We start from the raw sequence: 57,671 nt of genomic DNA on the forward strand, positions 1-57,671 counted from the left end.
TTTCTGCTTTCTTTGGACATGCTGAAGCGGTGCATGTTGAAACCCATCAGCCTGTTGTCATCGAAGATGCGATTAATCTACTTGAAAATACTGATGGTATTGAAGTCTTCCATGGTACTGATTACCCAACACAGGTAACAGACTCTGTGGGTAAAGATCACGTGATGGTGGGTCGTATCCGAGAAGATATTAGTCACCCATGTGGTCTGAATATGTGGGTTGTAGCTGATAACGTACGTAAAGGTGCGGCAACAAATAGTATTCAAATTGCTGAAAAGCTAATTGAAGAATATTTGTAAAAGAAATAAAACGAAGGGGCAAAAGATTGCTCCTTCATCATTTCCATGATCTTGCTGGTAAAACCCTAAGTAGTCACTTGACATACATCGCTAGCTAGCAAAAATTAGCCATAACAACCTTAAGATTTTCTTTATGTTGTCGTCATATGTGCATTTTGTGCAATATGCAAACAACTCGTATTATTTCGAAATGCGTTCATTGAATTAACGTTTTCGGCTTATTTATCTCTGCCAGAGAGGAACGCAGGCAGTGTCTGATATCCCTAAGATAGTAAAGCGCTTTATTGTACCGGTAGCTTTCGTTACTATTTCTTCTTATTTGCCTATGGTGAATGCGAGCACTGTTCGGATAATTGGCCCGTCGAGTGAGGATGGATCCTATTCGCAAGCGAGCCGAGGTATTGATATACCTGATCTGCGTTCAATTTCGCAGTCAAACACCACTCCGCTTTCTGCTCGTCGTTATGGTCCTACAGGTGAAAAAGAAACCTTGTGGTCAATCGCATCTCGAAATCGTCCTAATGCTTCAGTTTCTGTATACCAAGTTATCGGTGCTATTTATCACGTTAACCCACAAGCATTTGAAAACAGCAATATTCATGGTTTGATCCCGGGTAGTACCTTGGTTATGCCAACATTAAGCCAGATTAAAAACGAGAAAGTGAGCTTGATCCGTCGTCAATTAGAAGCGGATAAAAAGCGGGCGCCATATATTAAAGCAAAGCCTACTAGCCCCAAACGTGTTGTAAAATTAAAGCCTAAGCCTGAAGAACTACAAAAAATACAAACAGAACTGGTAGCGAAAAAAGACGTAAAAAAAACACAGCCCGCAGAGCCAGTAGTTAAGCCTATGGCGAAAGTTGCTGAAACGGCTAAGCCAACACCAACAACAGATGTCCCTGTAAAAACAATAGAAAAAGCGGTAGCTGTAGCAACAACCACTGATGTAAATAGTGCTGCGACACCAGCAGAATCAATAGCTAATACTTCTGAAGCACCTAAAACTGAAAAAGTTGAAGTTACAGATAATACAGAGAATAAGGTTATTCCAGCCAAGCCTGAATTATCAGAACAGCAAAAAGCGATGACTAATGAGCAAATGACAAAGCTGGTGGAAAGTAACCACATGCTTCGTTTACGCTTAGCGGAAATGCAGCAAGAAGTGTTAGCACTTAAAGATCAAGTGCAAGACAGTGATAAAGTTCGCCAAGAAATATTACTGTTTTTAGAACAACAAAAAGAAATTCAACAAAAACCACAAGTTGTGACACCACCAACGACAACATGGTTTGACTCTCTTGCCAATAATCCTTGGGCATTAGCTGCTGCAGGTATTATTCCTGGCGGTTTACTTGCTGCATTGCTGGCATTCTTCTTATTACGTCGTAAAGAAGAAGAGCAAGATGAGGTGAAATCATTAAGTGCTCCTGAGGCGTTAGCAGCTGAAACGTCACCTGTTGTGATCCCTCCTATTGATAGTAATGAGCAAGCTCTTGATACTTCAGATGACTTAGATGATCTGTTTGCGGATGATGACCTATTTAATGATCCTGACTTTACGTTAGATATTAATGATAAAGATGATCCGTCAACTAAAAATGAGAAAGAAGAGGTCAAAGAGTCTGTTATTGAGTTTAGCGATGACACTGATACAAAGACAGAGCCAGCGGTTGCTAATGATACAGAATTTGATGAAGTTTTTGAAAATAACTTAAGTAGTAGTATTTCAGTTAAAGGTGATGATGCTATTGGTTTAGAAGATATGGAGCGTGCTCTTGATGAAATGGATAATGAGAGCGAGCCAAGTTCAGATGAAGCCTTAGCATTAATGTGGGAGGAATCTCTCAATGAATCCGCGAAAGATAAAGATACCGAAAATAGTATCGATGACTTTGATTTATCTCATGATGACTTTGATCTTAGTGATAATAACGATGTTAAGCCATTGCCTGCAGGTAACGAAGGTGAAGTGTTAGATAACGGCTTGTTAGAGCAGTCGTTATTAGATGAAATTTTGCAACAAGCAGAAGAGCAGAGCCAAGATAGTGTTACGTCTGAAGTTAATGGTGAGTTAAATGATGTTGAAGTCAAAGCCTCTGAGAATATTGACCAAGATGAATTGGATGCATTATTTGGTAGTTTTGGTGCTGATTTACCTGAATTAGAGCAAACCGTTTCAGATGAACTGACGGATAAAGCGCAAGATAATGAACATGTTTTTGAAGAAGGTAGTACTGCATTACTGGATGAGTTAGTAGAAGATGATGAATTAAGTAGTGATATTGAACTTGAAGAAGACAGTACTGCATTACTTGATGAATTAATCCTAGATGAGGATGAACCGGAACAATCTAATTCAACGATAGAAGTGGCTGAAGACAGTACTGCATTGCTTGACGAGTTGATCCTAGATGAGGATGAGCCTCAACAATCTGATTTAACGATAGAAGTTGCTGAAGATAGTACTGAACTGCTTGATGAATTATTAAAAGACAATGATGCTGAAAGTGATACTTTATCATCACAAGATGACATTGTCATTGATGAATCCAGTACTGAATTATTAGATGAAATATTATCTGAGCAGTTAGCAGCAGTCGATGAACAAGCTGTTCCAAATAATGAGAATGAACATCTTGATGACATTATCGAGTCGCAGCCATTAACTTCTCATGAAGATCAGGAATTACAGGATGTTATTGATCCTGTAAATGAGGTTGAAAAAAATGCTCAATTGGAAAAAGAAATATCGCTGACTGATGAAAGCGATGTCGATACTGTAGAGCTTGATACATTAGGGCCTGAAATTGTAGCTGAATTGCCAAGTGAAGAAGTGCTTAATGATGTCTCCACTTCTGAATTTGTCAGTGACACTCGTGATACGACTTCTCAAGAAGTCCTTGAATCACAAAATACAGAAGAGCTGCAAACATTATCGCCAAGTAGTGAACAGAAATTCGATGAGATCTTAGATGATGTTTTAGATGAAGACTTTTATCGTCAATCGCTAGACAGTGATGTTAAACCATTAACCGTTTCAGATCTTGAACGTGAACTTGATGAGCAAGATGCATTAGCGAGTCATGTTACAGCAGAGCAGCATGAACCGTTGAATGTAGACGATCTTCCTTCATTTGATGAAGAGGATGCACTAAAAGCATTTGCTGATAATGAGTATGAATCACCACAAGAAGATGCTGTTCATCAAGATGTATTATCACTCGATGATTTACCTGAATTTGATGAACAAGCGGCATTTGATGATCCTGATGCTGAGTCTTTTAACGAAACAGAACTTAATAACGACATTGATGAGCAAATCGCCCTTGATAATGTTATTCGTCAATTGCAGCAAGCTGCGGAAGCTGCAGACAAGTATTCACCTAAATCTGAACTACCTGCTGAAAATACAGTAGATATTGTTGCTGAAACCACTCCTGAATTACCTGATGAGTCATCATTATCAGCATCATCGGTTGCTAGTGAAAATGAAGTTTCACCATTTGATACCGCTCAAAGGGATGTTTATCCTTTTGAAAAACTCGATCCAACGACCATTCCTGAGTTTGATGAAGGTGAAGCGCTACAAGCCTCATTGGATGAACAACATGAGCTTGAGCAATATGAAATTGAACAAGGTCTACGTTTACCCAATGAAGAGCCTATCGACGCAACAGAGAAGCCTGTTGTATTAGATAAGTTAGATCAAACCATGGTGGATTCTGCAGGTCTTGATATGGATGCATTACTGTTTGATGATTCATTAAATGATTATGCAGATAATGAAGGTCCGTCTCAGTCAATACAACCACAACATGTTAGCGACAGCACGAAGGATGTTGAGACTGATTCATCGTTAACTAATGAATTACCCAAACAGCAAGTGGAGCGCTCTGGGCTGGGTTTAGAAGACGATGAACGTGATGGATTATTAACACAAACTGAAGATGAGTTAGTTGCAGATCATACATTTGACGATGAGCTGTCTGATGATGATGCTAAAGTATGGCAAACCTCAGTCTCTGAGCCTGAATTAGCTCAAGAAGATTGGACTCAACAACCGCATTTGGTAAAAGACGACGTGAAGTCGGTTTCCTTAGAGTCTGACTTCTCATTACATACCAGTGATTTCGAAAGCGTAGCAACCAGTGAGTTACTGGCTGAAAAACCAATAGCTGAAAAACCATCTTATATTAGTATTGATGAATTAATGAAAGATGACCCATCACATCAACAAGTCGATCCCGATGCCAATCCTTTAAATTTAGAGGTAGGGCTTGATGAGTACCCTGATATGTTAGCCAGTGTTGGAGACTATGATGTTGATACAAATGGTGAATATGCAAGTAAACTTGATTTAGCCAAAGCTTATTTAGAAATGAATGATAGCGAAGGCGCTGTTGGTTTATTAGAAGATATTGCGAAAAATGCAGAACAAGAGCTTCAAGCTGAAGCTCAAAGACTGCTTTTGAAGCTGTAACATCACTCTTGTGTAAGATAGAAAAAGCACGATAGAGATAATTCTATCGTGCTTTTTTCCTTTTTACTTGCCGCATTATGTTATCCATATCGCGCTTTTCTTTCCCTTATCTTGTGAATTACTTATAATTCGGAACAGTTTCGTAAATTACGTGCTAGTGGTTTACATAGGTTTGATTAATCGAAGTTGAAAAATTATGCGAATAGCTTTAGGTGTTGAGTACGATGGTGCTAAGTATTATGGCTGGCAACGCCAACGTGATGTAGATAGCGTACAAGAGCGTTTGGAAAAAGCTCTCTCTAAAGTCGCCAATCAACCTGTAGAAGTCTTCTGTGCAGGGCGAACTGATGCTGGCGTTCATGGTACAGGGCAGGTTGTTCACTTCGAGATTAATATTGATCGCAAAATAGTGGCGTGGACGATGGGTGCTAATGCGCATCTTCCTAAAGATATTGCGGTACGTTGGGCAACAGAAGTGAGTGAGGATTTTCATGCTCGTTTTACCGCAACAGCGCGCCGTTACCGTTACATCATTTTTAATAATGCCTTACGTCCCGCTATCTTAGGTAATGGTGTTAGCCATTATCATGGGCACCTTGATGAGAAAAAAATGCATGAGGCTGGTCAGTATTTGTTGGGGGAAAATGACTTTACTTCGTTTCGTGCTATGCATTGTCAATCGCGCAGCCCATGGCGTAATTTAATACACCTAAATGTTACTCGCCAAGGTGACTTCGTCATTATTGATATCAAAGCCAATGCCTTTGTTCACCATATGGTACGTAATATTACCGGTAGCTTAATTAAAGTTGGTAAAGGCGAAGAAAAGCCAGAGTGGATTGAGTGGCTACTTGCACAAAAAAATCGCACATTAGCAGGGGCAACAGCCAAAGCTGAAGGCCTCTACTTAGTTGATGTTGACTACCCTAAAGAGCATAATTTACCACGTGTACCACTAGGTCCGTTATTCTTAGCTGATTGAGTTACAATGGTTAGCTTGATAAGGTAGTACCAGTTTTTTATCTACAGATTAGCAAGATTGTGTTTTAATCTCTGATCGTTATCCAATGAATTTGTATCTTCGGCCATTGACGGCGGAAGCATTAAGAATAAAGGTCATTCATGAGCTGGCTTGAAAAGATTCTAACTAAAAGCAACATTGTCTCTTCACGAAAAGTGTCGATTCCTGAGGGCGTTTGGACGAAATGTACCTCTTGTGATCAAGTACTGTACCATGCAGATCTTGAAAGCAATCTAGAGGTGTGCCCTAAGTGTGATCATCACATGCGTATGAAAGCACGTCGTCGTCTTGAAACTTTCTTAGATGCCGATACGCAAGTTGAGATTGCCGCAGAGCTAGAGCCGCAAGATAAGCTTAAATTCCGCGATTCTAAAAAGTATAAAGACCGTTTGTATAGCGCTCAAAAAGCTACGGGTGAAAAAGATGCATTAATTGCAATGAAAGGGGAAGTGTTAGGCCTACCTATTGTTGCATGTGCTTTCGAATTCTCTTTTATGGGGGGTTCTATGGGCTCTGTTGTTGGTGCTAAATTTGTACGAGCAGTAGATGCGGCAATTGAAAATAACTGCCCATTAATCTGTTTCTCCGCAAGTGGCGGTGCACGTATGCAAGAAGCATTGATGTCACTGATGCAAATGGCGAAAACCAGTGCGGCGTTAGAGCGTTTATCTGCGAAAGGCTTACCTTTCTTCTCTGTGTTAACCGATCCAACTATGGGTGGGGTATCAGCATCTCTTGCAATGCTTGGTGATATCAATATTGGTGAGCCAAAAGCACTGATCGGGTTTGCCGGTCAACGTGTTATTGAGCAAACCGTTCGTGAGAAGTTACCAGAAGGCTTCCAACGTAGCGAGTTCCTGCTCGAACATGGTGCGATTGATATGATTGTTGATCGCCGTGAAATGCGTCAGCGTGTCGCAGGTCTTGTTGCAAAAATGACCAACCAAGCGTCACCGTTAGTTGTTTCTGTTGATAGTAAGCCTGAGCTTGTTGAGGCTCCTGTCCAAGCTGAAGATTCAGAAAACGTCTAATTAATTATATTGATTGATGAATATAGAGACCGTTTAGCTAATCGCTAGGCGGTTTTTTTTTGAGTATGTCATAGTACTATTGCCATTAACGTAGCGTTTAATCGAATTTATATCGTCATAGGTTTAAGTTATTTTAGATTCGATGGTAAATTATGGCTCAAGTAATTTATAAACAAGTGAATGATTTCTCATGTCAGGATTGACTGCTCCACAAGCGACAGCCTCGCTTTCAACATGGCTGAAATATCTTGAACAATTACTTACCAGTGCAATCGATCTTGGGTTAGATCGCGTCAAAGCTGTGGGTGAAAAGGCCAATCTTATTAAACCAGCCCCCTGTGTTATTACTGTTGCAGGTACTAATGGTAAAGGCTCAACCTGTGCCATGCTAGAGGCTATCTTAATTGAAGCGGGTTATAAGGTTGGTGTTTATAGCTCTCCTCACCTTGTACGTTATAACGAGCGTGTTCGTATCAATAATAAAGAGCTTGATGACAGTGAACACAGCAAAGCATTTGCAAGCGTTGAAGCGGTGCGTGGTGATATAAGTTTAAGCTTATTTGAATTTGGTACGCTTGCTGCGTTAACACTGTTTAAAACACATAAAGTGGATGTGGTTGTATTGGAAGTTGGCCTCGGTGGACGATTAGATGCCACAAATATTGTTGATCATGATGTTAGCGTGATAACCAGTCTCGCAATCGATCATGTTGATTGGCTTGGTGATAATATTGATGTGATTGGTTATGAAAAAGCAGGTATTTTCCGCTCAGGTAAACCGGCTATTTGCGGGCAACCTCATCCGCCTGCAACGGTTCCTGCTCATGCGGATGATATTGGCGCAGAATTACATCAGGTTTGTTATCAATTTGATTATCAAGTAGCCGATGACCATTGGAACTGGCAATGTGGTGCATTTGATTTATCTCACTTGCCTCTCCCGAATTTACCTCTCCCTAATGCAGCCACAGCCTTAATGGCTTTAGGAACCGCAGAGCTTGATATCTCGGAAGAGAATATTATTCAAGGTTTAGGCAAAGCCCAATTACCGGGACGTATGCAGCGTGTAAGTGATTATCCATTGATCATTATGGATGTCGCGCATAATCCCCATTCTGCCGAGTATTTCGCTCAGCAATTAAATCGAATTAGGCAAAAAGAAAGTAAGAAGCATATTCATGCTGTCGTTGCGATGCTCCACGATAAAGATATCGCTTCGACTATCGCAATGATGAAAGATGTAGTGGATCATTGGTATCCCGCTTCTTTAACAGGTCCAAGAGCGGCGACTGCCGATGAGATATTGCAGTATTTACCAACAGATTGTATGGGTTTTGATAAGCCAGATGCCGCATTTGACCAAGCGCTAACACAAGCTAACTGCGATGATATGGTAATCGTCTTTGGCTCGTTTTACACTGTCGGGCAAATAACGAGTCATTTACGTTAATGAGTGAAAAAACACTTTATTATAAAGTGGTTAAATAGCATAGGAGTCCATGTGGCTAGCCAATTTCAAAATCGACTGATTGGTACCATTATTTTGGTAACTGTTGGCGTGATTTTTCTTCCCGATCTTTTTGATGGACAAAAGCAGCACTATAAAGAGCAGTTCGAAAGTATTCCGTTGCAGCCTAAAATGGGTGATCAAAAGGAGTTTACTCAAATACCTAACCCTGAAACGGTAAATTCGGAGTTACCTAAAGATCCTGTCACAGTAACAGTGGATAATGGTAAAGATACGGTTTCAACATCATCAAGTGATAATAATGAAACCTATACCGTTGAAGAAGACAAAACGCCTCAACCAGAACAGCCTGTTGTGCCCGTTGAGAAACCAAAACCTGTCGTAAAGCCAGAGCCTGCAGTTGTGTCTGATCAAGGGTTAAAAAATAGTGGCTGGATGATTCAATTAGGGACTTTTGGTAATTTTAAGAATGCGAGCGCACTGGTTGCGAAGTTGCGTTTAAATGGTTACCAAGCACATTTATTACCTAAAAATGCGCAACCAGGTCAGTATGTAAAAGTTGTTGTGGGACCAGATCTTTCAAAAGATAAGCTTCTGGCTAAGATTGATGACTTGAAAAAATTAACCGGGTTAAGTGGCAAATTGTATCAATTTAGCCCAATAAAACCTTAAGTAAACGTTTGCTTCTTCATTTTTTCTGTTAGAATACGCATCAACAAGACGAAATACACATGATGATCTGGATTGATTATGTAATTTTAGCCGTGATTGGCTTTTCCGCTTTGGTAAGTTTAATCCGTGGTTTTGTTAAAGAAGCACTTTCATTAGTTATCTGGTTTACTGCGTTTTTTGTGGCGAGCAATTTCTACCCACAGCTTGCAGTTTACTTTACAAACTTTCATGATGAAATGCTTCGCAACGGTAGCGCTATTGCCGTTTTATTTATCGCAACGCTGATTGTTGGCGCGGTAGTTAACTATGTTATTGGTCAGTTAGTACAGAAAACAGGGTTATCTGGTACTGATAGAGTTTTGGGCGTAGTTTTTGGTGGGGTTCGCGGCGTGTTAATTGTTGCGGCAGTATTGTTCTTTCTCGACGCCTTTACGGGGTTTGCAAGTGCTGATTGGTGGAAACAGTCAAAACTCATCCCACAGTTTGGCGTTGTCATTGAATGGTTTTTCTCCTATATCAAACACAGTTCAAGCTTCTTACCTAACATGAAATAGCGCCAAATTAATAGCAGTTACCAAGTTTATTTGATTTGGTAACTGTATTTTTATGCACGACGAGGATTTTGGAAATGTGTGGTATTGTTGGAATCGTGGGCTCAACCCCGGTAAACCAGTCTATCTATGATGCACTTACTGTGCTGCAACATCGCGGCCAAGATGCTGCGGGTATTTGTACCTTAGAAAGCAATCGTTTCCGTCTGCGTAAAGCGAATGGTTTAGTGCGTGATGTATTTGAAGCTAAACACATGCAACGCTTACAAGGTAATGTAGGTATCGGTCACGTGCGTTATCCAACTGCGGGTAGCTCAAGTGCATCAGAAGCCCAACCGTTTTATGTTAATTCTCCTTACGGTATTTCACTGGCTCATAATGGTAATTTAACCAACGCAGCAGATATCCGTGAAACTTTATTTGAGCAAGCTAAACGTCATGTCAATACAACCTCAGATTCTGAGATTTTACTGAATATTCTGGCAAATCAACTTGAGCATTGTCCAAGCTATCCTATTAGCCCTGATGAAATTTTTAAATCAGTCAGTGAAGTTCACCGAATTGTAAAAGGTGCGTATGCGGTTGTTGCTATGGTTATCGGTCATGGCTTAATTGCATTTCGTGATCAAAATGGTATTCGCCCTTTATGTATTGGTAAGCGTGAAGAACAGGGTAAAACAGAATACATGGTAGCTTCAGAGTCAGTGGCTCTTGATGCTGTTGGTTTTGATTTTGTCCGTGATATCGCGCCTGGTGAAGCCGTTTACATCACTTTTGATGGGCAATTATTTACTCAGCAATGTGCCGATAATCCACAGTTAAATCCATGTGTGTTTGAGTTTGTTTACTTTGCTCGTCCGGATTCATTTATTGATAAGGTTTCTGTTTATGGTGCTCGTTTAGCGATGGGCACTAAGCTTGGTGAAAAGATTAAACGAGAGTGGGGAGATATTGATATCGATGTTGTTATTCCTATTCCAGAAACTTCTTGTGATAGTGCGCTAGAAATTGCACGTACGTTAGATAAACCTTACCGCCAAGGTTTTGTTAAAAACCGTTATGTAGGCCGTACGTTTATCATGCCTGGACAGCAAATGCGTCGTAAGTCTGTGCGTCGTAAACTCAACGCTATTCGCTCTGAATTTAAAGATAAAAATGTATTGTTAGTTGATGACTCTATTGTTCGTGGTACCACATCAGAGCAGATCATCGAAATGGCAAGAGAAGCAGGCGCGAAGAAAGTTTACTTAGCATCCGCAGCGCCTGAAATTCGTTTCCCTAATGTCTATGGTATTGATATGCCAAGTGCTAATGAGTTAATTGCTCATGGTCGCGAAGTGGATGAAATTTCGAATATTATTGGTGCTGATGGCCTAATTTTCCAAGATTTACAAGATCTGGTTGATGCCGTTGCCGAAGGAAACCCTGAAATTAAATTGTTTGAAACATCAGTGTTTAATGGTAATTATGTTACAGGTGATGTGGATCAAGAGTACTTAGAGTATTTAGATTCACTACGTAGTGATGACTCCAAAAAGCAGCTTGAAATTCAGCAAGATTTAGCCAGTTTAGAGTTACATAATGAAGGCATTTAAGCCTATATGTAAATAAATATAGCCATAAGCCGGAGTGTAAAAACTCCGGCTTTTTTTTAATGGATAAACTCAGGCCCAAAACCATCGATTCATAAGATCACTGTAATTGAAACTAACAGTACCAGTCCTGCGGTAAAGATTGAGCTTGCATAAATAAATCCTCGCTCTTCAGGAATGCGCATCAAAATTGAGACGCCGGTATAGAGTAAATATACTGAGTAAATAAGTCCTATAAGACCTGTGAGCATGAGAAACCAGAGATGCAGAAAAAGTGCGCTATTCTTGTTTCGGGTGTGGATAAATATCTCATAGGTGTCCAAGAACTATAGTACGCCTATGCCATTATATTATGTTTGAGTTCGTTATATGTTGTGACTGATAAACTTTGAGCTGTCTTATAACATTTAGTCGGGATAGGTGGGGGAGCGCAGGGTTTCTAACTGTTTGTTTTTTAATCCTGATGACTATTTTAACGAGATAAAAAACAAAATGCCATATTAATGGATTAATATGGCATTTTTCTAAAAGATTACGCTATTGATAAACGTTTTTAGTGTTTTTCTAAGTCAAAGTAGTGACTTGCAAAATCAATAAATAGACGTAATTTTTCTGGTTGATAATCACGGTGATTATAAATCAAATATACATCACGTGGGTTTGCAGACCAGTTTTTAAGTACTTGTGTCACTTCACCGTCTGCAATGTATTTTTCTAGCATGACATCAGGCATAAGGGTAATACCTAAGCCAGCACAACATGCTTTACGAACAACGTTAAGTTCGCTTGCTTCAAAGCGACCTCGTTCATTAATCGTAACTGTTTCGCCGTTGTGGTTGTTTAGACGCCAGCGTAGTAAAGGATTACCCTTTAATAAAACATGGTCGTGAAGATCCTGAGCATGTTTAGGTTCTGGATTTTTCTTTAAATACTCAGGGCTAGCAACAAGAATATCTTTTACTTCATTGATACGGCGAGCGATTAGTGTTGAATCTCGTTGAGGACCAATACGGAACATGACATCCCAGTCCGTTGGATCAAGCTGATCTGGCTCATTGCTCATATAAAGCTGAATGCTAATTGCTGGATGTTCCAACATGAAGGCATTCAATAAAGGTTGAAGCATTACTTTGGTGATATTGGTTGGTGCGGCAATACGTAGCTTACCCGCAGCACCTTTACACTCTTCACTAATATGTTCAGTCGTATCAAGTAACTGTTGTAGTAAAGGCGCACAGTCATGATAGAACTTTTGACCGGCTTCAGTAAGTGACAGTTTACGGGCATGACGATTAAGCAGGCGAATATTAAGGCCTTCTTCAAGTGCTTGAATTCGACGTGTCAGTGTCGCAACTGGTACCTGGGTTTTTCTAGATGCAGCGGTATAACTGCCATTTTCCACAACCATGCGGAATAAATTTAGATCGTCAAGTTTCATAAAAAAGTCATTATTGAACGCTTATGATGGACAATTGTATAACAAAACGAGTCAAATGCATCTCTTTTTCTTTGTTTTGCCTACTAAAATAGTATTTCAATCATGTTTATTAAGATTAATTTACCAAAATAAAGGTTTACGATAATTTGAAGTGTATTACATAAATGAATTTATTTTTATTAAATGTTCATGAATACATATTTTTTGTGGTGTTTTTTCTATGCTTAATAGAGTCGCAAAAATTAGACAGTCTTTAAGGTTTTTAATTTCAGTTTGTTTGTGCCTTAAACTATGTAGGTATTTGTGGAGGTGGTTTTGCTAGAAGGGAAAGATGTTCTCGTTGTAGAAGACGACCCAGTATTTAGAAATATGATTGTTGGCTTTCTTGAGAGCCAAGGATGCTTGGTGCAAGAGGCTGATAATGGCTTAGAAGGACTGCGTGCATTAAAGGAGCATATTCCAGATCTGTTACTCTGCGATCTCGCGATGCCTGTTATGACAGGGATGGAGTTTGTTGAAGAAGTGTCTATTCAATATCCAATGATACCAATTATTGTGATTTCAGGAACAGGAGAAATGACAGATGTTGCTTTGGCATTGCGACTTGGCGTTAAGGATTTCTTAATAAAGCCATTGGAAAATATTTTAATGCTGAAGTCTTCTATAGTATCGGTATTGAAGGGGCAGGACAGTGCGACACATCATCGACAAGATTTTTCTAATCGATGGTTTGCTACCACAGAAGATACAGAGCCTGTTGAAGAAGAATTGGAATGGCATATTAAAGATTTGCAAAATAATCCGAAAGCGGCACGTGAGCTATTAGTGGGATTAATGCCAGAAACACAATCGATTTATGGGCGATGGCAATTAAATTATTGTGTTTTACAATCAATTGATTCTCTACCAGTTATTCTTGATTATACGTGGCTATTAGATGGTCAATTAGCCTTTTATCTTCTTGATACCAGTAGTGGCGATCATAATGCGACGGCAACAGCATTATTAATTCGTGCTTTTTTTAATGATTATTTACGTAATCAGGGTAATTGTTTAGAAAGCTTGAGCCACTTAGTCTCATTGATTGAAAAAGGGATGAAGCACTCAGGTTATGCGTCACCCATTAAGGCCTTGTTTGGAGTCTTTGATTTATCGGATAGATGTTTGCATATTCTTCCTGCGGGTATTGAAGCACAACTTCGAACAAGTGATGACTCTTTTGAAGTCGCATCAGGTGAGTGGCTTGGACGAGAAGCAAAGCACAATATGTTATCGAAGCTAGCATTGTCTCCATCAGGTGGGCGCTTATCACTAAGCCAATTGGGGCATGCGAGTTTTAGTGTGAACTTTAAAAATATCAAGATGTAAAAAGGGTAGTGTTAGCAACACTACCCTTAAACGATTTTTATCAGTATGGTATTAAGCTTCTGCTGTTTTAACTTCTACTGTTTCATCATTAGATGACGATTCTGCACCATGCATCCAATTAATTAATGTATTGGATAGTAACAGCAGTAATACACCAGCAATCACTGCAGTAATTGCAATACCTGAGAAGATTGCTAAAGGGCCTGCTTCACCAATGCGTGAACCAATCTCACCTGCAATGTAGTTAGCAATGGCGTTAGCACCAAACCATGCACCCATCATTAATGATGCTAAGCGAAGAGGGGCAAGTTTTGTTACCATTGATAGACCAATCGGTGATAAACATAACTCACCAATAGTATGGAAGAAATATGCGCCAATCAGCCATAGCATGGATGTTTTAACGGTCATATCACCACCTTGCTCAAGCGCAGCACCAATCATACAGCCAAAGCCAATTGCAAGAGAAAACATAGCTAGTGCAAATTTCACTGGTGAATTAGGTTCACTCTTGCCCATTTTTACCCAAAGCGCAGCAAGAATAGGGGCACAAATAATAATGAAAAATGGATTAAGTGATTGGAACCAAGCAGCAGGTACTTCGAAGCTACCGATCATACGGTTTGTGTATTCTTGAGAATAGATATTCATTAAGCCGCCAGCTTGTTCAAAGCCTGCCCAGAATACGATAACAAACGTACACATCACCATAATTACTTTCAGGCGATCGCGTTCAATTTTGGTTAGTGGCTCTTTTTTACCACTTGCATTGTTTGCAGCATCACGAACAGCAGCAGGAACGGTACCAATATCACCAAGGTAGCGTTGTGCGAAGAATAATTGGATCAATAAGCTAAATAGCATACCGATACCTGCACATAAGAAGCCTGCTTTCCAGCCATAAACGGCAGAAGCTGTACCTGCAATAACACCTGCAAGTAATGAACCTAGGTTGATACCCATATAGAAAATAGTAAACGCACCATCACGACGGTTATCGCCTTCCTTGTAGAGATCACCCACCATTGTTGAGATGTTTGGTTTAAATAAGCCATTACCAATTATCAGGAAAGTCAGGCCTAAATAGAAAGCTTTTACAGCATGAGGGTCAACGACACTGTGTGGAAGTGCAAGAGTAAATTGACCAATAGCCATTAATACGCCACCAATAATAATTGATCGACGTTGGCCTAAAAAGTTATCTGCAATCCATCCACCAATCAAGGGGGTAAAGTAGACAAGACCTGTGTAAATACCATATAGGCTTAATGCTTCCTGAGTACTCCAGCCTAAGCCGCCATCGATCGTTTTATCTGTTAAATACAAAACTAAAATAGCGCGCATGGCGTAGTAGGAGAAACGCTCCCATAGCTCAGTTCCAAATAACAGGAACAAGCCTTTTGGGTGGCCCAATAAGGTACCACTACTATTATGACTCATAGGATTCTCTATATTATTGTGATGGTGTGTTTGCTAATACCCGTAGTTTTATAAAGCACAATATATACGACTGCAAGTTTTTACATTTAAAGAACAAATAAAAAACATTTCAAGTTGTTGAAATATAATTAATTGTTCTTTTTTTATTCAAATTTGAAAAGTTAATTTTCAGTATAAAAGTAATTCTATTGTGTTGTTATTTTTTTGTTTTTTGGTTTTTTATAGTGTTTTTTGGGTTTTTATTGGTTTTTTTGTTTATTAATTTTGATTATTCATGAATGTTACAAGGATTGACTATGAAATTACTGTAAAAGTAGTTTCTGTCGTCGCCTCTATAAACGAGTTGAGTCATAATGAGTGCTAAATAAATACTTTATCCCTAATTACCCGCAATATAAAAAGTAGCTATTTATGTATATAATGGTGATGAAATTTAATGTTTAGGATTGATGATGAAAGATTGGTATTTGCTTTATTGTAAGCGCAGTGAACAAGAGCGTGCAGTGATCAATCTTGAGCGTCAAGGTGTGGGTTGCTACTACCCTCAGGTAACAGTAAAAAAAGTGAGTCGAGGCAAACGAATAGAATCAATTGAACCATTATTTCCAAGTTATGTTTTTGTTCAATTTGATCCTGAAACGGTAAGTTATACGTCGGTACGATCAACGCGTGGTGTGGCTGACTTTATTCGCTGTGGCGCAATGCCACAAAAAGTACGTGAAGAACTTATTTATAACTTAATGATGAATGAAGATAGTGAGAAGCATCAACGTTTGTTATCAATATTGCCTCAGCCCGGTGATACATTAAAATTAGAGCAAGGTAAATTTCAAGGCCTTGAAGCTATTTACCAAGAGCCTGATGGTGAGAAACGCTCATTTATGCTGATTAATTTGTTAGGTAAGCCTGTAAAAGTCAGTATTGAGAATACGGATTTACTTAAAAAATAATCATTATCCTCTATAAATTAGAACTCTATTTTGCATATTCGAAGGCCATCTAATACGATGTTTGCAAACATAATATATTGGAAAAATATTGAATACTTCATTAGTGCGTAAAGCTGTTATTCCTGTTGCTGGTCTGGGTACTCGAATGCTACCTGCAACAAAAGCTATTCCAAAAGAGATGCTTCCAATTGTCGATAAACCGCTTATTCAGCATGTAGTGAATGAGTGTGTTGCAGCAGGAATTAAAGAAATTATTTTAGTGACGCATTCTTCAAAAAATTCGATTGAGAACCACTTTGATACCTCATTTGAATTAGAAGCGACATTAGAAGTGCGCGTGAAACGTCAGTTACTTGAAGAAGTACAAGCGATTTGTCCACCAGACGTGACCATTATGCATGTACGTCAAGGACAAGCAAAAGGTTTAGGTCATGCTGTGCTATGTGCACATCCTCTTGTTGGTGATGCGCCTTTTGCTGTTGTTTTACCTGATGTGATTTTGGATGATGTTGCGAGCGATTTACGTTGCGATAATATGGCAGCCATGGTGAAAATGTTCAACGAGACTAAAGTTAGTCAGGTGATGGTTGAACCTGTTCCAATGTCTGAAGTGTCTAATTATGGTGTGGCGGATATTAATGGCGTGGAATTGCATGCTGGCGAATCTGCACCTATGACGAAAGTTGTGGAAAAGCCCTCAGTTGAAGAAGCGCCTTCTAACTTAGCCATCGTTGGTCGTTACATTCTTCCTGCGGAAATTTGGGCATTATTAGCCCGCACTCCTGTTGGCGCGGGTGATGAAATTCAATTAACTGATGCTATCGATATGCTGATGCAATCTCAGCAAGTGAATGCATTTCATATGTCAGGCGTAAGCCATGATTGCGGTAGTAAAATTGGTTACATGAAAGCGTTTGTTGAATACGGTATGCGCCATAATCAATTTGGTGAAGAATTTACAGCGTATTTAAAGCAACGTGCTAAAAGCTCATAGCCGACGTTATAAATTGTGCTATCAAAGAAAAAGCGATGGTATTCCATCGCTTTTTTGTCTATTCATGCCACCTGATAATAAAAGAAGAGGGCTGCTCATTAGAAATAGCATTGTTTTGAAAAATAAAAAAAGCCATAGGTGTCACTCTTTTTATTACAAATTATTCGCCGTGGTACTGCTCGCAAGCTAACATCGTATTTTCTATTAATGTTGCGACTGTCATTGGGCCGACACCACCAGGAACTGGGGTAATGTGTTTAGCTTTTTGGCTGGCAATATCAAATTCAACATCACCACATAATTTACCGTTATCTAAGCGGTTAATACCCACATCAATGACTGTTGCACCTTCTTTAATCCAAGCGCCAGGAATAAAGTTAGGTTTACCTACTGCAACCACAAGAATATCTGCACGACGAACATGACTTTCAAGATCTTTAGTAAAACGATGACAAGTTGTTGTTGTTGCACCAGCTAATAATAATTCGAGTGTCATCGGGCGACCGACAATATTAGAAGCGCCAACAATAATTGCTTCTTTACCTCTTACCGGAATATTGTAACGATCTAATAGGGTTATTATGCCTTTAGGGGTACAAGAGCGTAATTTGGGTATACGTTGACTTAAGCGTCCAACATTGTATGGATGGAAACCATCAACATCTTTTTCGGGATCAATACGCTCTAAAATTCGCGTGTTATCCATACCTGCAGGTAATGGAAGCTGGACTAAAATACCATCAATCGTCGGATCGAGATTTAATTCGTCAATAAGAAGTAATAGTTCATCTTCTGAAGCTGTTGGTGGCAGATCAAATGATTTAGAGACAAAGCCGACTTCTTCACAGGCTTTTCGCTTACTACCGACATAAATTTGAGAAGCAGGATCTTGACCTACGAGCACAACAGCTAAGCCGGGTGCACGAAGACCTGCATCTTTACGAGCTTTCACTCTAGCGGCAACTTCCTGTCGAACTGTTTGGGATATTAATTTCCCATCAATAATTTGGGCGGTCATGGTAATCCTTTCTATATAGGCTAAGCATGTGGACGCTATTATTGTGTCAGAAAATGATAACTTTAGCTATAGCGCAAACGTTTGCTTTTTTGTTTGTTCAATAATAGCGATGGTGGGCATACCAATCTTTAGTGTTTATCGTTGAAGGCAATACGTATGTAAAATTGCGATGAAAAAACTGAAATTAAAACAGATTGCTTTAACTTTAATCGGTTGGTTGTTTAAATCATGATATTTAAAGTAAACGTATTGACCTAAATGATTAGAAACGTATAATCCTGCCTCGTAACGTTATGTTACACAATGATGCGCCCTTAGCTCAGCTGGATAGAGCACGTCCCTTCTAAGGATGTGGTCGCAGGTTCGAATCCTGCAGGGCGTGCCATTTTCCTTTCCTCTTGGTAAATATCTAAAACTAGTCCATTACTATTCCCATCAATACAGAAATAACCCTTTTTGTTAGTCTTAAAACGCCTAAAAATTATTTCTATTTATCTCTTAATTTGTGTTAATTCGACTGTTTTTCCAACATTTGAACCTAAAAAACGCAGAGATCTATGATTATTTTCTCCTTACCCCTTGAAATGCTCGTTATAGACCCTATCTTGTGTTTCAGTTGTAGAGCTAGATAGCAGTTTAGTCTATCTCATCTCGACGTCACCTAAGTGTGCCGTTATAATAACGCGCTTTAATTTCTAAGTTGGATGAGCAGATCTGACAGTTTAGAAATAAAGTAAAAGAATTGAGGCGTTATGGTTTTCGAGCCGTAACACGAAAAGGATGCCACCGTCAGTAAATGGCTGTTCGGCAACATCACTCAGAAAGCTGAGTAAGTTTTGAGGTTAAATATAATGCAAGTTACCGTTGAAACCACTGAAGGCCTAGAACGCCAACTAACAATCACTGTTCCTGCTGCAAATATCGAAGATGCAGTTACAGCTGAATTAAAGAAAATTGCTAAAACTCGTCGTTTCGACGGTTTCCGCCCTGGTAAAGCACCAATGAAGATGGTTGCTAAAATGTTTGGCGCATCAGTACGTCAAGACATCCTTGGTGAAGTAATGCATCGTCACTTTATCGAAGCTATCGTTAAAGAGAAAATCAATCCAGCAGGCGCGCCAACATTTACTCCAGTAGACGTTGCTGAAGGTAACGACCTAGTATTCAAAGCGACTTTCGAAGTATTCCCAGAAATCGCACTTCAAGGTCTAGATAAAGTTGTTGTAGAGAAGCCACTTATAGAAGTAACTGAAGCTGACGTTGATACAATGCTTGATACTCTTCGTAAGCAACAAGCTACGTGGACTGAAGTAGATGCAGCAGCTGACGCAAACAGCCAAGTAACTATCGATTTCGTTGGTACTATCGACGGTGAAGAGTTCGAAGGCGGTAAAGCTGAAGGTTTCGCACTTGCTATGGGCCAAGGTCGTATGATCCCTGGTTTCGAAGAAGGTGTTGTTGGTAAAAAAGCGGGTGAAGAGTTTACGGTAGAAGTAACTTTCCCTGAAGAATACCATGCTGAAAACCTAAAAGGTAAAGCTGCAACATTCGCTATCAAACTTCACAAAGTTGAAGCACAAGAGCTTCCAGAACTAACTGAAGAGTTCGTTGCTAAGTTCGGCGTTGAAGACGGTTCTGTTGACGGTCTTAAAGCTGAAGTTCGTAAGAACATGGAGCGTGAGCTTAAGCAAGCTGTTAAAGGTCGTATTAAAGATCAAGTTCTTAACGGTCTTGTTGAGCAAAACGACATCACTGTTCCTGCTGCACTTATCGATCAAGAAATCGAGACACTTCGTCAGCAAGCTGCACAGCGTTTTGGCGGTGATACTAAGAACATGCCTGAGCTACCGCGTGAGTTGTTCGAAGAGCAAGCTAAGCGTCGTGTAGTTGTAGGTCTTCTAGTTGGTGAAGTGATCAAAGCTGAAGAGCTAAAAGCAGACGAAGAGCGCGTTAAAGCAATCATCGCTGAAATGGCTTCTGCATACGAAGATCCATCAGAAGTAGTTAAATACTACGAAACTAACGAACAGCTAATGAATAACATGCGTAATGTTGCTCTAGAAGAGCAAGCGATTGACGCACTTCTAGCTAAAGCACAGGTTTCTGATAAAGATGTTAGCTTCAATGAGCTAATGAATCCAGCTGCTTAATTTGCTGAAATTAATGTAGAGATTTGACATTATCTCAAGTCTTCTGCTAACAATGGTCCGTGTGAGTCATTTCATTCGGGCCATTTATTTTAGGGAAATAACGTTATGAGCTACCAAGAAAAAAACGCCATGTCACCAATTTTGGATGCGCTGGTACCTATGGTGGTCGAGCAGACTTCTCGTGGTGAGCGTTCTTATGATATCTATTCTCGTCTCTTAAAAGAGCGTGTGATTTTCTTAACTGGTCAGGTTGAAGATCACATGGCTAATTTAGTAGTGGCACAGCTACTATTTTTAGAGTCAGAAAACCCAGATAAAGACATCTTCCTTTACATCAACTCTCCAGGTGGTTCTGTTACTGCAGGTATGTCAATTTATGACACTATGCAGTTCATCAAGCCAAATGTGAGTACTGTATGTATGGGTCAAGCATGTTCTATGGGAGCATTCTTACTTGCTGGTGGTGCGAAAGGTAAGCGCTACTGTCTGCCGAACTCACGTGTAATGATTCACCAGCCATTAGGTGGCTTCCAAGGACAGGCATCGGATATTCAAATCCATGCACAAGAAATTCTAACAATCAAACAACGTCTAAACGGTTTATTGGCTGAACATACAGGCCAACCACTAGAAGTTGTTGAGCGTGATACTGACCGTGATAACTTTATGTCTGCAGAACAAGCTGTAGAATATGGTTTAGTGGATGCCGTGTTGAGTCAACGTGACTAAGTACTTATTTAGCTGATTAACTCTAGATAGTTAACGCAGCAAAATAAGCCGACTTGTTATACACTCAAGACAAGGCAATGATGGGAATACCCCAATAAGAGGTTAGCGAATGACAGATAAGCGAAAAGAGAGTGGTAGCAGTAAGCTATTGTATTGCTCTTTCTGCGGTAAAAGTCAGCATGAAGTTCGCAAGCTGATTGCAGGCCCTTCTGTTTATATTTGTGATGAATGCGTTGATTTATGCAACGATATTATTCGCGAAGAAATTAAAGAAGTGATGCCTAAACGCGATGGCGATGAACTGCCGACTCCGCAAGAAATTCGTAACAACCTAGATGATTACGTAATTGGGCAAGCACATGCGAAAAAAGTGCTAGCCGTTGCGGTATATAATCACTACAAACGTCTACGTAATGGTGATACAACAAGTGAAGGTGTTGAACTAGGTAAGAGTAACATCTTACTTATCGGCCCTACTGGTAGTGGTAAAACGCTATTAGCTGAAACACTAGCACGAATGTTAGATGTTCCATTTACGATGGCTGACGCAACCACGCTGACTGAAGCGGGTTATGTGGGTGAAGACGTAGAAAATATTATCCAGAAATTGCTACAGAAATGTGATTACGACGTGGCGAAAGCTGAACGTGGTATTGTTTACATTGATGAAATCGATAAGATTTCTCGCAAATCAGATAACCCATCGATTACTCGTGATGTATCTGGTGAAGGTGTACAGCAAGCATTATTGAAGTTGATTGAAGGTACTGTTGCATCTGTGCCACCACAAGGTGGTCGTAAGCATCCTCAACAAGAATTCTTACAAGTTGATACTTCTAAGATCCTATTTATCTGTGGTGGTGCATTTGCAGGCCTTGATAAAGTTGTCGAGCAACGTGTAGCAACGGGAACTGGTATTGGCTTTGGCGCAGAAGTGCGTTCAAAAGACCAAACAGATACGTTAAGTGATCTGTTTGAAAAAGTTGAGCCTGAAGATCTTGTAAAATACGGCTTAATTCCGGAGTTTATCGGTCGTCTACCAGTAACTGCAACATTAGGTGAGCTTGACGAAGAAGCACTGGTTCAGATCCTTCGTGAGCCTAAGAACGCACTAACTAAACAGTATGCAGCGTTATTAGAGCTAGAGAATGTTGAACTTGAGTTTCGTGATGATGCACTGGTTGCTATTGCACGTAAAGCAATGGATCGTAAAACAGGTGCTCGTGGCCTACGTTCTATTGTTGAAGCGGTACTGCTTGATACTATGTATGAGTTACCGTCTCAGCAAGGTGTAAGTAAAGTTGTTATTGATGAGTCAGTAATTAAAGGTGAATCTGAGCCTCTACTGATTTATGAAAACACGGAAACACCAGCAGCTGCAGCTGAGTAAGTGTCTAATAAGTGCACATAAAGGCTAAAAAAAGGAGGAATAAGCCTCCTTTTTTATTTTCTGTTACTTCTTTCGTTGAATAATCATGTTCTACCCCCATATACTCAATATAAGCTAACTTTCTAGTCGTATTAAGTAAGTGACTCAATCAGTTACTTAATACGATTAGTATTGACAGGAAGAGAGATGAATATGAACCTGGAGCGTTCTGAGCGCCTTGAGATCCCGGTTCTGCCACTACGTGACGTAGTGGTGTACCCTCATATGGTTATTCCATTGTTTGTGGGACGGGAAAAATCTATTCGTTGCCTAGAATCGGCAATGGAGAACAATAAGCAGATTCTGTTGGTTGCCCAAAAAGAAGCAGCGACAGATGAACCGTCAATCACTGATCTTTATGATGTCGGTACTGTTGCCACTATTTTACAGCTATTGAAGTTACCTGACGGTACAGTAAAAGTATTGGTTGAAGGCCAACAACGTGCCAAAGTTGAAGATTTAGCTGATGATGAGTTCTTTACTGCTCATGCTGAATATTTGGTTACACCTGAAATGGATGAGCGTGAACAGGAAGTACTTGTTCGCACCGCTATCAGTCAGTTTGAAGGCTTTATCAAGTTAAATAAAAAGATCCCGCCTGAAGTATTAACTTCACTTAACGGTATCGATGAAGCGGCTCGCCTAGCAGATACCATTGCTGCGCACATGCCGCTGAAACTGGCTGATAAGCAGAAAGTATTAGAAATCGTTGATATTACAGAACGTTTAGAGTTCTTAATGGCAATGATGGAATCAGAGATTGATTTACTTCAAGTTGAAAAACGTATCCGTGGACGCGTTAAGAAGCAAATGGAAAAATCTCAACGTGAGTATTACTTAAATGAGCAAATGAAAGCTATCCAAAAAGAATTGGGTGAGCTTGATGATGCGCCAGATGAGTTTGAAGCGTTAAAGAAAAAGATTGAAGAATCTAAAATGCCAGCCGAAGCTCGTGAAAAAACCGAGCAAGAACTGCAAAAGTTAAAAATGATGTCGCCAATGTCAGCGGAAGCAACTGTTGTTCGTGGCTACATTGATTGGATGCTAAGCGTGCCTTGGTATAAGCGCTCTAAAGTGAAGAAGAGCCTTGCAAAAGCCGAAGAAGTGCTTAATGCCGATCACTACGGTCTTGAGCGTGTGAAAGAACGCATTCTTGAGTATCTCGCAGTACAAAGCCGTGTAAACAAGCTAAAAGGTCCAATCCTGTGTTTAGTTGGTCCTCCTGGTGTTGGTAAAACTTCTCTAGGTCAATCAATTGCGGCAGCTACTGGTCGTAAATATGTACGTATGGCCCTTGGTGGGGTGCGTGATGAAGCAGAGATCCGTGGTCACCGCCGTACTTACATCGGCTCTATGCCTGGTAAATTGATCCAGAAAATGGCTAAAGTTGAGGTTAAAAATCCACTTTTCCTATTAGATGAAATTGATAAGATGTCATCTGATATGCGTGGTGATCCAGCGTCAGCATTGCTAGAAGTATTAGATCCTGAGCAAAATAGTGCGTTTAATGATCACTATCTAGAAGTTGATTATGATTTATCTGATGTGATGTTCGTCGCTACATCTAATTCGATGAACATTCCTGGTCCATTGCTTGATCGTATGGAAGTTATTCGTTTATCGGGCTATACCGAAGATGAAAAGCTAAACATTGCTAAGAACCACTTACTTGACAAGCAAGTTAAACGTAATGGTTTAAAAGTGGGTGAGTTGACTGTAGATGATTCTGCGATTATTGGCATTATTCGTTACTACACGCGTGAAGCGGGTGTTCGTAGCCTTGAGCGTGAAATATCTAAACTTTGCCGTAAAGCAGTGAAAGAAATTTTACTTAATAAAGACATTAAACACGTTGAAATCAGCCAAGATAATTTAAAAGATTACTTAGGTGTTCAGCGTTGCGACTACGGTAAAGCTGACGAAAGTAATCGTATTGGTCAAGTGACAGGACTTGCGTGGACAGAAGTTGGTGGTGATTTATTAACCATTGAAACAGAGTCTATGCCAGGTAAAGGTAAGTTAACTTACACAGGGTCACTGGGCGATGTCATGCAAGAGTCGATTCAAGCGGCAATGACAGTGGTACGTTCTCGTGCTGAGCGTTTAGGTATTGCAGCTGATTTCTACGAAAAACGTGATATTCATGTTCACGTACCTGAAGGTGCGACACCGAAGGATGGCCCAAGTGCGGGTATTGCAATGTGTACAGCACTTGTATCTAGCCTAACGGGTAATCCTGTTCGTGCCGATGTGGCTATGACAGGTGAAATTACACTTCGTGGTGAGGTTTTACCTATCGGTGGGTTGAAAGAAAAACTATTAGCAGCACACCGCGGTGGCATTAAAACAGTGCTTATTCCCAAAGAGAACGAGCGTGATCTGGAAGAGATCCCAGAGAACGTAATCGCCGATTTGGAAGTTCGTCCAGTGCGTTGGATTGATGAAGTGTTAACTGTTGCACTTCAGAATAATCCGACAGGTATTGAGCTGGTAAATGCTCAAAATAGTGACCTGTAGCAAAATTAACTAAATAAAAAACGCTTTCAAAGACAAAAGTCCTTGTCAGCGTTTTTTTGTCTGGCTATAAGTTAACTCTAATCCGCGCTAAGCGATGTATTATTAAGACCTGTTAAGTTTCTATCAATACAATCAGGTCTAGAAACAATTTATTGTCTACTATTTACAGCGTCTCAGTGACGAGTACGGGTAGGCAAGTTCATTAAGGGGATTTAATCGTGAACAAAACTCAACTAGTAGATAAAATCGCAGAAAGCGCTGACATTTCAAAAGCATCAGCGGGTCGTGCTTTAGACGCATTCATTGAAGCTGTGTCAGATACATTGAAAGACGGTGAGCAAGTTGCATTGGTTGGTTTTGGTACTTTCTCTGTACGTGAACGTGCAGCTCGTACTGGCCGTAACCCACAGACAGGTGCAGAAATTCAAATTGCAGCTGCGAAAGTACCTGGTTTTAAGCCGGGTAAAGCGCTAAAAGACTCTGTTAACTAAGAAATAGTCGGTTTTTTCTGACTGTTTTGTCATGTTATCATGGCTTAAATATTGCTACTGGAAAGGGTATACTGATCCAGTACAACAAAGGCGCATCGGTTGATGCGCTTTTTTTACTTTATAATGATGCCTATTTGACTAGGGATTTATTCTTTTTAACCAGAGCAAAGAACATTTCATTAGTCAAATCGGTATCAAGTTATTATGCTATGCGCTTTGTGGCTTATTGTGTTAGTGCTATCTTTAGTTTAAAAGCTAATACAACAGGTTATTTACGTTTTAGTCAGTAACGGCTTAATAATATTGAAGGTACAGCTATCACGTTGATACCGATATTTTTTGCACACATTTGTAGTTCGAAACCGTGCCAGATCGAACAAGTAGGAGAGACGGCAAATTATGATGGAGCGATTGCGCGAAGGCGCTAACAGCATCTGGGTTAAGATTATTCTTAGCTTAATTATTTTTTCTTTTGTATTTGCTGGTGTCGGCAGTTATCTGGCTGGCGGTAATGAGCAAGTTGCAGCAAAAGTTAATGATAAAGAAATTAGTCAGCGTGCATTCGAGCAGGCTTATCAAAATCAACGTAATCAAATGCAGCAACGTTTAGGTGATTACTTCTCAAAACTAATGGGTGATCCTGCTTACGTACAGCAATTCCGTAATAGCGTGCTTGAGCGTATGGTTAATGATGAGTTGATTGAGCAACGCGCGACAGAGCTTGGTCTTGGCGTGAGCGATGCTCAAGTTAAGCAAGCCATTGTTGCAATGCCAGCTTTCCAAGTTGATGGTGTGTTCAATAATGAACAATATAATTTAACGTTACGTCGTGCTGGATTTTCTCCTGAGCAATTTGCAGAGTCAATCCGTAAAGACATGCTACGTCAACAATTCTTAAGCGCATTAGAAGGCAGTGATTTCGCACTTAATAATGAATTAAATGAACTTCGTAAGCTTGAATCACAAGAGCGTGTTGTTCGTACTTTGAAGTTGAATCTTGCAGACTTTACCGACAAAGTAACGGTAACGGATAAAGAAGCTAAAGCTTATTATGATAAGAATAAAACGCAGTTTACGCGCCCAGCTCAAGTAAAAGTGTCTTACATTGAACTTTCAGATAAAAATCTAGTGAACAATATTAAGATCACTGATAAAGAAACTGAAGCGTATTACAACGAACATAAGAGCAAATACAGCACTGCTGAAAAGATTCAAGTTAGCCATATCTTAGTAAAAGGCGACAGCGATACTTCTAAAGCAAAAGCGGAAGCATTACTGGCTGAATTGAAAGGTGGGGCTAATTTTGCTGATGTTGCGAAGAAATCATCAGATGATACTTTCAGTGCCAAAGATGGCGGTAAGCTTGATTGGTTTGGTAAAGGCGTGATGGATCCTGCGTTTGAAGAAGCAGCTTTCTCATTAGCAAAACCAGGTGATATGTCTGGCCTTGTGAAGTCTTCTTTTGGTTACCACATTATTTTACTTGATGGTATTGAAGAGCCAAAGGTTAAACCTTTTGCTGATGTGAAAGCGAGCATTGTTGCTGAACTTCAAGAGCAGCAAGTAGCGGAGCAATTCTATAAGCTACAAAGCAAGCTAGCAGAAACGGCATTTGAATCACCTGATTCTCTAGATGATGCAGCAGAAGCTGTAAAGGCGAAGATTATCAAAACAGGCTTTATCTCATTACAAGATGAGAAAGGCGTGTTAAGTGATAAGAAAGTGCAAGAAGCATTACAAAGCCCAGAGGTTCATGATGACGGTATGAACTCTGATGTAATTGAGATTGCACCTGAGCATGTAGTAGTTGTTCGTGTTGATGATGCACGTTCTGAATCAGTGCTGCCATTTACTGATGTTGAAGCAAAAGTGAAAACACTGCTTGCTCAACAAAAAGGTGAGAAGCAAGCAACTGAGAAGGCTGATTCAATTATTGCGGCATTACGTGACGGTAAGTCAGATGTTATTGCAAAAGATGGTCTAAGCTTCTCTGGCGATCAAACCATAACACGTTCAGGTCCTGATGCTAATGTAGCACGTGTTGCGTTCACATTACCTAAACCAAAAGACGGTAAAGTGTCTTATGGTATGTCACGTGATAACAAGGGTAATGTTGAAATCATTGCTTTAGATAAAGTTGTGAATGTTACGACATCGAAAAGTGATGTTGATACTCAGTTTGCAACTCAAGTTGAGAATATGTTTGCTCAACAAGATCTATCAGCAACGCTTCAGACATTACGTGAGTCAGCGAAAGTGACTTACCCAATGTTGGACAAGCCAGCAAATTAATTGAAATTTACATTTCTATTAACGGGCCGCCATTGTGCGGCCCGTCGTTTTTTTATCTTTTATTTTTAAATAATATCCTCATAGTCCTTATTTTCTTTTTATCCTTTTCAAACATTCATATCAAGAAAGGATAAAAAGATGTACGCATATCGCTTGTTTAAAGCCATTACACTCGTTGGTGGATTAGCACTCGTCCCTTTAAGTCACGCTGCTGACAATATGCATGAAGGTATTGATATCAAAATTAATATTAATACAGCTAATGTTGAGCAATTGGATACATTACTAATCGGTATAGGTGCTGAGAAAGCACAAGCGATTATTAATTATCGAAAAGTGAATGGTAAATTTGCGAGCGTTGATGATTTAACTAAAGTTAAAGGGATCGGTGAGGCGACTGTTGATAAGAATAGAAAACGTATTGAACTGTAATTATTAACTTTAACGGGAGCGACCGTGCTCCCGTATTATGAGAGTCATTTAAATCGGTGATCTTCAACTTGAGAGTTGATTTTTTGCTTGATAAGTAAGGCATAAAGTATGCCTGTGATTGCGCCAATAAAATGGGCCTCAGTTGCTACACGTACTCCTATCAATTCTTCAGAACTTACAGAGCCACCAAAGTATTGTTCCCAACATATCTTAATGATAAGTGCTAGGAGTAAGAGCCATCCCCCCCGAGTTTTTGATTGTATATCACGAATACAACCCCAAGCAAAGATGCCATGTAATACACCTGAAAATCCAGCATACCAAGTAATATTCGTAGCAAATAGCCCAATACCTATAGTGAATGATAAAATTAAGATCAATAAGCTATAAGACTTAGCATGAAAATGGGCACGGAAAATATAGCTAATGATTGCAAAGGCACTAGCATTCATTGCAAGATGGACCCAATTGGTATGTGTAATATTTCCTGATAGGATCCGCCATAGTTCACCATTAATAATATCTTGGCGATCCCAAACTAATAATGGCTGACATTGTGGTAATTGAGCTATAACCATCATGATTATAGCAATAACAATATAATTTCGAATAGACAAGGCAACCTCAATGAGTCGGTACTGTGATAACTGTGGTAAAGCAAACAAAGCCTGCATCTGCCACTGGATAAAACCTATTGCAACTCAAACTGAGTTATGGATTTTGCAACATCCATCAGAAGTTAAACGAGCAATTGGCACTGCAAGAATACTATCACTTTCTTTACCCAATAGCCGACTTTGGGTAGGTGAAGATTTTTCGAAGCATGAGGAGTTAAATGCAGCTTTAGCTGACCCAGAAAGTGATATTTATGTGGTTTATCCAGGTGAGCGTGCGACAGCACTGTCTGATATTGTAGAACATGCTAAACCGTCTCGAAAAAACGTGATTATTTTACTTGATGGGACTTGGAAGAAAGCCTATAAAATGTGGCAACTATCGACCAATTTACATCACTTACCGTTAGTCCATTTAGACAATGTAGAGACCGGAAATTATCGTATTCGAAAATCGCCAAAAGATCAGGGGGTATCAACGGTTGAGGCGGGGTATTTAGCATTATCAGTGTTAGAGCCAACATCTATAAATCTTCAGCCATTACTTGATGCGTTTGAAAATATGATTAATTTTCAAATTCAACAAATGCCGCCTGGCGTATTTGATAAAAATTATAAAGGTTAGTTGGAACACCAAAGGGAGTATGTGAGCCCTTTGGTGTAAAATAAAGCTTATTGATTAAAAACCATAGCCATTATTACTTATACCTGTTTCAGAGGTAGGTAAGAATAATGTGCTATAGAGACGTTGAGAGAACCCATCCGTCATCCCTGAAATGTAATCGGCGATGATCCTAAGCTCGTTATCTCCTTGCTCTTTAGCTTCTAACCACCGTAAGCGAGTATTATCTGGTAACAATCTTTCTGGATCAGAAGCAAAAGCTTCAAAGAGTTCCATGATCAATTGTTGCCCTTTATATTCCGACAGTTGTATCTCAGGTTTTTTTACCACATAGATACTTACGAACTGTTTAAGCACTTCTAAAGCGCGCTCCATCGGCTCGGATAAAAATGCATTCCATTGTAATAATGGCTCATCAAAAAAATCAGTACCGTTTTGAATCGTAGGACTAATGGTTATAGAGGTGAGTAAACCATTGACCAGCGCTCCAATGGCATCTTTGCGCTGATGATGGCTAGCAAACATCAGCTCACTGATATCACTAATACGTTCTTCTAACCATGGATCACCACATTCTGCTATTTTTGAGGCAACAGCTTCTTGCCAATCATCGCGTGTCACAATTCCCATCACGATGGCATCTTCTAAGTCATGGACACCGTATGCAATGTCATCAGCTAATTCCATGATTGAACAATCTAATGATTTAAAACGTGTCTTACAGGGTTCTCGTGGCGATAAACGCTCACACCGCATTTGCGCAAAGAGAGCTTTATCTTTGTCTGATAACGGGCTTAACACCCAGTCAAAGACCTCTTTATCATCCACATATAAGCCTTTAGCTGGATACCAGTCTTTTGCTTTAAGGTGACGAAAGTTCACGACATCAGGTGCGCGCTCTGGAGCGGTAGTTTCACTGAGTAGAGCTGGATATTTTAGTAAACCAAGCAAGGTACGTCTGGCGAGGTTCATACCATACCCTTCGGTATAAGGTTCGAGTAAGGTTACGATTCGAAAAGTTTGTGCATTCCCTTCAAAGCCGCCATGATTTCGCATCATGTAATTTAAGGCGACTTCACCACCATGACCAAATGGTGGGTGACCGATATCATGCGCTAAACACAAACTTTCCATTAAACTTGTTGAAGGGAGTAATGATTTAAATTCTGGTTGCTTTAATTTGAGTTGCGCAACGATCCCTGTACCGATTTGTGATGCTTCTAGCGAGTGGGTGAGTCGAGTCCGATAGAAGTCGTGATTACCAGCGCCATGTACTTGAGTTTTTGCTTGTAAACGACGAAAGGCGGCAGAGTGAAGAATTCGGGCTCGATCGCGCTGAAAAGCAGAACGATGATCATCACGACGCATTTTTTGCTCGTTATAAAAGCGTTCTTCCCATGCTGGTGAGATAGTAAATTCTGTCATTAACTAATATCGTCCAAAGTAAGATTAAAGCTATCAGCAAATGTCTCAAGAAAATAGGTCATCTCAGGTGTTTTTCGCTGCTCAAGGGTTTCTTCCAATCTTTTCTTCGCACGAGTAAATTCATGATTCCCCGCACTGAGCTCTTCAAGGCATTTTATATAAGCGCATAATGTATCGGCTTGCTTAACAATAGCTGCATTCTCAGCATCAATTTTATGGCTATCAAGTAGAGAGGCATAATCATCCTGAAATTCTTCAGGAAGCATAGTAATAAGTCGTTTCTCTGCCGCTAATTCAATCTTCTTATATTCTTCAGCAATCGCAGGGTTGTAGTATTTTATAGGGGTTGGCATATCACCTGTGAGTACTTCACTGACATCGTGGAACATGCCTTGAAGCGCAATACGTTCAGGGTTTAGGTTCCCACCAAATTTACGATTTTTAATTAACGCAAGTGCGTGAGCGACAAAAGCAACTTGAAGGCTGTGCTCGGAGATATTTTCAGCTTCGACACTTCGCATTAATGGCCAGCGTTGAATTAAACGCATACGAGCAAGGTGGGCGAAGAAATGACTTTTTTCCATGATGTTCAATTCTCTTAAACTAAATGTGCTGATCAGCAGCATCTATAGACGTTATGAACTAAAGGTAACAGAAGTTAGGGAAATATTGACAGTTTTTACTTAATAAAAAGCCCCGGCTTACCGAGGCTTAAGAATTGTTTGCAAGGGCTATTGGCGATAGCTATGTAAGAAGCGCTCTAAGCGTCCCATTGCTAGTTCAAGATCATCGACATGGGGTAAGGTTACAATGCGGAAGTGATCTGGTTGTTTCCAGTTAAATCCGGTTCCATGTACAACAAGCACTTTCTCTTGTAGTAAAAAGTCCATTGCCATTTTTTGATCGTCTTGAATATTAAACTTCTTCTGATCTAATTTAGGGAATAGGTACAACGCGCCTTTTGGCTTAACACAAGAAACGCCAGGGATTTGGGTTAATAGATCATAAGCTTTATTGCGCTGTTCTAGCAGGCGTCCACCCGGCAAGATTAATTCATTAATACTTTGGTAACCACCTAATGCGGTTTGAATGGCATGCTGCATAGGTACGTTGGCACACAAACGCATTGATGACAGCATTTCTAACCCTTCGATGTAACCTTTAGCGCGGTGTCTTGGTCCTGAAATGATCATCCAGCCTGCACGGAAACCACATACTCGATATGATTTTGAAAGGCCATTGAATGTTACACAAACCACATCTTCTGCTAATGGGGCAATAGAGGTATGTTGTGCACCATCGTAAAGAATTTTATCGTAGATTTCATCGGCGAAAATAATCAAATCGTGCTGACGTGCAACTTCAACCACTTCGATCAGAAAATCTCGGCTATATACCGCACCCGTCGGGTTATTCGGATTGATTAATACAATACCGCGAGTGTTTGGCGTGATTTTTTTCTTTATATCATCAAGGTCTGGATACCAATCTGATTGCTCATCACACGTGTAGTGAACGGGGGTACCACCAGATAATGAGACCGCTGCAGTCCATAATGGGTAATCAGGTGATGGGACCAATATTTCATCTTTATGGTTTAGCAGTGCTTGCATTGCCATAACGATTAATTCAGAGACACCGTTACCGATATAAACGTCTTCGACATCAAGATCAAGTAAGCCGCGCTTTTGGTAGTGTTGAACAACGGCTTTACGCGCAGAATAAATACCTTTTGAATCACAGTAACCTTGGGATGTTGGTAGATTACGGATCACATCCACAAGAATTTCATCAGGGGCATCAAAACCAAACGGCGCTGGATTACCGATGTTTAGTTTGAGTATTTTTTGTCCTTCTTCTTCCATACGCTTAGCGTGTTTCAGAACGGGACCACGTATGTCATAGCAAACATTATTAAGCTTGGATGACATCCCGAATTTTTGCATATGAGGCTTTCCTGATGATTATTAGGTATAACCACAAATTACACTATAAAAGAGGGAGATAGGAACACCTTTTAGAAGATAATTATGTAAAAGAGTGTTTTATTTTATTTTGGCAGAATGAAAAAGGCGTGTTTAGCTAGAATAAGCAAAGTTGAATAGAGGTTTCTGCTAGTTAGGTAAGTAATACAATTGTGTTACTTCATTAGTCAGATGCTTCCTTGTGAGGTAGAATAATGCATCATTCTTCTTTATTAATAGAATTAGTAGTAATTCTCTCTCTTTTAGGGAATAAGTGTCTATTCTTAGTAAAGAAAATATGTCGAAGAGAGTGACATATGTATCTTTCAGCCAGGGATGAGCCGTATTGGTGTAATAGAGCTGAGCGAGGTTATCTTGACTGCGTTACAACAAGCCGTTAAACGATTAATTGCTAAATTAGAGCAAGCATCTGCAACAACCCAGCGTATATTGGTTAAATTAGATTTACCAAAACATATCGACCTCATTGATTGGATGGATACACAAACTTTGTATCCTAAACTCTATTGGCAATCACGTAATTGCCGAGAAGAGGTTGTCGCGCTAGGCCAAATAAAAACATTTACTGATCCTAAAGCTGCTGAAAAAGTGATTTCTAATGAGCAGCGAATTTGGGGCGGGCGATCTTTTGATGGAAGAACAGAGCGAAATAAACGTTGCCTATCTTCTTTTTTCTTTCTACCGCTGCTTGAATTGAGTCGTCTGGATAATGAATGGCACATTGCGGTTAATGTTGGTGAAGATCGTGCACGTATTGTGACTGCATTACAACAATTGATGTTTGATACATCGTTGATCAGTGGTATTCACAGTAAAATTTTAAATCGCAGTAATACGCCGGATTTTACTGGTTGGTCAAATATGCTGATACGAGCATTAGATGCGATTGAAAATAAAGAATTTGAAAAAGTAGTGCTTGCTCGACGAACAACGTTACAGCTAGATAAACCTGTATCACCCGCCCAATTACTGAAAGCTAGCTGTGCTAATAATAGTAATAGTTTTCACTTTTTAATGGCGCTTGATGAAAAGCATGGATTTATGGGTTCAACGCCTGAACGGTTATTTCAACGTCATGAACATGCCATTCAAACAGAAGCATTAGCGGGTACGATTGGCCGTGGTAAAGATGATGTTGAAGATCAGCAATTAGCACAATGGCTATTGTCTGATAATAAAAACCGCTATGAAAATCGTTTAGTGGTTGATGATATTGTTAATCGATTAGTGCCTTGTAGCCAATCGATGAATGTGTCTCAAACCCCAGAATTAGTTCAACTACGTAAAGTCCAACACTTAAAGCGAAGCATTGATGCTGAGTTAAATAGTGGCGTTTTTAGTGCGGATTTATTAGATAACTTACAACCAACGGCTGCGATTGCTGGATTACCTCGTGATCCTGCTCTTCATTTTATAGCTGAAAACGAACCTTTTGCTCGCGGTTGGTATAGTGGTGCGATGGGTTATATTAGCCAGCACCATAGTGAGTTTTGTGTGGCTATTCGTAGTGCATTAATCATTGAAGGTGAAGTCCATTTATTTGCAGGAGCAGGTATTGTACCGGGCTCAGTTGCAGAAAGTGAATGGAAAGAGCTTGATCGAAAGACATCAACACTCTGTAGTTTATTTGAGCAAGAGACAGATCGTTCGTTAGCTGCTGAAATGGGGTATAAAAGCGCATCATGCAATTAACCTTATCGAATAGTCTTGCTTATAGGGCTGCATTAAATAGCTGTTGGGCAGAGCTGATACTTGAAGAATTAGTTCGACAAGGTGTTCAGCATGTTTGTATTGCACCTGGTTCTCGTTCAACACCGTTGACGTTAGCGGCAGCAAAACAGTCAGAACTGACTATTCACACTCATTTTGATGAACGCGGTTTAGGCTTTCTCGCATTAGGTTTAGCCAAAGCATCGCAAACACCCGTCGCGGTGATTGTGACATCAGGTACAGCGGTCGCTAATTTATTACCTGCTGTTGCTGAATCTGGGTTAACAAAAGAAAAATTAGTGCTGTTAACCTCAGATCGCCCGGTTGAATTATTGCAATGTGGCGCGAATCAAGCCATACGTCAGCATGGTATTTTTTCACTGCATGTAACAGAGTTTGTTGATCTACCAGCCCCTACACTTGATATCTCCCCTAATTGGTTGTTAGGTGTGGTTGATGAGTTAATACATCAACAACAGTTACGCGGCGGTGCAATCCATTTTAATTGCCATTACCCTGAGCCGTTATATGGTGAGACGGTAGATTTTTCGACCTATCTAGCATCGGTTAAAAAGTGGCAGGCAACGGTATTACCGTATTGCCAACATCAACAAGCGACCAGCACTGATATCGTCATTGATTCAGTGCAATGGCAGCAGTTGTGCAACAAAAAAGGCTTAATCGTTGCGGGTAAGTTAGCGATTAATGAACTTGCTGATGTAAAAACGTTAGCAGCCCGATTAGGCTGGCCGTTATTGGTCGATCCCCAAGCTGGAGGCTCCAGCGAATATGCGGGGTTTGATGGTTGGTTACAAAATCCAGCCTGTGCTGACGTTTTGTCTCAAGCACAAGTGTTACTGCAATTTAGTGCACGGATTGTTTCTAAACGTTTATTACAGTTTATTGGCGATCAGCCGTGGGATGATTATTGGTTAATCGATCCACAACAAGGACGTCTAGACCCTCATCATCATTCTGGTTTTCGTATCCAAGCGAATGTGAGCGCGTGGACCTGTGCAGCGCTTCTTGATGAAAAAACATCATCACATAGTGGATGGGCATTACCTCTAGTGGGCGCGTCTAAGCGTTATCGTGAGATAGCGAATCGGCATTGTGACGATTTATCTGAAATCTCATTAGCAGCATTATTGAGAGATTGGCTAGTACCTGATTCTGAGTTGTTCCTCGGTAATAGTATGATTGTTCGACTGCTAGATATGTTTGGTGATTTACCAACAACGGCGACATTTACCAACCGTGGTGCATCAGGTATTGATGGATTAATAGCAACAGCTGCTGGTGTGCAACGCGCTAGAAAAGCACCATTAGTGATGCTATTGGGTGATACGTCATTTTTATACGATCTCAATTCTCTCGCATTATTAAAACAAACTGCATTACCTATGGTCATGGTTGTTACGAATAATGATGGTGGCGGTATTTTTGATATGTTACCAGTACCAGAGCAGCAAAAAGATGATTTTTATCGTATGCCTCATGGTTTTGAATTTAGCCATGCTGCAGCCATGTTTGAATTGAATTATCAAAGCCCAACAACAATAGCTGAAGCCCAAACTACAGTAGTGAATGCTCAACAAGTTAACCAGACAACGATCATCGAAATTAAAACGCCTACTGGAGAAGCTGGGCAGATGTTAAAAGAGATCTTTTCTGAGGTAAAACGTGCGTCTTTACTCTGAAGTATTTGGAAAACGCCCGCAAGCAAGCCAACCCGTGATTGTTTTTCTTCATGGGCTATTAGGCTCAGGGCGTGATTGGCGATTAATTACTTCAGCATTAATGCATAACTATTATTGTGTAACTATCGATCTGCCTGGGCACGGTTTTAGTGCGTCAGTATCTATTCCACTAGATGACTCTGATATTGGCTTTAAGCAGAGTTATCAGGCGATACTAAAAACGTTGGAACACCGTGGTATTCAGCGTTTCGTGCTAGTGGGGTATTCGTTAGGTGCGCGACTTGCTATGTATCTGGCTACGCAATTAGAAAATGGGGGTACCACTAAGCGCCAGCCAAGGTTGCAAGGTATCTTTTTAGAAGGTGGGCATTTTGGATTGTTGTTCTCAGACCGTGCGGCACGTCTTGATAATGATAAAGCATGGGCTGCACGTTTTTCTCAACAATCTCTTATATCAGTGCTGAATGATTGGTATCAACAATCTGTTTTTTCATCACTGAACCATGACCAAAGACAAAGCTTAGTCGCTAAACGTAGTGATAACCTTGGGCAAGGTGTCGCGAATATGTTGCTAGCAACGTCATTATCTAAACAACCATTATTACTCACACCGCTACAAAACTTAAAATTACCTGTTCGTTATGTTTGTGGTGAATATGATGCAAAATTTCGTCAGATCGCTATGCAATCAGAGCTAAGCGTAGAAGTGATCCCTGACGCTGGGCATAATATTCATGTTGAACAACCACATGCATTTACATCTGCCTTATCTGCTTTTATTCAAAAGTTGTAACGAGCCATTGTAATTAAAGTGATTTAATATGCCGTTAGACTAAGGTTTAACGTGTTTTATGCTCTGGTATTAATTAAAGGTTATCAAGAATGCGCAGTGTTAAGTTATATCGATATCAGTTACCTATGGATTCCGGTGTCATTTTACGTGATCAACGTTTAGTAACGCGTGAAGGTTTGGTTGTCGAACTTATTCAAGGTGACAAAGTTGGTCTAGGTGAAATAGCGCCACTGCCTGAGTTTAGCAATGAAACACTAGAGCAAGCGTTAGAGCAAACAAAAGAACTACTTGAACTTTGGCTTGACGGGCAAGACATACATATAAGCGATGCTTATCCTTCTGTTGCCTTTGGTTTTAGTTGTGCAATGGCAGAGTTAGCGGGAGAGTTGCCTCTTAGTGCTAACTATGCGGTAGCACCGTTATGCTCAGGTGATCCTGACGAGTTAATTGAACGTTTGAATACCGAAAATGGCGATAAAGTCGCTAAAATCAAAGTCGGTATGTATGAAGCGGTGCGTGATGGTATTGTTGCTAATATGTTTATTGAAGCGATACCAGAGATTCAGTTACGTTTAGATGCAAACCGTAAGTGGACACCGCTTAAAGCACAACAATTTGCTAAATATGTGAAGCCTGAAAATCGGCAAGGGATCGCGTTTTTAGAAGAGCCTTGTATTGATCCTCAAGATAGCCTGATTTTTGCAGAGCAAACAGGTATTAATATTGCTTGGGATGAAACTGTCCGCGATCCTCATTTTGAAGTAAAAGCACAGCCAGGTGTTGCTGCAATTATTATCAAGCCCACACTAACCGGTAGTTTAGCCCGTTGTATTGAGCTGGTGGAGCAAGCTCAAGCGGCAGGGCTAACGGCAGTGATTAGTTCAAGTTTAGAATCAAGCCTAGGGTTAAATCAGTTAGCACGTTTCGCCCAGTGGCAAACACCCAATGTTATCCCCGGTCTAGATACCATGCAGTTGTTTAAAGCACAATTGGTGACACCTTGGCCGGATAGTGAGCTTCCAATGATCTCTTTAGCAGAGTTAGACCTAGTATGGCAGAAATAAAACACGATTTTCTAACATGGCCTTGGCAGCGATGGGCTGCAGAGCGTCCATCAGATATCGCCATCTCTTTAGGTGATAAAGAGCATAATGCACAAACGTACACGTGGGCTGATGTCTCCTCAAACGTTGATGATTACGCACAAGGTCTAGTAGAGCAGGGCGTTAAGCGTGATCAACTTGTGGCTGTAATCGCTGATAATTCGATTCAAGTATTATGGTTGATGCTAGCTATTTTTCGAGTGGGGGCACGCTATGTAGGGTTAAACCCGAAATTGTCTTCTTCTGAATTGCAGCAACAGCTAGTGATACTCGATAATGACTATATTTGGTCGGATACTGAACACGATATAACATCGCTAACTGGGCAAAATATTGTTCTGCAATTACCCACTATCGCACGTATGGTGCCTGTGACATGGCAAGAGCATCGCCCAATGACACTGACACTAACATCAGGTTCATCGGGTGTACCCAAGGCTGTGGTTCATAATGCCGAGTCACATTTAGCCAGTGCTTCTGGCTTGCTAAGTCAAATGACATTCACAGCAGAAGATAGTTGGTTATTGTCATTACCGTTATTCCACATTTCGGGGGTAGCGATTGTATGGCGCTGGTTATATCGTGGAGCATGCTTAGTCATTGTCGATAAAGCGCAGCAGCAGCAAGCATTGCATTGGGTGACTCACGCATCATTAATACCTACTCAATTACAACGTTTACTCGATAGTATTGATAATACTGCAACACCATCATCGATGATGCTAAAACAAGTGTTATTAGGTGGCGCACATATCCCTGTTACTCTCACTAATAAAGCGCACAGTGCTGGTATTGGCTGTTGGTGTGGTTACGGCATGACGGAAATGGCATCAACAATATCGGCTAAACAAGCCAATGGTAGTCGTGGTGTCGGTAACGTATTACCAAATAGAGAATTACTTTTACGTGATGGTGAGATCTTAGTTCGAGGTAAAAGCTTGTGCTTGGGGTATTACCGTAACCATACTATTTTTTCTATTTTAGATAACCATGGGCACGATGGGGAATGGTTTGCAACCAAAGACATGGGGGAGTGGCACGATGATGAGCTATTTATTCATGGTCGCGCAGATAACATGTTTATTTCTGGTGGAGAGAATGTTCAACCAGAAGATATTGAAGCGGTACTGTTACAGTATCCAGAGATAGAACAAGCTGTTGTTTTACCCATTGATGATTATGACTTTGGTCAACGACCGGTTGCTATTGTGAAAACAACTTGCCCGCTGGATGCGTTATTTATTGATCATGTGATGACTTATATGGCAGATAAAGTGGCTGCGTTTAAGCGTCCAATTCGTTATCTCGCTTTACCTGATGGCGATATTTATCAAGGGATAAAACTCTCTCGGACGAAGTTAGCCAACTGGTTATCTAAGCAATAATAAAAAGGCGAAGCTAATATCTAGCTTCACCTTTTTAATCTATTTGCTAGTTAGAGCCTAACAAAGATGAACGTTATTTTCTATCGCCACGTAATTGCGTCACTTGTTGATATAACAATTGGCTATTTGCCTCTTGGGAAGACAGACATTCCCCTGCGACGATAGTGACTTGTGACCAGAAACGTTTGGGCCATTTTAATAATGCAACGCCACCCTCTCGACTAAAATAGCTCCCCCATAGTCCCTGCAGTGCCACGGGGATCACCGTGACATTCGAACGTTTAATGATTAAATCAATTCCACGCATAAACGGGGCTATTTCGCCATCAAAGGTGAGCTGTCCTTCTGGAAAGACACAAACTATATCGCCATTATCTAAATGTTCTGACACTTTGGAAAAAGCATTACGTATAGATGTACGGTCATTCGCATCGACAGGAATCGCCTTACATGCTTTACAGAAGGATTTGACCAATGGCAGGTTATAAATATTACGGTCCATCAAAAAGCGGATAGGGCGTGGGCAGCTGCCTGCTAATAGTAATGCATCCATGTAACTGACATGATTACAGACAAGTAGCACCCCTCCTTGTTCAGGAATATTATTCAAATTCTGTTTTTTTACTCGATACATCGTATGGGTGATCATCCAAACCACAAAGCGCCAAAAAAAATCAGGGGCTTGGAAGTAGATATAGACAACAACTAATGAATTCATCGCAGCTAAGATTAAGAAGAACTCTGGAATTGAAAGTTTTAAAAGAGATAAGAAGACAATGGCTGAAATAGCACTGACAACCATAAATACAGCATTCCATATATTATTTGCTGCAATGATTTGTGCACGTTCATCTTCTTTAGAGCGCTGCTGCATTAAGGCATAAAGCGGGACAATAAAAATACCACCAGCAATACCAAGTAATAGCAATGATGCAAAGATTGGCCATAGACTCGGTGCCGTCATAAACGCCATTAGGCTCTGAGTTTGTACTGTAGTTGCTGGAGCGAGGAAAAATAAACCTGAACCAAATAATGTGATCCCTAAACTACCAATAGGTACTATTCCTGGATCAATTCGGTGTTGAGATAAGCGATCACAACACATAGAGCCAATAGCAATACCAATAGAGAATAGCATCAGTAAGAAAGAGACAGAAGCGGCATTACCACCTAGGCTTATTTTTGCATAATTAGGGAATTGCGTGAGGTAGCAAGCCCCTAAAAACCAAAACCAACTAATACCCAAAATACATTGGAAAATTGTTTTATCTTGTCGTGCAATCGCCATGGTTGAACGAGTTTGTTTAATCGGTTGCCACTTGAAGGTTGCTTTCTTTACCGAAGGCGGTGCGCTCGGAATAGCAAGGGATGTGAGATAGCCTAATATCGCAAAAAAGATCACTGATCCTGCCGCAATATAGTGAGCGTTATGGCTGTCGGCAATAAAACCTGCGAGCAATGTGCCAAGTAAAATAGCTAAAAAGGTACCTGTTTCAACTAAAGCATTACCGGATATTAACTCTTCTGATTTTAAGTGCTGGGGGAGTAAGGCATATTTTGCTGGGCCGAAGAAGGCCGATTGGGTTCCCATTAAAAAGAGTAACACCAGCAGAGCAGAATAACTTTGATAGAAGAAGGCTATTGCAGCAAGACTCATTATCACAATTTCTGCCAGTTTTACTCGGCGCATGATCATTGCTTTATCGTATTGATCGGCAATAACACCGGCAGATGCTGAAAATAAAAAGAAAGGTAAAATAAATAGCCCTGCGGCAATATTAATCAGTAAATTTGCACTCAGTGGAAGGCTATCAACAGAAGCGTAAGCGATCAGGATTAATAATATATTTTTGTAAACATTATCATTAAATGCCCCAAGTGCCTGCGTTAAAAAATACGGTAAGAAGCGCCGTTTGGTTAGAAGACTCGATTGGGGCTGTGTGGTCATTTACGCTATCTCTATTACTGTTTCCACTTATTTAGATAAGTATTTAAAAGATTATCAATAAGTGCTTTGCCGTCAACAGGCGTTGAGGTAAATAGCTTATCATCAACAGTAAGTAGCGTAATACCGTGAACACCAGCCCAAATAACACGGCTTGTTTCCAGTACTTCTTCTTTAGATATGTTACTGCTAACTTGACCAATCAATGATTCCAACATACCCGTCATATTATTGATTCGATCTGATTGCCATTCTGGTAAATCTTCACCATTCATTGTGTGTTGGAAGATTAACTGCCAGCGGTATGGGTGGGCAATTGCAAAGTCGAGATAACAATATGCGAGACTACGAAGTGCCTGCTCTGGATTGGTTGCCCCTGTTAGACACGATTGTACTTCTTGAGATAATTCATCAAGTGTTTGGGCAACAGCGTGTAGTAACAGTAAATTATAATTACCGAATACATTTACTAATGTACTAGGAACATAACCAATCATAGCTGCAACTTTACGTAAACTTAGCTCATGGTGAGGGTGCTCATTGAGAAAGTTTTTTACCTGCTCCAGTGTCATGCTTACCAACTCTTCACGAGTATGGTCATTTCTTCTTGCCATGGATATTACTCTTTGATGTGTTTGCTTATCGTATGTTAAAAACTAACGTTTTTAATTATAGAACAACGTTCTATATTGTTATTATTATCTAATCGAAACCATAGTTGTTAGGAATTCGATGTCAGAAACAAGTTGTGACAATTTTATTTCTAAAGATTTGAAATGATATCTTGTCACAACAAAAATCACCAATACTAAAAGCTATACAGTTTTATTCTTGGTATTTTCTAAAGAAACTTGATCATTTAACGTCCAAAAATCGATAAGAATACCTATTAGGAAGAAACCAAAGGTACAAAGATAAAGTATACCAGTGATCCATTTACCCATGTACATACGGTGGACGCCAAACACACCAAGGAAAGTAAGCAGCAGCCAAGCGATATTATAATCAATATCACCACTAGCAAAACGCAAGTCAGATTCTCTATTCATTGATGGAATTAAAAACAAGTCAATTAACCAACCAATACCGAATAGACCTAAGGTTAAAAACCAAATAGTCCCTGTTACTGGTTTGCCATAATAAAAGCGGTGAGCGCCCGTAAAGCCGAATATCCAGAGTAGATAACCAATGAGTTTACTGTGAGTGTTATTCTCTTGCATAAAAATATCCATGTTAGTGTTGAAAATATCGTAAGATAAAAAAACAACAAAGGCTTAACGTTTAATTACTTATTAGAGACCACTTTTGATGGATAAAGTGCCATAAAATGAGGAATATTTTATAAGTATATTAAATAAAAAACAGGATACAAAAATATTGAGGTGCTGTATTCAAGAATGATGAAATTATCATCGATAGATGTTAAGAAACAGTAACAATTTAGCAACGGCTTTGAATTGACATTCTCCGTTATATAGCTACGATGCTTACAGGATATGGATAAGGTACTTCAACAATGATGAAACGCTTTTTTACTGTATTTGCTTTAGTGTTTGTGGTCGCATTGTCGACACCGCATGCTGAAGCAAAGAGATTTGGTGGTGGTAAGTCATTTGGTAAAAGTTTTAAAACTGCGCCAATGAAAAAACAACAGCCACAACAAACAGATACTATTCGTAAACAAAATTCACCTGCGTCATCGAGCAAGAAAGGCTTAATGGGTGGCCTATTAGGTGGTTTACTTGCAGGTGGTTTACTTGCTGCTTTCTTTGGTGGTTCATTTGATGGTATCCAGTTTATGGATATTCTCATTATTGGTGTGATTGCATTCGTATTGTTTAAACTATTTAAAGCAATGCGTACAAACAAAGGCACTTCAATGGGGCATCGTGAATCTTACGCAGGAAACTCTCCTCGTCAGCAGCCACAGCAAGCACAACAGCAATACCGTCAAGCGACAGGTTCGCAGTCTCAACCACAAAATGGTGGTTTTGAGTCAACTGATAGTGATGTGCCATTTAATTTACCGCCTAACTTTAATATGAATTCATTTTTAAGTGGTTCTCGCGATCACTATCGTATTATTCAAGGCGCATGGAACCATAACGAATTAGCGAAAATCAAAGAATACGTATCATCTGCGTTATTTGCTGATTTACAAGCTGAACGTGCCAAACTTTCAGGTGAGCAACATACCGAAGTGATGTACGTTGATGCCGAACTTGTACGTGCAGACTATGACGCGAATTCAGCACAGCTAAGTATTCAGTTCTCTGGCCGTTACAAAGATAGCCAAGAGGGGATTGAAGAAGATATTAATGATGTATGGCATTTAGAGCGAGATTTAAAAACGCCGAACGCGCCATGGTTAATTGTTGGTATTCAAGCTTAATTTAAAAAGCCGCTTTTATTAGCGGATTTTTTATATCTCTCAACAGGTTAGGGTGTTTTTTGTACAGATGTAAATATCTGAAAAAAGAGTTCTAAAATTATGAGTTTGATCGCGTTTTACTGATATAAAGATCGTAAGATGTTGATCTTGGCACCTAGTTTTATCACCAGCAACAGCTAGTATTAACTCATGATATTAAATAGGTCAGTCATTAGACATTGAGATCTAAATAGAAACTAATAAGAGGTCGTTATGCCATACACTCAAGATATTGTTGAAGAAATGAATCTATTAGTGAAATTCCCTATTCATAGCAACATGGAAGGGGTAAAAGTTCATAGTGATGCAAATCCAGCATTGGTTTCAGCTGCTCAACGCTTATATGCGAAAGGATTGGTTACTCAATTTGATGGTGGTTATTTAACACATACAGGTCATCAGGTTGCGGAAAACGCAAAAATTGCATTACGTATTCTGACGGGGAAAACGACAGAATAACGCAGTCGCAAGATAAAGAGCATTGATCAAGTCATTTGCTCTAATTCTGTAATTATCGTTAAAGCTTGCTCATTGGTTTTTCCACAAATATCAGGGCAAGCTTTAAAATGGTGGCATACAGCAGGGCGTTCAGCTTTGCCAAAAAGTTTACATAAATTCTGTTCATTGAGTTGAACGCAAGGTACACCTGCAGGTTTGCCGTTGGGCATTCCAGGTATGCTTGATGAGATACTTGGAGCTATACAGCAGGCACCACAGCCAAGACGACATTCCATCAATCACTCTCTTCATTGGTTAAATTGGCTGCGCAAATTATCACTCCTTATTCATAAGATCAAAAATTAAATATCTATTTCAGTGTTATATTTATGTTGACCGTATTCTTACTAAATAATAATAGCTCTCATTTCGATGCAATTATTGATTAATAGGTAATTTGAATTTGCAGTTTACCGTCAGGGTCGCTATAAACACCGCGCTATAATAAAATAGTAAATGGTAATTTAGCGCTGTTCTAAAGCGCATAACGTGAATTTAGTGTAGGTATCATGACGCATTTTTGGCAAGAAAAAGACTTAGCAACAATGACAGATCAGGAGTGGGAATCACTTTGTGACGGTTGTGGTAAGTGCTGTCTGCATAAGCTTATTGATGATGATACAGATGATATCTATTACACCAATGTGGCATGTAGTTTATTAGATAATAAAACATGTTCTTGCAAAGATTATCCTAATCGTTTTGAATCCGGAGAAGAATGTCTAAAATTGACTCGTGATCGTATTGATGAGTTTGTTTGGCTTCCTGAAACGTGTGCATACCGTTTATTAGCAGAAGGAAAGCCATTACCTGAGTGGCATCCACTGATTACTGGTTCAAAAGAAGCGATGCATAAAGCTAATGAATCGGTACGCGATAAGATTGTGTATGAAATCGATGTTATCGACTGGGAGGACCATATCTTGAATCATCCCAATCGCATTATTGATTAATTAATCGATAACGATACGCAAAAAACGCCTTATCTGTACAGTATGATGAGGCGTTTTTTATTGCGACAATAACTGGTTACTGTTGAAAGGTATTACATTGACGAGGATCGCCAGTTGTTAGTCCTTTCTTAAACCATTCAATGCGTTGTGCTGAGGTGCCATGTGTAAAACCGTCAGGTTGAACTGCATGGCCTGCCATTTTCTGTAAATGGTCATCGCCTACCGAGCTGGCAGCGTTGAGCCCTTCATCAATATCTCCTGCCTCAAGTATGCCTTGTTGATTGACGTAATGTCCCCATACGCCGGCATAGCAGTCTGCTTGTAGTTCAAGTTTTACACTTAAGCGGTTGGCTTCCACTTTGCTGCTACGTTGCTGCATTTGATGTACTTTAGTACTTGTGCCTAATAAGTTTTGTACATGGTGTCCCACTTCATGAGCAATAACATAAGCAAAAGCAAAATCACCGGGGGCTCCTAGCTTTTTAAGCTCGTTCATAAAGCTTAAATCTAAATACACTTTTTTATCCGCAGGGCAATAAAATGGGCCAGACTGCGCTGAGCCTGTGCCACAAGCTGTTTGGGTTACATTATTGTAAAGCACTAGCTTGGGTGGTTGGTATTTACCATCAAGGATCTTATTCCAGACGGTTTCAGTTGTGCCTAATACCGCAGCGACAAATTGTTTATTCTCATCATTTTGGATTGTTCGTTGAGAAGGTATAGCTGATTGCTGCTGTCCCATCATGTTACCGCCAGTAAAGTGTTGATACGCTAAAAATAAGCCACCGACAACCATAATAACTCTACCTATTTTTGTTTTAATTAAAAAAGGAATAAAGCGAAATAAAGCACCAATCGGCAACCCAGCTTTAGACGAGCCTTGGCCTCGACGATCTTCAATATTGGTACTTCGACGGGAGTTTTTCCAACGCATAGTGGATCCTTAATAAACAGAATTTTATCAATAAATAATGGCCTAAATTTACGCGCAAGTGTGAATTTTCCTTATGGTAAATAAGCAAGCCGTTTTAGCGGGATAAATGGGGAGTATTCATGATGGTGGAAGGTAAAAAAGACAGCCCAATAAGATTGGGCTGTAAATGAAGGTTATTGCTGATGCGCGCGCTGAAGCACTTCGATGATTGGTGCCGCTTTATTTAAGGCACGGATATCGGTAAATAATAATTTGGCTTGTGGGTACTCATGACGTAGGTAAGAGAACCATTGCTTTACCCGGTTAGGGTAATAAAGCCCTTTATCTCCTTTGATCTCAAATTGAGAGTAAACTAGAAGTAAGGCGAGTACGTCTTCCCAACTCATATGCGCTTGATTATGTTTTACCACATTGCCTAAATTCGGCAAATTAAGTGCGCCTCGACAGACCATTAACGCATCAGTATTGGTAGCGGTAAGGCATGCTTGACCATCGTGATAATTCCAGACTTCGCCATTTGCAATAATGGGAATAGCGACACTATTTTTAAGCTGTTTAATGTAATCCCATTTGATGGTCTCTGCGCGGTAGCCATCTTCTTTAGTACGCGCATGGACCACCATTTCATCGGCGCCGGCTTGGGCAATAGCATCTGCAATTTCAAAACATTGGGCAGGATCATCCCAGCCTAAACGTACTTTTGCCGTTAAAGGCTTAATGGGATTGACAGCAGCGCGACAAGCTTTAACTATTTGATAAATACGCTCTGGCTCTTTTAGTAAAACTGCGCCACCACGACTTTTATTAACCGCTTTTGCTGGACAACCAAAGTTAATATCAACGCCTGCTGAGCCTAATGAGCATGCACGCTGCGCATTTTCAGCCATCCAGTTAGGATCTTGTCCTAAAATTTGTACCCGAACAGGAGTACCTGAGCGTGTTTTTCCATCTTGACGTAATTCAGGACATAGACGATAGAAAACACTGCTCGGCAATAGGCTATCAATGACACGGACAAATTCAGTGACACAAAGATCGTAGTCATTAATTTCAGTCAGCATCTCACGCATTAAATGGTCTAAGACGCCTTCCATCGGGCCTAAAATAACTCGCATAGTGGTTATAGCTCTGCTCGGTAATTACATATAAGGGGCAAGATTCTAGTGCGAGAGGGTTAATTTGTCACCATTGATTTTAAATTGTGCGGAGTTGATGACCCGAAACTATGGTTTTTTGTTCAAGTTGATGTTTTTGACAAGATAGTGCCATTTTTACCATGCTACGTGCCACGTAATCAGCTGGTATTGGGGAGAAATGTTTTAGAGGACCGACAACCAGTGGATTGATCACATCAAACACGTGTTGTAATAATTGCTCGTCAGTACGAATTTCACTACGTTCACCTTTTAAAGGGCCTGGCCGAATAAAAATACAGTGTTCAAATTCCATCTTGGTTATTGCTTGCTCCATTTTTCCTTTGCAGCGTAAGTAATGGGAAGGAGAGTGGCTTGATGCCCCAAGGCTTGATACTACAATAATGTGTTTAACACCCAGGTTTTTCATTGTGGTGGCGACATCTTTTACCAAATCGAGATCAACCGCAGCAAGTGCTGATTTACTGCCCGCTTTGCGCTTTGTCGTACCTAAACAAATAAAGCCATATTGCGGCTGAGGCGTTTCGTGCTCCCAGCTATTTATCCGAAGAAGCGGATCTATGATTTGGTGTAATTTACTGCTGTGAAACGGTAAGTCACGACGAGATAAAGTATAAATATGTTTGAATTTATTATTGGCAAGTAGCTGGTGTAAGAGTTCATCTCCAACTAAACCACTCGCGCCAGCAATGATTGCATTTAAATCGTGATTATCCATGGCTATTCCCATCGCATAGATTGTAAATGATGACATTTATCTGTAATTAAACAGAATATATGTTTAATTTCGCTGAACTGCATCAAATATCAAGAAATTAGCATAATAAATTTTTAATCGGCACCACTTACACTGTTATCAGAAACAATCATTATTGCGTTTTTTCTACTCATTAAGTGATGATATGAAGATAAAGGGTGAGTTCAGGTATAATGGCGATAGAAACTTTTATTGGAAATTATCATGAATACATTAATAACACTCCCAACTGGCTGGGATGGTATGTCAGCTCCTTTTATTGAAGGCGCGTTATTTGCCGCAAATGCAAACCCGAAACCTATGGAGCCAGAGATTTGGTTACCTGTGTTATTAACTGGTGCTGTCACTGAAGGTAATGATATAGCGCTATCAGAGACCGATAAAGTTGCCGTATTAAATCACTTTGAAATGCAGTATCGCACAGTAAAAGCGGGTGAATACCAATTACCGATAGAGCTTAAATGGCAAGAAAGTGGTGATACAAATGAGGCACTTTCACAGTTTGCTCAAGGCTTTTTAGCTGTTTGGCATTACATTGAACCAAACTGGGAAGAGATGTCTATTTCAGATGGCACAATGCGCATGCTATCAGCATTACTGACAACGCTTATGCTATGTGTTGATGAAGCCGGTACTCTGGAACAAATGGAGCAAGCGGGCGTGACAGGAATGCCAGCACCGAGTGAGCTTTATTCGCAACTACCATTGATGCTAACTGAAGTGATGATGGCAGCGGATCAATTTCAGCTTGGCGCAGGAGCACAAGCGATTAACCCTTATAAAAATATTGGTCGTAATGATCCTTGCCCATGTGATAGTGGTAAGAAATTCAAACAGTGCTGCGGTAAGTCACATTAATGCAAAAGCTTAAAACAATCCTTGTTGTTGCGGGAGTTATTGAGAAAGAAGGTAAGTACCTACTTGCTCAGCGGTTAGATAATGCGAGCCAAGGTGGTTTATGGGAGTTTCCTGGCGGTAAAGTTGAAGTGGGGGAATTACCAGAGCATGCATTAGAGCGTGAGCTCATGGAAGAGTTAGCGATCACGACTAAAACACAACAATGGTTGGCTGATAGCGTGTTCGATTACGGTGATAAAATCATTGAATTAAAAGGTTATTTAACTCTATGGTGTGAAGGCGATATTGTATTAAATACGCATCAAGCAATGGTGTGGGTGAGTTTAAACGAATTTAAACTCTATACATTATGTCCTGCTGATTACCCTATTCTAACCGCCTTAGAACAAAGCGCATTAACGAAGTAAGTACTAACAAAAAGCGAAGCCTATATTGTAGTCTTCGCTTTTTCTGTCTTATTATTCGCTACTAACTTAAGCTGATTTCTTACCGAAGAACTGCGCGATAACCATGACTGCCCAAACAATAAGATTTCCAGCAAAAATAACAACTAACCATTGTGGCATTGTTAGTGTTAAGAAATGCCAAACAATTTTGGCACAATCACCGTATGCTTCAAACATCCAAGGAGCCCAATGGTTTATTGGCGCCCAGGTTGGAAATTGGACGAATAAATCACAGGTTGCAAACGGTGATGGGTTTAGCTGAAAACCCACATGTTGATAGGCCAATACAACACCTCGGTATGCACAATATCCCCAAACGGCTAAACCAATCCAACGGAAAAAGACATTTTGAGGGGCGAGAAGGCCAACAATAGCGGCAAAACCGATCCCCATCATAGCGACACGTTCATAAACACACATCACACACGGTGCAAGGTTCATTATATGTTGGAAGAATAGGGCACAACCTTCAAAGATAACAATAGAAAGAAGTAGTAGCAGCCATGCTAAACGTGATTTTGAAAAGGTATTGAGGTATTGCATCATCGATACTCTACGTACTAATTAAGATAAAAGAAAACCCCGAACTATCAGGGTTTTCATATACGTTATGACACTAATCTAACATCAATATTCAATCATAGCTTTATAGAGAAGTAAATCATCTGTAAATTTCGCTATTGTGAATTAGTGAGCAAGTGCCGGTATTGTTGCGGCCGCTGATGATGCATCAGTGATCCAGCCCATGGTATAAAACCATTCTGTCATTGGGACTAGCATCAGCTCAATGCCGGCCAAACCCACGGATGCAAGTACAATGGTGTAAGGCAACGCCATGTATACCATACGACCGTAAGAAAGACGGATAAGTGGTGCAATTGCCGAGGTTAAAGCAAACAAGAACGCTGCTTGACCATTTGGTGTTGCTACTGATGGTAGGTTAGTACCTGTATTGATAGCAACGGCTAACATATCAAACTGACTTCGGTTAATAACACCGTTTGTTAGCGCAGTTTTTACTTCGTTAATATATACCGTTCCAACGAATACGTTGTCTGACACCATAGATAGCAAGCCATTAGCAATGTAGAACATAGTAAGCTGTGAACTACCTTCAAGGCTTAATACCCAATTAATAATAGGTGCGAATAGTTGTTGGTCAATGATTACCGCAACGATAGAGAAGAATACCGCAAGTAGTGCTGTAAAGGGTAGCGCTTCTTCAAATGCTTTACCCAGAGCGTGCTCTTCGGTGATACCAGTAAACGATGTAGCCAAAATAATCACTGTTAAACCGATTAAACCAACCGCAGCTAAGTGCATAGCAAGGCCGATAATTAGCCATACTGCAATTGCTGCTTGAATAATTAATTTAGCGTAGTCAAGGTTAGTACGTGATTTACGTTCTTCATTATCAAAGTCGACTAAAATTTGGCGAACATTTTCAGGTAATTCTGCACCATAGCCACAGATTTTAAATTTCTCAACCAGTGCACAGGTTAACAAGCCACAGAAAAAAACAGGGACAGTAACGGGCGCCATACGAATAATAAATTCACCAAAATCCCAACCTGCTTGATCGGCAATGATTAAATTTTGAGGTTCACCTACCATTGTCATTACGCCACCTAATGCTGTACCCACACCGGCATGCATTAGCAAGCTACGGAGGAATGCACGGTAGTTTTCTAAATCATCACGGCTTAGCTCTGGAACGTGATTATCATTGGTATGATCATGATTAGAGTGAGGATCTTGCCCTGAAGCAACCTTATGATAAATACTATAGAAGCCTACCGTTACACTGATAACAACCGCAATAACGGTTAGTGCATCAAGGAAAGCGGAAAGAAAAGCGGCCATCACACTAAATGCGAGAGAAAGTAAAATTTTAGAGCGGATGCCGATTAATATTTTAGTAAACATGAACAACAATAGCTGTTTCATGAAGTAGATACCCGCGACCATAAAGACCAGTAAGAGTAGAACTTCAATATTTGCAACAAGTTCATGTTTCACTTGATCTGGACTTGTCATCCCAATAGCAACAGCTTCTATTGCCAATAAACCACCAGGCTGTAATGGATAACATTTTAATGCCATTGCTAGCGTAAAGATGAATTCGATTACTAACAACCAGCCAGCAACAAACGGATCAATAAGAAAAAATACAATAGGGTTAATGATCAAAAAAGTAATGATTGCAATTTTGTACCAGTCAGGTGCCTTACCCAAAAAATTTTTGATAAAGGCATTCCCTAGCGATATAGCCATGTGTTGATCTCTTTATTATTCGCGCAAAATAGTATGGATCTGATGTCGGCTAAATGCCTTGATTGATCAATCAGCAGGGTAATCAGTCGCTTCTTGCAAAAGATTATTGGTCGAGATTGAGGTATCAAAGTTAAACAAGAGTATGGTTCTCGGATGTTTTAACTTTCTTAGGCAGCAGCTTCCATTCGCTCCCAGTTCATCTTTATATAACTCTACCGTTTAAGAGAAATTAGTCAATAAGTTAAACAAAAATGCAATTATTTCGTTACATTTTCATCTTGAAATGGGAGTTGAATATGTCAGTGTAATAAACCGCACAGTATACAGAAAATGAGGCTAGAATTGTTAGAAGCATTCAATATCCCATTTTTTAGTGAGCGGTCTAACAATATCGTTGTATTTTTATACTTCTCTTTCATGTTCATGTCAGAGTTAGTAGTGAGGTTTCTTCTCAGAAGAAACTAGTGGTATGATGAGTGCAATTATAAAAGTGCAAGAAGCGAACTGGATTTTACTTAAATGGTCATTAAGGCAGATAGCCCAGCGACATTTGCTGAGAAATATATTATTGAAAGCATTTGGAATAACCACTTTCCTCAGGGGTCTATTCTTCCTGCTGAGCGTGAACTTTCAGAGTTAATTGGAGTAACTCGAACAACATTACGTGAAGTATTGCAGCGTTTAGCGCGTGATGGATGGTTAACTATCCAACATGGTAAGCCAACGCGTGTTAATAACTACATGGATACGTCAGGTTTAAATATTCTTGATACCTTAGTGACACTAGATGGGCAGGATGTTCAACGAGTATTAACCGATCTTCTTGCTGCTCGAACTGATATTAGTAGCGTATTTATGCGTTACGCTGTAAGAAGTAATGCAGAAGAATCAAGTCTTTTAATTCAGCATGTCATTGATTCAGTTGAAAGGCTTCGTAATGCTTCAAGCTTTGCTGAGTTTATTGAAAACAGTGATGATCGTATTGATCTTATTCAAGAAGTTAAAAAAATCGTAGATAAATACGGTAAAGATGATCCACAGCTTTGTGAAGAAATTTGTTTAGCTCGTGCATTCAACTATTATGATTATCGTCTGTTTCAAGGTATGGCGGGTAAGTCTGGTAATACACTTTATGTACTAACTATTAATGGCTTACGTAAAATTTACACGCGCGTTGGTGGTTATTACTTTATGAAGCCAGAAGCATGTGAATTAGCATTAAGTTTCTACCGCGATATGAAATCATACTGTGATGGAAATAAGCCAGAGCTAGTTGCTGATCGTATTCGTTTATATGGACGTGAAAGTGGTGCGATTTGGTATAGTCATCGTGTTGAAATCTCAAAATACATGTACGAAGAAGAGCAATAATTTAAAATTACTGCGGCGAACATTAGACCAAGTGTTAAGCACTTGGTTTTTTTATGTCTGTATTTCTGTTTTTTAAATCAGCATCTTGATGTAAATAGGAATACTTGAAGATGAATAACTCGATTGTAAGTTGATTGTATAGTTAGCATAACTAATAATTAAGGATCAATTATGTTAATAAAATGGTCAGTATGACAAGCAGTGAAGTGTACCGAATTGGTTCCGTAACCTACGACAGTTCAACACGAACTCTTACTCATGACAATGGACAGACAGAGTATTTTACGCCCCGAGTGAGTGATGTATTTTTACTTTTACTAGCACACCAAGGAAAATGTGTAGCAAAAGAGTTTTTATTATCTCAGTGTTGGGGAGATACGATTGTATCTGAGCAGGCCTTAACGAATGTGATTTCTAAACTTAGAAAAGTATTCGCTAAGCATGCTTTAGAGATGATTACGATCACAACAGTCAGTAAGTCTGGCTATTTACTTGAAGTCAAAATGGATGATAGTTGTGTTGTTGATGAAGAAAAAAAGCAAGTAAAACAACAACCAGAACGCAAAACTATAAAACCTTCTTTATTATCTGACGATATTATTAAAGTTAATGAAAATGATATAACGAAATCCGTAGAATCCAATATTCTTTGTCGAAAAAGTGTTTCATATTTATTAATTATACTTATTATTATTACTGCATTTTTAATTTATTACATTAATAGTGTAATAAATACCACACCATATTTCATTGATACTAATTATTATATTCATGAAATAAATATTGGTTCAAATAAAGTTTACTTTAATGAAGTAGATGACTACGACGTAGATAAAGAGCTTTTTATAAAAGGTATAACAAAAAGCCTATCATCAGTTTGCCATTCAAATATATATGCCCACTTTTATTATAATACTCGAATAGCGAATAATAGTTCGATAGTAGTCTTTATTATGCCATCTGATGGAAGGGCATTTAATTTTAGGATGTCTAAATATACATATGGTAGCTTTTATAAACAGTTGAGTAGTTACTTAAATAGTAAGAATATAAAATGCTAAAAAATACAAATACATTACTAGTTTTTATTTTAGTTTTCTTAATGATAGCTGTTTTTCATTTAGCAACAAATAAAGATAATTTGATCTCAACAACTTGGATTTGTGATCAGAAAAAAACAGGGTTTATATTTGATTCTTTTTCTAAATATAATCAAGTTTCTGAAAAAATGATTTTAACTTTTAGCTCTAAAGATCGTTTTTTTATTAATGAGCTTATCCAAGTGCAAGGGAATGATGAGGATGTTAAGTTAATGGAACTTTATTATGATGGTGATTATCTACAAAAAAGAGATCACTTAACACTAAAATTCGAGAGTGTTCAAATACAAAAAAAACATGATGATATTAATCTAAATAGAGCTTATAAAGAGTACGAAGGCCACAGCATTTTATATCGGTATAAAAATATTAATAATCGACTATATTTTTATACTGATAGTGAAAATGAATCGTTTGATATGGTTTGTTATAAAAACAAGTAAGTATTTTATTTTTAAAATGCTGATTTTAAATGTTTTTTATTGTATTTGTTTTTAGTGTAGTTAAGGTTTTTTTTTGTTTGTTTTTTTTAGACATGATTTACTAATCTGGGCATCTCTTTTGTAAAGCAGTTTAAAAAGTAAAATTATGAAAAAAATATTATTAGTGACACTTATTGGTACGTTAACGTCTTCATACGCATCAGCATATGAAAATCCATCTAATAAATATAATGGGTTTTATATTGGTGCTGGTGTTGGTACTACTGATTTTCATTATGATAAATCACTTACAAGCAGTGTTGAAAATAACCACGAAATTAATTATTCAAATAAAGCTGATGGTGAAAGCTATAAACTAATTGCGGGTTATCAGTTTAATCGTATTGTTTCTTTAGAAGCACAGTATACTAAATATGGCGATGTTAAAGAAACATTAGAAGTAGAAGGTCACAAGTTAACAAGTAAAGCAGAGCATCAATCTTTCAGCCTTGCTGCAAACTTGGGTTATACTTTTGATAATGGTTTACGTCCTTTTGCTCTTGTTGGTTTAGGCCAAATTTCTCTTAAATCACCTGGATTTAAAGATGATGGCGGTTTAATTCGTTTAGGAGCGGGTTTAGAGTATCAAATTAAACAAGTACCTGGTTTAGGTATTCGAACAGCTTATGAAGCAGACTTCTATACTCTGGAAGCGACTAATAAAGATTATGATATGTCTGTTGGCTCTTGGTACTTAGGTACAACATATCAGTTTTAATTATTAATTTAATCAACAAAGAGCCACTGAGGTAAATTTTTCAGTGGCATTGTTTTTATCTAGAGATGAAAATTTAAATCTCAGTATTATATTGTGTCTTAATTGGACACGTCGCAATAATTTGGGTGCGTCCGTCCGGAAATTCTTCTTCTAATGTGACATCAAATCCCCAGAGACGATGAAGATGTTTGATCACTTCTTTATGGCTATCAGCAAGTGGAATCCGATTATGGGGAATATAGCGTAGTGTTAATGAGCGATCACCGCGCAAAGCAACATTCCATACTTGAATATTGGGTTCATTATTACTGAGGTTATATTGTGAAGAGAGTTTTTCTCTGATCGCTCTATAGCCTTCTTCATTATGTATTGCACTCACTTCAACATAGTTATGACGATCATTATCGTTAACTGCAAAGAGTTTAAAATCTCGCATTAGTTTGGGCGACAAGAATTGGCTGATAAAGCTTTCATCTTTAAAGTTTTCCATCGCAAAATGTAAGGTATCAAGCCAATTAGATCCTGCTATATCAGGAAACCAATGCTTATCTTCTTCTGTAGGGTCTTCACATATTCGACGTATATCTTGAAACATTGCAAACCCTAAAGCATAAGGGTTTATACCACTGTAATAGGGGCTGTTATATTCAGGTTGGGCAACAACATTAGTATGACTATGCAGAAACTCCATAATGAAGCGCTCAGTCACTAAACCTTCGTCATAGAGATGATTAAGAATCGTGTAGTGCCAAAATGTCGCCCAGCCTTCATTCATGACCTGAGTTTGTTTTTGAGGATAAAAATATTGGCTGATCTTTCGTACTATTCGTACTAATTCACGTTGCCAAGGTTCAAGCAACGGTGCGTGTTTTTCGAAGAAATAGAGAATATTTTCCTGTGGTTCAGAAGGAAATCTTGTTTCTTCAATAATGGTTTCTTTTTCGGCTTGAACAGGAATGGTGCGCCATAGCGAATTGACTTGAGATTGAAGGTAATCTTCACGGGCTTTTTGACGAGCCTTTTCTTCGACTAATGATATTTTTTGCGGACGTTTGTAACGATCAACTCCGTAATTCATTAACGCATGGCAGGAATCAATGAGCTTTTCGACGTCATTGACGCCGTATTTTTCCTCACATTCAGTAATGTATTTCCGAGCAAAGAGAAGATAATCAATGATTGAACTTGCATCGGTCCATGTTTTAAAAAGGTAATTACCTTTAAAAAATGAATTATGACCATAGCAGGCATGCGCCATGACTAACGCTTGCATTGTGATGGTGTTTTCTTCCATTAGGTAAGCGATGCAGGGGTTCGAATTGATGACGATCTCATAGGCGAGCCCCATTTGCCCATGCTTATAGCCACGCTCTGTTTCAATAAAACGTTTACCAAAAGACCAATGATGATAATTGATTGGCATACCGATACTTGAATAGGCATCCATCATTTGTTCGGCAGTAATGATTTCAATTTGGTTTGGATAGGCATCTAGGCGATAGTGCTCTGCAACTCGCTTGATCTCGACATGGTATTGTTCTAGTAAGTCAAAGGTCCAATCTGGCCCATCGCTGAGTGTTTTTGTTTTTGTCTTTGTATTCATGACTAAGATCCCCTTAAAGCGCGTGATATCGGCCAGAAAGAGTAGCGATATTGTTTCAATATCGCTGACTATCGTTTAGTAAGCTTTCAAATATTAACTTACTTGTTTTTTAAATAGCTCTCTAAATACTGGGAAAATATCATCTACAGTCCGTATGTTTTGCATCGCAAAGTTATCATGGCTGTTATGTAGCGCTTCATACTCACGCCATAATGTCTGATGTGCTCGTCGTGTGATTTCTATGTATGAGTAATAACGTGAAAATGGCAATATATGCTTATCTAATAGCTCTCGACAACCGGGTGAGTCATCAGCCCAGTTATCGCCATCAGAAGCCTGAGCCGCATAAATATTCCATTCTTCAGGACGATATCTGTCTTTTACAATATCGTTCATCATACGTAGTGCGCTTGAAACAATAGTGCCACCAGTTTCCTGGGAATAGAAA

At 39.5% G+C, this 57,671-nt stretch carries 51 protein-coding genes, 1 tRNA gene and 1 pseudogene (1 of these 53 cut by a window edge); 34 read left to right on the top strand and 19 right to left on the bottom strand.

The annotated features are described in order from the left end of the window. The 8 genes from SKA34_RS23700 to purF all read left to right on the top strand — a co-directional run. On the top strand, positions 1 to 299 hold a 299-nt coding region (locus SKA34_RS23700; protein ID WP_006646393.1), incomplete at its 5' end, for an Asd/ArgC dimerization domain-containing protein. A 250-nt stretch (positions 300 to 549) separates the two neighbouring features. After that, positions 550 to 4,779: a FimV/HubP family polar landmark protein gene (locus SKA34_RS15070; RefSeq protein ID WP_006646394.1), complete on the top strand. Its 4,230-nt coding sequence runs from the start codon at positions 550 to 552 to the stop codon at positions 4,777 to 4,779. A gap of 196 nt (positions 4,780 to 4,975) precedes the next feature. Next, positions 4,976 to 5,761 (top strand): tRNA pseudouridine(38-40) synthase TruA, encoded by a 786-nt coding sequence (gene truA / locus SKA34_RS15075; protein WP_006646395.1) that lies wholly within the window; start codon positions 4,976 to 4,978, stop codon positions 5,759 to 5,761. 140 nt (positions 5,762 to 5,901) lie between these two features. Further along, entirely contained in the window at positions 5,902 to 6,831 is a 930-nt protein-coding gene (gene accD / locus SKA34_RS15080; protein ID WP_006646396.1) for an acetyl-CoA carboxylase, carboxyltransferase subunit beta, read from the top strand. 190 nt (positions 6,832 to 7,021) lie between these two features. Continuing rightward, positions 7,022 to 8,281, top strand: a complete 1,260-nt coding sequence (folC, locus tag SKA34_RS15085; RefSeq protein WP_006646397.1) for a bifunctional tetrahydrofolate synthase/dihydrofolate synthase — start codon at positions 7,022 to 7,024, stop codon at positions 8,279 to 8,281. 51 nt (positions 8,282 to 8,332) lie between these two features. Further along, positions 8,333 to 8,971: a cell division protein DedD gene (gene dedD / locus SKA34_RS15090; RefSeq protein ID WP_006646398.1), complete on the top strand. Its 639-nt coding sequence runs from the start codon at positions 8,333 to 8,335 to the stop codon at positions 8,969 to 8,971. A gap of 62 nt (positions 8,972 to 9,033) precedes the next feature. Then, positions 9,034 to 9,525 (top strand): colicin V production protein, encoded by a 492-nt coding sequence (gene cvpA / locus SKA34_RS15095; protein ID WP_006646399.1) that lies wholly within the window; start codon positions 9,034 to 9,036, stop codon positions 9,523 to 9,525. A gap of 74 nt (positions 9,526 to 9,599) precedes the next feature. After that, on the top strand, positions 9,600 to 11,117 hold the full coding sequence (purF, locus tag SKA34_RS15100; RefSeq protein WP_006646400.1) for an amidophosphoribosyltransferase: 1,518 nt from the start codon (positions 9,600 to 9,602) through the stop codon (positions 11,115 to 11,117). Between the two features lie 89 nt (positions 11,118 to 11,206). On the opposite strand, the pseudogene SKA34_RS22970 reads toward purF, so the two are convergent. Continuing rightward, positions 11,207 to 11,395: pseudogene (locus SKA34_RS22970) on the bottom strand (YIP1 family protein); the annotation flags it as partial. A 272-nt stretch (positions 11,396 to 11,667) separates the two neighbouring features. Further along, a complete protein-coding gene (locus SKA34_RS15105; RefSeq protein WP_006646402.1) occupies positions 11,668 to 12,552 on the bottom strand; it encodes a LysR family transcriptional regulator in 885 nt (294 codons plus the stop codon). Between the two features lie 315 nt (positions 12,553 to 12,867). Between SKA34_RS15105 and SKA34_RS15110 the strand changes: the two genes are divergently transcribed. Then, positions 12,868 to 13,920 carry a response regulator gene (locus SKA34_RS15110; protein WP_039860601.1) on the top strand — a complete coding sequence of 351 codons (1,053 nt, stop codon included), beginning with the start codon at positions 12,868 to 12,870 and terminating at the stop codon, positions 13,918 to 13,920. Between the two features lie 51 nt (positions 13,921 to 13,971). Here the strand turns inward: SKA34_RS15110 and SKA34_RS15115 are convergent, their stop codons facing one another. Next, complete coding sequence (locus SKA34_RS15115) at positions 13,972 to 15,360, bottom strand: peptide MFS transporter (RefSeq protein ID WP_006646404.1); 1,389 nt, start codon at positions 15,358 to 15,360, stop codon at positions 13,972 to 13,974. 452 nt (positions 15,361 to 15,812) lie between these two features. On the opposite strand from SKA34_RS15115, the gene rfaH reads away from it, so the two are divergent. Together rfaH and galU are read left to right on the top strand one after the other, a co-directional pair. Continuing rightward, positions 15,813 to 16,310 carry a transcription/translation regulatory transformer protein RfaH gene (gene rfaH / locus SKA34_RS15120; RefSeq protein ID WP_006646405.1) on the top strand — a complete coding sequence of 166 codons (498 nt, stop codon included), beginning with the start codon at positions 15,813 to 15,815 and terminating at the stop codon, positions 16,308 to 16,310. Positions 16,311 to 16,398: 88 nt separating this feature from the next. Then, complete coding sequence (gene galU / locus SKA34_RS15125; protein ID WP_039860603.1) at positions 16,399 to 17,304, top strand: UTP--glucose-1-phosphate uridylyltransferase GalU; 906 nt, start codon at positions 16,399 to 16,401, stop codon at positions 17,302 to 17,304. Between the two features lie 160 nt (positions 17,305 to 17,464). Here the strand turns inward: galU and folD are convergent, their stop codons facing one another. Continuing rightward, positions 17,465 to 18,322 carry a bifunctional methylenetetrahydrofolate dehydrogenase/methenyltetrahydrofolate cyclohydrolase FolD gene (gene folD, locus SKA34_RS15130; RefSeq protein WP_006646407.1) on the bottom strand — a complete coding sequence of 286 codons (858 nt, stop codon included), beginning with the start codon at positions 18,320 to 18,322 and terminating at the stop codon, positions 17,465 to 17,467. 308 nt (positions 18,323 to 18,630) lie between these two features. Between folD and SKA34_RS15135 the strand changes: the two genes are divergently transcribed. From SKA34_RS15135 to SKA34_RS15170, 8 genes are all read left to right on the top strand, one after another. Next, a tRNA-Arg gene (locus tag SKA34_RS15135) sits at positions 18,631 to 18,707 on the top strand. Between the two features lie 466 nt (positions 18,708 to 19,173). Next, entirely contained in the window at positions 19,174 to 20,472 is a 1,299-nt protein-coding gene (tig, locus tag SKA34_RS15140) for a trigger factor (protein ID WP_006646408.1), read from the top strand. A 105-nt stretch (positions 20,473 to 20,577) separates the two neighbouring features. Next, positions 20,578 to 21,201: an ATP-dependent Clp endopeptidase proteolytic subunit ClpP gene (gene clpP, locus SKA34_RS15145; RefSeq protein WP_005369103.1), complete on the top strand. Its 624-nt coding sequence runs from the start codon at positions 20,578 to 20,580 to the stop codon at positions 21,199 to 21,201. A 109-nt stretch (positions 21,202 to 21,310) separates the two neighbouring features. Then, positions 21,311 to 22,591: an ATP-dependent protease ATP-binding subunit ClpX gene (gene clpX, locus SKA34_RS15150; RefSeq protein WP_006646409.1), complete on the top strand. Its 1,281-nt coding sequence runs from the start codon at positions 21,311 to 21,313 to the stop codon at positions 22,589 to 22,591. Between the two features lie 192 nt (positions 22,592 to 22,783). Next, positions 22,784 to 25,147 (top strand): endopeptidase La, encoded by a 2,364-nt coding sequence (gene lon / locus SKA34_RS15155; RefSeq protein ID WP_006646410.1) that lies wholly within the window; start codon positions 22,784 to 22,786, stop codon positions 25,145 to 25,147. Positions 25,148 to 25,365: 218 nt separating this feature from the next. After that, positions 25,366 to 25,638 (top strand): HU family DNA-binding protein, encoded by a 273-nt coding sequence (locus SKA34_RS15160; protein ID WP_005369098.1) that lies wholly within the window; start codon positions 25,366 to 25,368, stop codon positions 25,636 to 25,638. 399 nt (positions 25,639 to 26,037) lie between these two features. After that, entirely contained in the window at positions 26,038 to 27,930 is a 1,893-nt protein-coding gene (ppiD, locus tag SKA34_RS15165) for a peptidylprolyl isomerase (protein WP_006646411.1), read from the top strand. 138 nt (positions 27,931 to 28,068) lie between these two features. After that, positions 28,069 to 28,362, top strand: a complete 294-nt coding sequence (locus SKA34_RS15170) for a ComEA family DNA-binding protein (RefSeq protein WP_006646412.1) — start codon at positions 28,069 to 28,071, stop codon at positions 28,360 to 28,362. A gap of 44 nt (positions 28,363 to 28,406) precedes the next feature. On the opposite strand, the gene rrtA is transcribed toward SKA34_RS15170, so the two are convergent. Beyond that, positions 28,407 to 28,979, bottom strand: a complete 573-nt coding sequence (gene rrtA, locus SKA34_RS15175) for a rhombosortase (RefSeq protein ID WP_232284283.1) — start codon at positions 28,977 to 28,979, stop codon at positions 28,407 to 28,409. Between the two features lie 10 nt (positions 28,980 to 28,989). Here rrtA and SKA34_RS15180 point away from each other — a divergent pair, with 10 nt between their 5' ends. Further along, entirely contained in the window at positions 28,990 to 29,601 is a 612-nt protein-coding gene (locus SKA34_RS15180; protein WP_006646414.1) for a tRNA-uridine aminocarboxypropyltransferase, read from the top strand. A 54-nt stretch (positions 29,602 to 29,655) separates the two neighbouring features. Here SKA34_RS15180 and SKA34_RS15185 read toward each other — a convergent pair whose 3' ends face one another. The 3 genes from SKA34_RS15185 to SKA34_RS15195 all read right to left on the bottom strand — a co-directional run bounded on the left by SKA34_RS15185 (position 29,656) and on the right by SKA34_RS15195 (position 32,969). Then, positions 29,656 to 31,023 (bottom strand): anti-phage deoxyguanosine triphosphatase, encoded by a 1,368-nt coding sequence (locus SKA34_RS15185; protein WP_006646415.1) that lies wholly within the window; start codon positions 31,021 to 31,023, stop codon positions 29,656 to 29,658. Further along, the gene (yfbR, locus tag SKA34_RS15190; RefSeq protein ID WP_006646416.1) at positions 31,023 to 31,607 is read right to left on the bottom strand and encodes a 5'-deoxynucleotidase; all 585 of its coding nucleotides are present in this window, start codon (positions 31,605 to 31,607) and stop codon (positions 31,023 to 31,025) included. The genes SKA34_RS15185 and yfbR overlap by 1 nt, the downstream gene beginning before the upstream one ends. Before the next feature lie 147 nt (positions 31,608 to 31,754). After that, the gene (locus tag SKA34_RS15195) at positions 31,755 to 32,969 is read right to left on the bottom strand and encodes a pyridoxal phosphate-dependent aminotransferase (RefSeq protein ID WP_006646417.1); all 1,215 of its coding nucleotides are present in this window, start codon (positions 32,967 to 32,969) and stop codon (positions 31,755 to 31,757) included. Positions 32,970 to 33,362: 393 nt separating this feature from the next. Here SKA34_RS15195 and SKA34_RS15200 point away from each other — a divergent pair, with 393 nt between their 5' ends. From SKA34_RS15200 to menE, 5 genes are all read left to right on the top strand, one after another. Next, on the top strand, positions 33,363 to 34,700 hold the full coding sequence (locus SKA34_RS15200) for an isochorismate synthase (protein WP_039860699.1): 1,338 nt from the start codon (positions 33,363 to 33,365) through the stop codon (positions 34,698 to 34,700). Then, a complete protein-coding gene (menD, locus tag SKA34_RS15205) occupies positions 34,691 to 36,418 on the top strand; it encodes a 2-succinyl-5-enolpyruvyl-6-hydroxy-3-cyclohexene-1-carboxylic-acid synthase (RefSeq protein ID WP_006646419.1) in 1,728 nt (575 codons plus the stop codon). Before SKA34_RS15200 ends, menD begins: the two co-directional genes overlap by 10 nt. Then, positions 36,402 to 37,211, top strand: a complete 810-nt coding sequence (gene menH / locus SKA34_RS15210; RefSeq protein WP_006646420.1) for a 2-succinyl-6-hydroxy-2,4-cyclohexadiene-1-carboxylate synthase — start codon at positions 36,402 to 36,404, stop codon at positions 37,209 to 37,211. Before menD ends, menH begins: the two co-directional genes overlap by 17 nt. Positions 37,212 to 37,300: 89 nt before the next feature. Then, positions 37,301 to 38,275, top strand: coding sequence for an o-succinylbenzoate synthase (menC, locus tag SKA34_RS15215; RefSeq protein WP_006646421.1), 975 nt, complete (start codon positions 37,301 to 37,303; stop codon positions 38,273 to 38,275). Then, positions 38,263 to 39,699, top strand: a complete 1,437-nt coding sequence (gene menE, locus SKA34_RS15220) for an o-succinylbenzoate--CoA ligase (protein ID WP_006646422.1) — start codon at positions 38,263 to 38,265, stop codon at positions 39,697 to 39,699. Before menC ends, menE begins: the two co-directional genes overlap by 13 nt. Positions 39,700 to 39,772: 73 nt before the next feature. Here the strand turns inward: menE and SKA34_RS15225 are convergent, their stop codons facing one another. From SKA34_RS15225 to SKA34_RS15235, 3 genes are all read right to left on the bottom strand, one after another. Beyond that, positions 39,773 to 41,647 (bottom strand): MFS transporter, encoded by a 1,875-nt coding sequence (locus SKA34_RS15225; protein WP_006646423.1) that lies wholly within the window; start codon positions 41,645 to 41,647, stop codon positions 39,773 to 39,775. Positions 41,648 to 41,661: 14 nt separating this feature from the next. Continuing rightward, positions 41,662 to 42,258 carry a TetR/AcrR family transcriptional regulator gene (locus tag SKA34_RS15230; RefSeq protein WP_006646424.1) on the bottom strand — a complete coding sequence of 199 codons (597 nt, stop codon included), beginning with the start codon at positions 42,256 to 42,258 and terminating at the stop codon, positions 41,662 to 41,664. Positions 42,259 to 42,459: 201 nt separating this feature from the next. After that, a complete protein-coding gene (locus SKA34_RS15235) occupies positions 42,460 to 42,864 on the bottom strand; it encodes a TM2 domain-containing protein (protein ID WP_006646425.1) in 405 nt (134 codons plus the stop codon). A gap of 299 nt (positions 42,865 to 43,163) precedes the next feature. Between SKA34_RS15235 and SKA34_RS15240 the strand changes: the two genes are divergently transcribed. Then, positions 43,164 to 44,036 (top strand): Tim44 domain-containing protein, encoded by an 873-nt coding sequence (locus SKA34_RS15240; RefSeq protein ID WP_039860701.1) that lies wholly within the window; start codon positions 43,164 to 43,166, stop codon positions 44,034 to 44,036. Positions 44,037 to 44,288: 252 nt separating this feature from the next. Then, positions 44,289 to 44,534: a TIGR02647 family protein gene (locus SKA34_RS15245; protein ID WP_006646427.1), complete on the top strand. Its 246-nt coding sequence runs from the start codon at positions 44,289 to 44,291 to the stop codon at positions 44,532 to 44,534. 26 nt (positions 44,535 to 44,560) lie between these two features. On the opposite strand, the gene SKA34_RS15250 is transcribed toward SKA34_RS15245, so the two are convergent. Next, the gene (locus SKA34_RS15250) at positions 44,561 to 44,809 is read right to left on the bottom strand and encodes a zinc/iron-chelating domain-containing protein (protein ID WP_006646428.1); all 249 of its coding nucleotides are present in this window, start codon (positions 44,807 to 44,809) and stop codon (positions 44,561 to 44,563) included. Positions 44,810 to 45,082: 273 nt separating this feature from the next. Here SKA34_RS15250 and SKA34_RS15255 point away from each other — a divergent pair, with 273 nt between their 5' ends. After that, positions 45,083 to 45,526 carry a YcgN family cysteine cluster protein gene (locus SKA34_RS15255; protein WP_006646429.1) on the top strand — a complete coding sequence of 148 codons (444 nt, stop codon included), beginning with the start codon at positions 45,083 to 45,085 and terminating at the stop codon, positions 45,524 to 45,526. Between the two features lie 76 nt (positions 45,527 to 45,602). On the opposite strand, the gene SKA34_RS15260 is transcribed toward SKA34_RS15255, so the two are convergent. The 3 genes from SKA34_RS15260 to SKA34_RS15270 all read right to left on the bottom strand — a co-directional run bounded on the left by SKA34_RS15260 (position 45,603) and on the right by SKA34_RS15270 (position 48,332). Next, on the bottom strand, positions 45,603 to 46,460 hold the full coding sequence (locus tag SKA34_RS15260) for a neutral zinc metallopeptidase (RefSeq protein WP_006646430.1): 858 nt from the start codon (positions 46,458 to 46,460) through the stop codon (positions 45,603 to 45,605). Between the two features lie 173 nt (positions 46,461 to 46,633). Further along, the gene (gene dusC, locus SKA34_RS15265) at positions 46,634 to 47,575 is read right to left on the bottom strand and encodes a tRNA dihydrouridine(16) synthase DusC (protein WP_006646431.1); all 942 of its coding nucleotides are present in this window, start codon (positions 47,573 to 47,575) and stop codon (positions 46,634 to 46,636) included. Positions 47,576 to 47,654: 79 nt separating this feature from the next. Continuing rightward, positions 47,655 to 48,332 carry an NAD(P)H-binding protein gene (locus SKA34_RS15270; protein WP_006646432.1) on the bottom strand — a complete coding sequence of 226 codons (678 nt, stop codon included), beginning with the start codon at positions 48,330 to 48,332 and terminating at the stop codon, positions 47,655 to 47,657. Positions 48,333 to 48,575: 243 nt separating this feature from the next. On the opposite strand from SKA34_RS15270, the gene SKA34_RS15275 reads away from it, so the two are divergent. Together SKA34_RS15275 and SKA34_RS15280 are read left to right on the top strand one after the other, a co-directional pair. Continuing rightward, positions 48,576 to 49,229 (top strand): SEC-C metal-binding domain-containing protein, encoded by a 654-nt coding sequence (locus SKA34_RS15275; RefSeq protein ID WP_006646433.1) that lies wholly within the window; start codon positions 48,576 to 48,578, stop codon positions 49,227 to 49,229. Then, positions 49,229 to 49,636, top strand: coding sequence for a (deoxy)nucleoside triphosphate pyrophosphohydrolase (locus SKA34_RS15280; RefSeq protein WP_006646434.1), 408 nt, complete (start codon positions 49,229 to 49,231; stop codon positions 49,634 to 49,636). Before SKA34_RS15275 ends, SKA34_RS15280 begins: the two co-directional genes overlap by 1 nt. 66 nt (positions 49,637 to 49,702) lie before the next feature. Here the strand turns inward: SKA34_RS15280 and dsbB are convergent, their stop codons facing one another. Continuing rightward, on the bottom strand, positions 49,703 to 50,218 hold the full coding sequence (dsbB, locus tag SKA34_RS15285; RefSeq protein WP_039860704.1) for a disulfide bond formation protein DsbB: 516 nt from the start codon (positions 50,216 to 50,218) through the stop codon (positions 49,703 to 49,705). A 144-nt stretch (positions 50,219 to 50,362) separates the two neighbouring features. Beyond that, on the bottom strand, positions 50,363 to 51,949 hold the full coding sequence (gene nhaB, locus SKA34_RS15290; RefSeq protein WP_006646436.1) for a Na(+)/H(+) antiporter NhaB: 1,587 nt from the start codon (positions 51,947 to 51,949) through the stop codon (positions 50,363 to 50,365). Positions 51,950 to 52,468: 519 nt separating this feature from the next. On the opposite strand from nhaB, the gene fadR reads away from it, so the two are divergent. The 4 genes from fadR (at position 52,469) to SKA34_RS15310 (ending at position 55,620) form a co-directional block, all read left to right on the top strand. Further along, positions 52,469 to 53,320: a fatty acid metabolism transcriptional regulator FadR gene (fadR, locus tag SKA34_RS15295; protein ID WP_006646437.1), complete on the top strand. Its 852-nt coding sequence runs from the start codon at positions 52,469 to 52,471 to the stop codon at positions 53,318 to 53,320. A 191-nt stretch (positions 53,321 to 53,511) separates the two neighbouring features. Next, entirely contained in the window at positions 53,512 to 54,381 is an 870-nt protein-coding gene (locus SKA34_RS15300) for a winged helix-turn-helix domain-containing protein (RefSeq protein WP_232284284.1), read from the top strand. Then, positions 54,375 to 54,863, top strand: coding sequence for a hypothetical protein (locus SKA34_RS15305; RefSeq protein ID WP_006646439.1), 489 nt, complete (start codon positions 54,375 to 54,377; stop codon positions 54,861 to 54,863). The genes SKA34_RS15300 and SKA34_RS15305 overlap by 7 nt, the downstream gene beginning before the upstream one ends. A gap of 145 nt (positions 54,864 to 55,008) precedes the next feature. Next, positions 55,009 to 55,620: an outer membrane beta-barrel protein gene (locus SKA34_RS15310; RefSeq protein WP_006646440.1), complete on the top strand. Its 612-nt coding sequence runs from the start codon at positions 55,009 to 55,011 to the stop codon at positions 55,618 to 55,620. Between the two features lie 73 nt (positions 55,621 to 55,693). Here the strand turns inward: SKA34_RS15310 and SKA34_RS15315 are convergent, their stop codons facing one another. Together SKA34_RS15315 and SKA34_RS15320 are read right to left on the bottom strand one after the other, a co-directional pair. Next, positions 55,694 to 57,223, bottom strand: coding sequence for a SpoVR family protein (locus tag SKA34_RS15315; RefSeq protein ID WP_006646441.1), 1,530 nt, complete (start codon positions 57,221 to 57,223; stop codon positions 55,694 to 55,696). A 93-nt stretch (positions 57,224 to 57,316) separates the two neighbouring features. Continuing rightward, positions 57,317 to 57,671, bottom strand: partial view of a YeaH/YhbH family protein gene (locus tag SKA34_RS15320; RefSeq protein ID WP_006646442.1) — the final stretch only. It continues 917 nt past the right edge of the window; only the last 355 of its 1,272 coding nucleotides appear in the window; the start codon falls outside the window, past its right edge — the gene reads right to left on this strand; it ends in the stop codon at positions 57,317 to 57,319.

Origin of the sequence: Photobacterium sp. SKA34, assembly GCF_000153325.1 — a bacterium.
Classification (GTDB): Bacteria; Pseudomonadota; Gammaproteobacteria; order Enterobacterales; family Vibrionaceae; genus Photobacterium.

Excerpts from the sequence above, each read along its gene's own strand:
- truA (WP_006646395.1), top strand. The coding sequence starts at position 4,976 with ATGCGAATAGCTTTAGGTGTTGAGTACGATGGTGCTAAGTATTATGGC.
- accD (WP_006646396.1), top strand. The coding sequence starts at position 5,902 with ATGAGCTGGCTTGAAAAGATTCTAACTAAAAGCAACATTGTCTCTTCA.
- folC (WP_006646397.1), top strand. The coding sequence starts at position 7,022 with ATGTCAGGATTGACTGCTCCACAAGCGACAGCCTCGCTTTCAACATGG.
- cvpA (WP_006646399.1), top strand. The coding sequence starts at position 9,034 with ATGATCTGGATTGATTATGTAATTTTAGCCGTGATTGGCTTTTCCGCT.
- purF (WP_006646400.1), top strand. The coding sequence starts at position 9,600 with ATGTGTGGTATTGTTGGAATCGTGGGCTCAACCCCGGTAAACCAGTCT.
- SKA34_RS15105 (WP_006646402.1), bottom strand. The coding sequence starts at position 12,552 with ATGAAACTTGACGATCTAAATTTATTCCGCATGGTTGTGGAAAATGGC.
- SKA34_RS15115 (WP_006646404.1), bottom strand. The coding sequence starts at position 15,360 with ATGAGTCATAATAGTAGTGGTACCTTATTGGGCCACCCAAAAGGCTTG.
- rfaH (WP_006646405.1), top strand. The coding sequence starts at position 15,813 with ATGAAAGATTGGTATTTGCTTTATTGTAAGCGCAGTGAACAAGAGCGT.
- folD (WP_006646407.1), bottom strand. The coding sequence starts at position 18,322 with ATGACCGCCCAAATTATTGATGGGAAATTAATATCCCAAACAGTTCGA.
- tig (WP_006646408.1), top strand. The coding sequence starts at position 19,174 with ATGCAAGTTACCGTTGAAACCACTGAAGGCCTAGAACGCCAACTAACA.
- clpP (WP_005369103.1), top strand. The coding sequence starts at position 20,578 with ATGAGCTACCAAGAAAAAAACGCCATGTCACCAATTTTGGATGCGCTG.
- clpX (WP_006646409.1), top strand. The coding sequence starts at position 21,311 with ATGACAGATAAGCGAAAAGAGAGTGGTAGCAGTAAGCTATTGTATTGC.
- lon (WP_006646410.1), top strand. The coding sequence starts at position 22,784 with ATGAACCTGGAGCGTTCTGAGCGCCTTGAGATCCCGGTTCTGCCACTA.
- ppiD (WP_006646411.1), top strand. The coding sequence starts at position 26,038 with ATGATGGAGCGATTGCGCGAAGGCGCTAACAGCATCTGGGTTAAGATT.
- SKA34_RS15170 (WP_006646412.1), top strand. The coding sequence starts at position 28,069 with ATGTACGCATATCGCTTGTTTAAAGCCATTACACTCGTTGGTGGATTA.
- SKA34_RS15180 (WP_006646414.1), top strand. The coding sequence starts at position 28,990 with ATGAGTCGGTACTGTGATAACTGTGGTAAAGCAAACAAAGCCTGCATC.
- SKA34_RS15185 (WP_006646415.1), bottom strand. The coding sequence starts at position 31,023 with ATGACAGAATTTACTATCTCACCAGCATGGGAAGAACGCTTTTATAAC.
- yfbR (WP_006646416.1), bottom strand. The coding sequence starts at position 31,607 with ATGGAAAAAAGTCATTTCTTCGCCCACCTTGCTCGTATGCGTTTAATT.
- SKA34_RS15195 (WP_006646417.1), bottom strand. The coding sequence starts at position 32,969 with ATGCAAAAATTCGGGATGTCATCCAAGCTTAATAATGTTTGCTATGAC.
- menD (WP_006646419.1), top strand. The coding sequence starts at position 34,691 with ATGCAATTAACCTTATCGAATAGTCTTGCTTATAGGGCTGCATTAAAT.
- menC (WP_006646421.1), top strand. The coding sequence starts at position 37,301 with ATGCGCAGTGTTAAGTTATATCGATATCAGTTACCTATGGATTCCGGT.
- menE (WP_006646422.1), top strand. The coding sequence starts at position 38,263 with ATGGCAGAAATAAAACACGATTTTCTAACATGGCCTTGGCAGCGATGG.
- SKA34_RS15225 (WP_006646423.1), bottom strand. The coding sequence starts at position 41,647 with ATGACCACACAGCCCCAATCGAGTCTTCTAACCAAACGGCGCTTCTTA.
- SKA34_RS15230 (WP_006646424.1), bottom strand. The coding sequence starts at position 42,258 with ATGGCAAGAAGAAATGACCATACTCGTGAAGAGTTGGTAAGCATGACA.
- SKA34_RS15235 (WP_006646425.1), bottom strand. The coding sequence starts at position 42,864 with ATGCAAGAGAATAACACTCACAGTAAACTCATTGGTTATCTACTCTGG.
- SKA34_RS15240 (WP_039860701.1), top strand. The coding sequence starts at position 43,164 with ATGAAACGCTTTTTTACTGTATTTGCTTTAGTGTTTGTGGTCGCATTG.
- SKA34_RS15245 (WP_006646427.1), top strand. The coding sequence starts at position 44,289 with ATGCCATACACTCAAGATATTGTTGAAGAAATGAATCTATTAGTGAAA.
- SKA34_RS15250 (WP_006646428.1), bottom strand. The coding sequence starts at position 44,809 with ATGGAATGTCGTCTTGGCTGTGGTGCCTGCTGTATAGCTCCAAGTATC.
- SKA34_RS15255 (WP_006646429.1), top strand. The coding sequence starts at position 45,083 with ATGACGCATTTTTGGCAAGAAAAAGACTTAGCAACAATGACAGATCAG.
- SKA34_RS15260 (WP_006646430.1), bottom strand. The coding sequence starts at position 46,460 with ATGCGTTGGAAAAACTCCCGTCGAAGTACCAATATTGAAGATCGTCGA.
- dusC (WP_006646431.1), bottom strand. The coding sequence starts at position 47,575 with ATGCGAGTTATTTTAGGCCCGATGGAAGGCGTCTTAGACCATTTAATG.
- SKA34_RS15270 (WP_006646432.1), bottom strand. The coding sequence starts at position 48,332 with ATGGATAATCACGATTTAAATGCAATCATTGCTGGCGCGAGTGGTTTA.
- SKA34_RS15275 (WP_006646433.1), top strand. The coding sequence starts at position 48,576 with ATGAATACATTAATAACACTCCCAACTGGCTGGGATGGTATGTCAGCT.
- SKA34_RS15280 (WP_006646434.1), top strand. The coding sequence starts at position 49,229 with ATGCAAAAGCTTAAAACAATCCTTGTTGTTGCGGGAGTTATTGAGAAA.
- dsbB (WP_039860704.1), bottom strand. The coding sequence starts at position 50,218 with ATGCAATACCTCAATACCTTTTCAAAATCACGTTTAGCATGGCTGCTA.
- nhaB (WP_006646436.1), bottom strand. The coding sequence starts at position 51,949 with ATGGCTATATCGCTAGGGAATGCCTTTATCAAAAATTTTTTGGGTAAG.
- fadR (WP_006646437.1), top strand. The coding sequence starts at position 52,469 with ATGGTCATTAAGGCAGATAGCCCAGCGACATTTGCTGAGAAATATATT.
- SKA34_RS15300 (WP_232284284.1), top strand. The coding sequence starts at position 53,512 with ATGACAAGCAGTGAAGTGTACCGAATTGGTTCCGTAACCTACGACAGT.
- SKA34_RS15305 (WP_006646439.1), top strand. The coding sequence starts at position 54,375 with ATGCTAAAAAATACAAATACATTACTAGTTTTTATTTTAGTTTTCTTA.
- SKA34_RS15310 (WP_006646440.1), top strand. The coding sequence starts at position 55,009 with ATGAAAAAAATATTATTAGTGACACTTATTGGTACGTTAACGTCTTCA.
- SKA34_RS15315 (WP_006646441.1), bottom strand. The coding sequence starts at position 57,223 with ATGAATACAAAGACAAAAACAAAAACACTCAGCGATGGGCCAGATTGG.